A 47,900-nucleotide genomic window follows, 5' to 3' on the forward strand; every position below is an offset into this window, starting at 1 on the left:
AAAACTATCGCTAGTTTAGGAATAGTCAAAGGCGCGATTCAATTAGTCTCCACAGCTTTGCAACTGAATGTTGCCACATTTATTATTGGCCGAGCCATTCAAGGGGTAACAGCAGCATATTTAACCCGCATTGCCGGCAAAAGTTTTATTGAGTATTTTCGCCATGATCAAGATTGGGGCGACGGCGGAATGACCGAGGTCGTACAGCGTCAGTTTCAAATGAACCGCCGCGATGAGTTTATTAAAGCTTTTATCCAAGAAGCGATCGCCAGAGTTGTCAAACCTTTACAAGACAAAGTAGAAGCCCTTGATCAAGATGAAGGAACTCAGTAGTACTCAGTGCTGAGTTGAATTAGACAAGGTAGAGGGGGGAGACAAGGTAGAGGGGGAGACAAGGTAGAAATCTTGCTTCCTTGTCTCCCTTGTCCCCCTTGTCTCCCTTGTCTCCCTTGTCTCCCTACCCCCTAGCCTCTAGCCCCTAACCTCTTTCATTGTAAACTTTCCACTAAGTAAAAATTACGTAAGTAATGTGGCATCTTCGGATATCAGTATTGATAAATCCTTACGTAATCAAATACAGAGAGAATTTTCACTGAGATAGTACGGAAATAGGAATTTAATCTTTTCGTAAAATAACCAGATTTTTATTGCCGTTTTCTTTTTCTACTGACAGTATAGAAATGTGCGAAGGCAACGATGACAATCGAGCTTCACTGAACTAGGGAGTTAATTAGAAATGTTAGGCGGCAAGTTAATTAATCTACTTTTTTAATTGAGCAAGTGCGTAGCCAAAAAAGCATTTCTGACATCACAAAAGCTATTGAACCTCATAATTTTGACTGCCACTAATTTGTGTAATATCGCTGTTTTAGCGCGGTTTTGTGCTGATAAAGCATTATGCAAACAAGCAGGAAATTACTTAAAAGAAATTACTGAGGCTATCAAGCTAGTTGATATAAAACTCGCCATTAATGCAATTACTTAATGTCCAATTTCTTAATATCTAGGGATTTTTCTCTAGTGCGGAATTAATTTGGCAAAAAGTTTATTTGCACTCCCCATTTTATGAAACCTACTTTTGGAGAAACTCAACTTATGCTGACAAAATCTTACAAAAAACTATCTCAAGCTACTGCTGGTATTGCTCTTGGTGCTGCTATGTTAGCGACTGTGGGTAATGCTCCTGCACAAGCTGTAACTTTAAAAACATTTAATATTTCTGGACAATTCGCGCCTCAAGCTATTTCTGGTTCTACTGGAGTGGCTGTAGATTTACAAAATGGTTCTTTTTTTGGAACTTATACAGTAGATATAGACCAACTACCAACTGCTACAAGCGTCTCTTTGAATGATTGGTCTATTGTTCTCAAAGATGCTTCTAACAATATTTTGAGAACATTTTCTAGCAGCCTGCTGGGACACACTGGTCAAGTCATGCAGAATAACTTGCTATTTACTAACAACATAGGTACAAACGAAGGTGAAGTCACAGAAAGTTTAGGATTAAAATTTCCCTCTGGTTTTACAGGCTTACCTATGGCTGTTGCATCTAGCGGAAGATTCAGTAGTGTCATAGACTTCAACGATACTTTAACTGCTGGAAGAATAGCAATCACATCTGCAACTGTCAAACCAGTCCCAGAACCTGTTTCTACTGCTGGTGTTGCTGTGGCTGGTGTTATGGGTTTATGGATGAAGCGTAAGCAAAAAGCAACCACAGCATAGTTGCATTCCTGAAAGACGGGGATAATTCATAAACTGGATTAGCTTGATTGCAGAGTTCTTTTTTACGCAAATACGCACTGGGGTTCCTTCTCTCCTCGCAAAGGAACCCTTTTCTTTGAAGTACTCCTATCTCCCTCGTCCCCCTTGTCTCTAAATAATGCGTAAGTCCCCTCTGAGAATATTGCCAGTAAAAACACTGTATTGATGGCTCTTTTTGGGATACTATATTCAATGTTTGGATGATTTAGATTGATGTGTAGTGCAAATAGCAAAAAAAGTTGAATTTGTGGATAAAAATACGTAAAAATTAATAAGCTAGGACAACCTTAAGTAAAGCTCAGGTAATTATTTTGCAGGACATCCGGAAACAATCAGGGAATGTCTGAAAAGTTATATACGGACTTACTAAGTAACCAGCTTATGAGCCACTACATGATCGGTAAAGTACTACAATCACGGTACCAAATCGTTGAAAGTTTGGGTGCAGGGGTATTTGGGCAGACATATACTGCTATTGACATTGAATACCCAGAAAACCCTAAATACGTCGTGAAGCAGTTGAAAACTCACAATTGCCAAGCCAGCTATTTAGAAACTTTAAGGTTACATTTCCTGACGGAAACAGAAACTCTCAAGCGTCTGGGTAGCCATCCCCAAATTCCAGAACTCATTGCCTGCTTTGAAGAACATGAGCGATTGTATCTGGTACAAGAGTTTGTAGAAGGACATGATTTAACAGCCGAACTACCCATCAATCAACTATGGGGATGTTTATGGACTGAAAGTGAGGTCGTGGAATTTTTAGAGGATGTTTTGCACATTTTAGAATTTGTGCATTCTCAAGGTGTGATTCATTGTGATATCAAACCAGAAAATTTAATTAGACGTTGTGTTGATGGCAAGCTGGTTTTAATTGACTTTGGTTCTATCCAGTCGGTGAAGTTTTCTTTAGATACAGAATTGCCAATAGATTGGATTCCTGTAACATCTTTGGGTTACATTCCACCAGAGCAATTTATTGGTCAAACACGACCTAATAGTGATATTTATGCTTTGGGGATGATTGCTATTCAGGCGCTTACAGGTTTAGAACCGTTACAGTTTAAAGTTGATCCCCAAACGAATCAGATTATTTGGCGTTTACCAGATACTCCGGTGAGTGATTATTTAGCTGCTATTCTCAGCCAAATGATCCGCTATGATTTTCAAGAACGCTTTCAGTCGGCGGGTGAGGTATTGCGTATCCTCAAACAAATGCGCCGCGAAACGCAGCTATCGGAAGTGTTACCAATACAAAATTATGAGCCATCACAACTGGTAAGAACGAGTGATGAGACTCAGAAAAATCTCACCACCGATCAATTGGCACCCCTGATGACAGGGATGAAAATTGGACTAGCGGCTAATTCTTTATTGATGGGATTTGGTGTTTATTCTTTACTGAATAATTCGCCTGCATATTCAGAAAACGAAACTTTATATAAAGCGACGGAAAACTATCAAGCTGGAGATTTACAAGGTGCGATCGCTCTAGCTAAATCCATTCCATCCTATAGTAATGTTTATCCTGAAGTACAAGCCACCATTGAAGTTTGGCAAAAACAATGGCTGCAAGCTGCGGAACAATATTTATTAGCGGAACAAGCTTTGAATGAGGGTAGATGGTCTGATGTTTTTAAAACAGCTAATCTAGTTCCTGATATTTTATATTGGCAATCCAAAACACAACTACTCGTACAAAAAGCCAGAGTTAATCTCGAAAGCCAAAGCCAAAGTTTACTAGCGAAAGCTTATGCAAAGGCGGAAGCGCGAGATTTTTCCAGCGCCTTAGAATATCTGCGCCAAATTCCCCAAGAAAGTTCGGCTGGGGCGATTGTCCAGAGAAAATTGACCGAGTATAATCACAAACGACAGATTAGAGCTGCTTACTTTTTACAAAATGCTTATAAAAAAGCAGCTTTTGGCGACTTTGATAGTGCGGTTAAATTTCTGCGCCAAATTCCCAAAAACACAAAAGTATATGCTCAAGCGCAAGCTAAATTGCAAGAATACACTCAAAAGCAACGTTGGCAAACTCGCACTCAAGAATTAGCATTTGATGTAGATTCACCTAAAAAAAATACAACTAAACTGATCAATTCTCATTTCGACTATCAACTACAAGAAGTAAATATTCGCTAGTAGAATAAGGCAAAAAGCAAAAGTAAAAAGGCAAAACTCTTTCTCCCTTGTCTTGCTTCTACGCTCCTGGTTTGAAATAATCAAGGAGGCGATCGCCTGAATCAGCGCGAATTAATGCTACAACTACATCAGGTAAGGCTGTCAAACTTGGGTAAACCAAATAACGGGGTTCCCAATTAGGACGAAACTTGTCTTTGTAGGCGTGTAAGCCTTGGAAGTTATAAAAGCCGTTCAAGTGTTCGTAAAGATAACGCAGCACTTTTTCTAAGCGGCGTGACGTGGAATTTTCACCGACTCCAGCTAAGGCGGACAGGCCAAAATTAAAGCTGTCGTAGCCTTTTTCTTGAAAGTGCTGAAGCAGAGAAGTAAACAGAAAATCCATCATTCCATTTTCCATTGAGGCACGATGCCGCATCATATCAATGGTAATTTCATTCAGTTGGTACTCTGGCAAAATATTAGTAAAAGCTGCAATTCCACCATCAGGTGTATGCACAACCGCAATTTCGCAATTTCGCAGATAAGCTTCATCAAACCATCCTAAAGAAAAGCGTTTTTCGGAACCTTGCGCCATCTTTAACCATTCATCGCTGACAGATTTGAGTTGATGTAATAAGTCATGATTTATTGGTGGTTGATAAAAACTTACTTGATAGCCGAGTTTAGTTAAACGATTAATTGATGGGCGAAAGTTCTTTCCGGCTTTCCCTTGGAGAGTAAAGTTTTTTAGGTCAACGATCGCTTCTTCGCCAATCTTCAGTATTCTAAATCCCAGAGAGATATATAAGTCAAGGTCATCGGGCGAGGTTTGATAAAAAGCCGGATACCAGTCATTGCACTGACAAAACTGCTGAAAACTGACAATTACCTCTTGGCGTTCTTCAATGGGGCCGATGGGATCTCCGAGGGCGATCGCACCTCGCCCTTTTGGTACATAAGCAATTACACTTTTACCAGAAGGACTAAAAAAATAACTTTTATCGTTTAAAAGTGTAATTGCAGCTAACGAAGAACATCCATAATCTTCTACTATTTTTTTGGCTTTTTGCTGCTCAATCAAAGTTGCTGGATTCTGTAAAAATACAGGCTGTAATAACATCACCACAGCAAATGTAATTGTACTGGCAGCAATAATATAAATAGAATCAGCAAAAAATTCACCAAATCTAGTTCTTGGTTGTAAGCCCCAATTATCCTCTGTGAAAAACATTGCTAAAGTCTGAATTAGGGCATTCTTCCAACTAAAATTTTCTGTAAACTTGCCATCTAATAAATAAAATCCGATTGTGCCGTAAGCCAAGGTAAACAGCAACGCTCCCATTAAAACTCGCACACCCCTAGCAATAGAAGGTCGGTCTGATTGGGCTGTAAACACATGGCGCATCAAAATCAATTGTACTAGTAAAATCCCTGATAATATACTTTCTTCGTAATCTAACCCTTTGATTAAATGACTCAAAATCGAAATAACTAGTAATCCAATAGTTAATAGCCAAGCAACTCGCTTACGACGTAACAAATTAGTTGCCAAAGTTAATAATATAAACCCTGTTAAGGCAGCAAATACATGACCAGTAACCCGAATTTCAAAGGGTAAAAATTCTTTTAGCCAATAATTGCGACCATACAGGGTGGGTGTAACTGCGGATAAAACATTAACTACGCCGACTAACCCTGTTAAGAAACCGACACTCCAAAGTCCAATCTGAATTCTTAAATCTTTATTCATCAGCTTTCAACTTAAATCAATATGTTTTATCAGCGTCAACTTACGTTTAATGATTTATGCTTAAGAATTCAAAATCATTAATTAATCAGAATTCCTGCTCAATTATGAATTTTGGATTATTTTATTTTTTAAATGTTTTAAATTGTTCTCCCACATAAGCCAGAGAATCCTTTAAATGCTTGTGAAAATAATTCCAACCAACATCTGCACCAGATAAACCATGACCTCCAGGAAAAGCATAGAAAACGTTAGCAATACCTAGCTTATTTAAGGTTTGATGAAAAGTTTTAGTAGAAGCCAAAAAATTCTGATCATTCAATCCCGCATCAAGATATATACGTAGTCGTTTTCTATCGGTAATTGATAACTGTTGGACTATTTGTAATGGGCTATTTTGCGCCCCGCTACTATCGGTAAAGTAACCGCTATGACTAAATAATATATTGAAGTTGTTGAGATAGCGTAACCCAATATTAAATGCACCCCATCCACCAGAAGATAGACCACCCAACGCCCAAAATTCAGGGTTTTCTAGAGTCCGGTAACGTGACTTAACAACCTGGACTAATTCTGTACCAATTAAAGTCCCTATTTTGCCATTTGTCCCGTCATAATAATCAGGGTCATATAAAGGGCTAGAACCACGATTATCATTACCATCGGGAGTAATAATAATTGATGGTGGTAATTTGCCAGTTTTATACAATTCATGTAGTACATTTATGATGGCATATTTATCAGCATAGGCACGCGCATCATCATGACCACCATGTAATAAGAAAATCACGGGATAGCGGGTTTTGGAATTTTTTTGATAGTTAGGCGGTAAAATCACGCCATATTGACGGACTGTACCCATAGCTTGGGAGTTGAATGTTTCTAGCTGAAATTTTAAGCCTGTATCCGCTTGTTGTTGGGGCGGGTCTAATTGCGGTGCGCCTAAGATAAAAACATAATAATATGCAGCGCCTGTGAGAATAGCGATCGCTGCTGCTAAACTCAAAAATAATTTCGGAATTTTCATAAATTTGTCAACTGTGAATAAATTACTATGTTCCTGATTTATTTGAGAAATCAAGGATGTTTTTATTCATAAATTTCAATCTAATTTTTGATAAGAGAATTATTTAATTTCTGTTGGTTCTGCTGATAAACTCCTAAATTATCAGCAGCATGGGCGATTTCCGCAATCCGAAACTGTTCACCCACAAATGTTAGAGAATCAGCTAAATGTTCTCGCCAATATTGCCAAGTATGACTACCAGGAAACTGCTGTAATAGATTGTAAATCTTTTGCTGATTCAGTACTTGCGAAAATTCTTTAGCATCATCAAGTTCTTCAGTGTCAGATGTGCCTGAATCTAAATAAATTCGTAATCTTTTTTTGGCTTGGGTTGGCAGAGTTTTAATATAAATAATAGGGCTATTTTGCGGGCCACTTTTATCTTTAAAATAGCCACTATGACTAAATAAAACTGAAAAGTTTTGTAAATTGTGCAATCCCACATTCATTGCACCCCAACCACCAGAAGATAATCCTCCCATTGCCCAAAAATCAGGATTAGGTAAAGTGCGATAACGCTGCTGCACTACCTTCACCAGTTCATCTCCTACGGCTGTCGCAACTTTTCCATTGGGGCCGTCGATATATTGGGGGTCAAAATAGGGGCTAGAACCGCGTTTGTCATTGCCATCAGGCGTGATAATAATGCTAGGTGGTAATTTACCTGTAGTGTATAGTTTGGTCAGGGTTTTTAAAGCTTGTCCTTTCTTTTCGCTAAACCAATCAATTGGTTCACCGTGACCACCGTGGAGAAGAAAAATTACCGGATAAAGTTGTTGAGGATTTTGTTCATAACCAGGGGGTAAAGATACTCCATAAGTGCGTTTTCCTGCCATGACTTGGCTATCGTAAGATTCGATTGTATAAGTTAAAGGTGTTTTTAAATTGTCAATATTTGGCTGGGTTGGTAAAAGAGAAACTTTTATTTTTGTTGCTTTCACAGCTATACCTTGGGAATAGTTACAAACAACTAAAGTCAATGACGAAATTAAAATTACTAAGATTTTTGTGTAATTCATATTGAACAATTAAGAATAAACTTTTTGTATTAACCAATTTGCGATCGCCTGATTAATTAACTCAGCACATTCCGCCATAACCAGATGTCCAGCCTCGGCGAAATGTAAATGAGTGCTATTCACAAAATGACTTGTTAATTCATCTCCCATTTTTTGAGTAAACATCGGGTCTTTTCCCGCAGTAATTACCAAAGTGGGAATATGCAAATTAGTTGGTAGTGTATGACGGACAAAAAAGTTATAATCCCAAAAAATTTCTAAAGCTTTGTACGCATCAAAATTTGTAGGTACAGGATTTTCCGCAAAAAACCTTTCCATAACTTTGTGACGGTAAGAAGTAGAAAGAAAGTTATTGAAAACTTGTACACTTGGTAAATGGTAAAGATGTCTCCCGCCCCAAGCCATCAATTTCATCAGGGGAATTTCCCACCAAGGTGCTAAATCATGAGTACCACCAGCAATGGCAATTATCGCACTCACGCTATGGTGTTGGGCAAATTCTAAACCAATAGGAACGCCGTAACTATGACAGCAAAGCACAGGTGATTGAATCTCAAACTTGTGCAGCAAACGCCCTAAATCTCGGCAATGTCGCCCAATAGAATAGCGCGAGTAACGACTAGAATTTCCATGTCCAGCCAAATCATAAGCGAGAACTTCCAAGCCTTGATTGTGGGCAAATTCATACTGGTTTCTAAAGTTAAAATGATTGCCCATTCCGCCGTGAATAAAAACTATCGCCGGAGTCATACCTGGACTATGGCAAACTTGTAAATTTACTCCTCGCCGCAGATGAATTGAGGAACCAATTAAAGCATCTATAAAACATTCATCATCTGTCATGGAAAATTTCTACATTACTGATCTAAACTTTTATGTTGTACATTCAAAGCTTAAGCTTGTGATATGACAATGCTGTGTCAAGGTAATGGAAAATTTGCGAATTAGGATTTAAATAATGCACAAAAAGCTGCAACTAAACATAAGTTCTTTATTTGGCTTGTTGCTGCTGGCACTTTCTGTCTGGGCGATCGCCAACGAACTGCGCGAGTATAATTACCATGATATTCTGCGTGCGATCGCCTCAATTCCACTACAAAGCTTGAGTTGGGCTGTTGAATTCACAGCGTTGGGCTATTTAGTCATGCTTGGTTACGATATTTTAGGCTTTGCTTATCTTCATCGTTCCCTACAATGGCAAAAAATTGCTTTGACTAACTTTATTAGTTCTAGTTTTAGCAATACTATCGGTTTTGCTTTGCTGACTGGTAGTGCTATTCGCTATCGTTTTTATTCTAGATGGCAAGTCTCAAAAATTGCGATCGCTCAAATTATCGCTTTTGTGAATTTCACATTCTGGCTGGGAATGTTTACTGTTGCTGGGTTACTTTTTTTGATTCACCCTTTAGTGATTCCCACACAACTACATTTACCATTTACCACTGCGCGTCCTCTCGGTTGGATATTTCTTAGCTTGATTGTGATTTATTTAATCAGTAGTCTAGTTATTCACCGACCTTTAATTTTTCGCACCCATGAATTTCGCTTGCCATCTTTTCAGATATCTCTGATGCAAATAATTATTTCTAGCCTTGATTGGATATTTGCCGCAGCCGTGCTGTATAGCTTATTACCTATTAACATACCTTTTAACTATTTAGATTTTTTAGGTATTTATTTACTCGCTATGTTTGCAGGTGTGGTAAGTAATGTGCCTGGAGGTTTAGGTGTATTTGAGACAGTAATTTTATTGATGCTTGCGAATAAAATTTCGGCCGCGGCAGTTTTAGCTGCAATGCTGGCTTATCGAGGGGTGTACTATTTTTTACCATTGGTATTCGCAATAGCTTTGTTAATAATTGACGAAATTAAATTTGGTACACAATATCTCATCAAAAAATAGATAATATAGCTATTCTCGTACTGGTGAAGTACAGATAGATCAATTTAACCACCGAGTAAAGAGGATGAACGCAGATAAATATTTACATCGACAGTCTAGTAAAAGCCATATAAATATTTGCAATAACCGTGATATTTTATCTAAATCCTGACAAAATATTATATCCTTCCGGATACAGTTACTATTTATCTGTAAACACAAGTAGTAGTAGATGCACCCTTATTAATTTCTCGCCTTCAGTTATTCACTGAGGGCTTTTATTTATTTCAAATTGATATGAATAAGCATATAATTAGCCAGTGTTCGGCTTTGCTGTTACCGATAGGTTAGGTGGCTTTATTTGTATATCACCAAACAAAATTACAGTCTGATGGGTTTATTTATAGAATTGGTGTTATTTGAAAATAGCAGGTAATAACCCAGGTGCTAACCAGACTGCATAGCCAAGAAATGCAAAAAAAGAAGTAATTAAAGCAGTAATTATATAACCAATACAAATCAATAACCCATCAGCTTCAATAGTGGCAATTGCTAATAGTAATATACCAATAGTTGGAATCGGATTTGTTAAAGGTACGGGTAACATTAACAAGATTGTTAACCAAGAAATACATAACCCATTCAGTCGCCAAGTTAAGGGATTACTAGCGATGCGCTTTAAGCGCGGACGGGTAATTTTTTCAACTATTTTGGTGAGACGTTGGAGATTTTTTAAGATAAGTTGGGCAAATGGACGGGGAAATTGATATCTGGCGATTTGTTTTGGTAGCCAAGGCGATCGCCTGCCAAAAACCATCTGCATAGAAACCAGCAAGCAAGCAGCACCAAAAGGCCCAGCTAACCCTGGCGGCATCGGAAACAAAAAAGGTAAAACTAATAAAGCTATTATTAGGCTGAAACCTCGTTCCGCAGTCTCTGCCAAAATATCACCTAAAGTTAAGTGGTGGTTAGATAAGCGTTGTAGCAAGGATTTAATTTCTTGCGAAAATCTCAGAGGCATTTGGCACGAGTTAGAGTGAATTGTCACAAGACCCAGCTTTTTTTAGTATATCGAATGTCAATTTGAATATTGGGGGAGTGGGGAATATAGAAAACACTACTCCCTGATTTATATTGGCGGTACTAAAACCGTAATTGCCTTGGGTATGACTTTAAAACTGGCAGGAGTATAAGTTGTAATTTCACCATCCGTATTGATTGGGCGTGGTTTACGAGTATAAATTTCAAATATTTGTCCTTGCAGCGCCCGTACACTCCGCCAGTGAATATGTCTACCTTGGCGCATTGCTGGTAATAAGGGTACGATTTGCCACCAGTGTTCTATTTCTAAACTGTAGAGATCCAATCTTTGATCATCAATAGTGGCATCGTGAACCACTGCCATACCACCACCATAATAACGACCGTTACCGATCGCAATCTGCACAGTTTTGACACGAAAGGATTCATCCTTCATTTTAATTTCAGCACTAAAGGGGCGAGACTCCCAAATTACTTGTAATGCAGTGGCAATATAAGCTAATACTCCCCAACGGCGTTTTCTTTCTTTTGTGAGTTTTTGCGTAATTTTGACACTCAATCCCATACTGGCAACATTAAAAAAATGTTTCCCGTTTACCCACCCTAAATCAATGCGGCGCAATTCTCCATAGGCAATAATTTCGCAAGCTTCTGCTAAGGAATTGGGAATTGCTAATGTTCTAGCTAAATCATTGGCAGTACCTAAAGGTAAAATTCCTAAAGGTAATTGTGTTTCTACTAAAGCTTCCACTGCGGCGTTTAAAGTTCCATCACCACCACCCACAATTACTAAATCAACTTCATGTTGATAACGACGAATAATTTCTGAAAGATGTTTGGGATTTTCGGTAGATTCTTCTGTTAATTTAAAGCCAAGTTTATTCAGATAATGAGTTGCTTCTCGTAATTTTTGCTCTCCTTGACGGGCATGACGATTAACTAATAGTAAAGCCCGGGAATTTACTGGTATTGACCTTTGCCTTGTTTGTTGCCAATTATCAGCTTCCATATAATTTAATTAATTTAAATAAAAAAATATGTAAGTATATTTCTTTGAATTGCTCAGTTTATTTTGATGTTTGTAATCTATGATTTATTGCATAAACTTATTTAATTATATAATAAATACATTAGGGAATAATGTAATCAAACTACTATTTATGAAAGTATTTTAGATTTATTAGCCATCAGCAATCATTAAAGGTTGATTATAAAGTAAATATTAAATTCGTCTAAGTTCTCTACTTAGTGTGTAAGTTGTCAGTCGGACTCATATTTTTGAGCGACAAAGCCTACTGATTTTATTTAGGCAAGAAGTTATAAAATTTACAATAGCATTGATGATGACTGTTGATGTATCACTTTTTCAAATATATCTAATTGAAAAAATGCTGTTGGATAAATGCAGGATGAATCAAAGCAGTTTGCTTGCCCGTTAAATATTGTAGAGATTTCAAATACAGCCATCCTCCAATATTTACAAACATCTATTTATCTTGTCCCTTAAATATCTCTGATCCATATCCCAAATAAAATTGTAATCTAACGTCTCTACATAATTTTGGACTTTACACTTGTACCTCATTAACCCAAAATTTATTTAACATTGCAAATAATAGTTGCTAAATATTAAGAAAAAATAAGTTTTATAGGAATAATAATTATTTTAAATATTAATCAAAATTAAAACCCAATAAACTTGGTGAAATTAAATACCTAAATTATCAAACATTATATTTTTTATTAATTAGTAAAATCGTTGTAATATTATGCCCAAATAATTTTTATTGGGTTAGATTTATCTTGAAAGATATTGCTATTTTCTCGAAACATCTATCTTAAGAAGGAACTTATATGTGGTTTTTAAGACAGAATTAATCCTAAAACAACCAAGATGTTAAAAAAAGCTAAAAGTTATAGAGAAATCCTCTATTGGGGGATTGTATTAACTAGGAGGAAAATATTTACTATTGGATGATTTCACACCCAAAAAATTACTCATATTTAAGTAATGAAAACATCTGCGTGGTTATTAATACTTAGTTTGTCACTAACAGCTTGCAATGCACCTCAAAATACAACAGTGTCTCCTAATTCTGGTGATACTGGTGCGACTGCACAACCTGTTCAGAGTCAAACCAAAAGTAAACTAACTGTTGTGACAACAGTTGCACCGATCACGAATATTGTGAGTAATATTGCAGGCGATCGCACTCAAGTTAAAGGCATTATTCCTGAAGGTAGTGACTCTCACACTTTTGAACCGCGCCCTAGTGATGCTGATTTGTTATCCAAAGCTAATTTGATTATCGTCAATGGACTACGTTTAGAAGCCCCAACAGAAAAACTCGCAAAAACTTCTAAACCCAAAGAAACCAATATTTATGAACTTGGTAACAACACCATCACAGAAGCCCAATGGATTTATGATTTTAGCTTTCCTAAAGAAAAAGGAGACCCCAATCCTCATTTATGGGTAAACCCCAAATATGCAGAGGCTTACGCTAAATTAGCCGCCAAACAGTTAACTCAGTTAGATCCAGAAGGCAAAGAATACTACGAGAAAAATTTAAATAACTACTTGCAACGCCTGAACGAATTAGACAAAGTTACCCGTGAAGTTGTGGCGAGTATTCCTGCTAAAAATCGCAAACTGTTAACATATCACGACTCTTGGGCTTACTGGGCTAGAGAATATGGCTTTGAAGTCATCGGTGCAATTCAACCTTCCGATTTTAAAGAACCTTCTGCCCAAGATGTTGCTAAACTCATCGATCAAATTCGCAAAGTTGGTGTACCTGCAATTTTTGGTTCAGAAGTCTACCCTAGCAAAGTTGAAGAACAAATTGCCAGAGAAGCCAAAGTCAAAATAGCCAACACCTCTGATGATGAATTACCAGGAACGGGATCAGCTAATGCCATAGAAAATACTAATCCCCAACATACTTACATTGGCATGATGGCAAATAACTTGCGAATCATTGCCGAAAATCTGGGGGGAAATCCTCAATTAGTTGACAAGCTAAATACTACCAATGTCGTCGGCCCAGCTACCACGGCTAATAAATAACAAAGTGTGGAGTGAGGAGTAGACAAAGTAGAGAGGGTAGACAAGGTAGAGGGGGTAGACAAGGTAGAAAGATTGCTTCCTTGTCTCCCTTGTCCCCCTTGTCTCCCTCATCCCCCACTTCACACTTCATACTTCAATTACTTCATTTGTATGGAAACAATATTAGAAATTAAAAATCTTACCTGTGGTTTCCAAACTCAACCAGTGTTGACGAATGTCAATTTGAGCTTATATCCTGGGCAACTTTCTGGTTTAGTGGGGCCTTCTGGTAGCGGTAAAACTACTCTAATTAAAGCCATATTAGGGTTAGTTAAACCTTGGGCGGGAGAAATTTGGTTTCGTGGAAAACGTTTAAAACCGGGAACCGCGCCGCCAAAAGTGGGTTATGTCCCGCAAGTAGAAACAGTAGATTGGAATTTTCCGGTAACTGCACTAGAAGTAGTGATGATGGGGCGTTATCGCAAACAGCAATTTTTACCTTGGTCATCATACCGCGATCGCGTAGCTGCCAAAGCTTTGTTAGAACGGGTAGGAGTAGCACACATCGCCAATCGCCCCATTGGTGAGTTATCTGGTGGACAACAGCAACGGGTATTTATTGCTAGGGCGCTAGTTGGTGAACCAGAAATTGTCCTTTTAGATGAACCAACCAGCAGTTCTGACTTACGGGTGCAGCACGAATTATTACATTTGTTAGCGGAACTAAATCAACAAGGTTTAACAATTCTACTTTCTACCCATGACCTGAATTCGGTAGCGACTCATTTACCTTGGGTAGTGTGTTTTAATCACAGTGTTATTGCCCAAGGTGAACCTAGTGATGTGTTTACACCTGCAATTTTAAAGCAGACATTTGGTGCAGAAATGGTGGTATTTCATCAAAGCGATCGCATTTTGATTGCTAACGCAGGTACTTCGTTACGCCATCAAATGCAAGACAATTTACCCGATATTCTCAGAAAAATTCCCTCAAGCCACAACGGACATAATTCTAAATCTTAAAGTAGTAGCAATTAGCAAAATTAACCCGATTGTTAATTTACCATTTCATCATAAAGATCCCTTTGATCGGCTTTTAGTTGCTCAAGCAATCACAGAAAAGATTCCGATCATTAGTGCAGATGCAGTTTTAGACAATTACGCAGTCACTCGTTATTGGTAAATACAATAACTACCAAACTTATTAAATACATGGAATTTCTACTTAAACCTTTTGCTTATGAATTTTTTAGCCGCGCTGTAATGGTTGGGATGATGGCGGGGCTATTGTGCGGTGTGATGGGTGTATATATTATTACTCGCCGGATGAGTTACATTGCTCATGGTCTTTCCCATGCTATTTTGGGTGGAGCAGTGTTGAGTTATGTTTTAGGGCTAAATTTTTATATTGGTTCGGGAATTTGGGGATTTGCTGCCGCTTTGCTCATCCAATATCTTACAGGGCGCAAAGTATATTCTGATGCTGCTATTGGAATTGTGACCACGGCGAGTTTTGCTTTGGGTGTCGCGGTAATTAGTACCTATCGCAAATTTAGCCAAAACTTTGAGGCGGCTTTATTTGGCAATGTCTTGGGTGTTTCTCCTACAGATTTGTGGTTTGTGACGGTAGTATCGATTGTGATTTTAGGTTTAGTATTTGTGTTTTATCGCCCTTTGTTGTTTTGGTGTTTTGACAGAGAAGTAGCACAAGTGCATGGTGTCCCAGTAGTGGTGATGGATACGCTATTTGCTTTGATGCTGGCAACTTTGTTAGTCGCCACACTGAACGTTTTGGGAGTGACATTAATTATCTCTGCGGTGGTGATTCCTGCTTCCATTGCCCGACTGTTGAGCGATCGCTTTGATTATATCATGATTATTTCCGGAATTTTAGGCGCAGCGATCGCATTTGTGGGAATTTACCTCAGCTACTACTTAGATATTGCGTCTGGTGCTAGTGTAGTTCTGCTATCCACCTTAATTTTTGCTAGTGTCTTACTGTGGAAAAGCCTTCAAAGTCGGCGTAAACGCTACTTACTACCTATTTCTACACAACATTATCAAGGGTAGTTTAGTAATTTTGTTTGATATACGAACAGCAGACTAGAGAGAAGGGGAAGACAAAGGAGACAAGGGAGACAAGGGAAAGAAATGTTTGTCAATTATTGAGGATTATTGTAGTAGTTTAATTTTTGCAGTGTCTACATTCACAATGCAAGGCAACACATTATTAATGTGAGGTAATACATTTACAATGTGACAAAACACATTCAAAATGTGAAGTCATAAATAATTAATGTCAAACCACACATTAACAATGTCAAGCGACGCATTCTGATTGTGGACTTAGAACTCAGCATATCAACTCTTCAAACTAGAAATCTGGGGCTATACAAACCAAGCCTGCCTAGCCTATCGGCAACGACAAAGCCAAACGCAGGCTCATTATATTGCTCATCACCCAGCCAGTATCCCGCCATCAACAGTTAAAGTGTGACCATTGACAAAATCTGTAGCATCAGCACATAGCCAAAGCACAGCATTAGCAATATCTTCTGGTTTACCTAAACGTCCGGCTGGGACAATATTTGCAAAAGCTTTAGTATTACCACCACTAGCCTGATTAAGCATTTCGGTTTCGATTGGCCCTGGTGCGATCGCATTTATTCTAATTTTATAAGAGGCATATTCTAAAGCTGCGGCTTTTGTTAACATCACCACGGCAGTTTTAGAAGCATCGTAAATTGATAAGCCCGGTGCTAAAGGACGAAAACCATTAATAGAAGCTGTATTGACAATTGCACCTCCATTACCTTGGGCTAACATTTGGCTAATTTCGTGCTTCATACACAAAAATACACCCTTAACATTAACACCAAAAACTTTGTCGTAGTTTTGTTCTGTTTGTTCTGCCAACACAGCATTCTGTCCCAACATTCCAGCATTATTAAATGCGATGTCGAGTTTGCCAAACTTATCAACAACAGCAGCAATAGTGGCTTGTATATCTGCTTCTTGCGCCACATCAGCTTTGATAAACAAACCTTCACTACCTGCTTGATGAATTAAGCTCAGAGTTTCATTGCCTTCTTCGGCGCGTCTTCCCACAACTGCAACTTTAGCACCAGCCTCAGCAAAAGCGATCGCAGTAGTGCGCCCAATTCCAGAAGTACCCCCAGTGACGAGGGCGACTTTGTTTGCTAAAGATTTCATGCAAATTTCCCTGTTTTCACTCCTAAAGCAGTGTGCCTGATTTAGATTTTGCTTACAAGTAGGAACTTTCTGGTGATATAGTTACCTCATGGTTCCCAAAGATGAACAAATCATTTTGAGTGCAGATTGTCCTGTGCGACAAATGCTCGATTTAGTAGGAGATAAATGGACACCGCCAGTCATGTATCTCTTATCTTCTGGTACCAAGCGATATACTGATTTTCAACGTCAAATTCCTGATGTATCAAAAAAAATGCTGACACAAACCCTCAGAAGGTTAGAGTCAGCCGGTGTTGTCGAACGAACTGTGTATCCAGTTGTGCCACCAAAGGTAGAATATAAACTCACACCCTTTGGTGAACAGCTAATTGAACCGATCGCTTCTTTGGCAGAATGGGCTTGGCAACATCAAGAAGATTTGCGACTAGTTGCAAAACGGCAAAATAATTTGTAATTCACATCAGGCAGAAGTTACTGTTCACAAATTGGCAGGTAGATACAAAACTCACTACCTTGACCCAACTGGGACTGTACTTCCAGTCTGCCACCATGTTTTTCTACCACAATTTGACGAGCGATCGCTAATCCTAAACCCGTGCCTTTACCTACAGCTTTGGTAGTAAATAAATGGTCAAAGATTTTCTCTTGTACTTCCTGTGTCATACCTTTGCCATTATCGCGGATACTGATATGTACCTGATTTGATATAACTTCAGTACGAATGGTAATGGTTTGGGGATTAGCTTCTAATTGTTTGAAGGATTGAGTTTGTGCCATTTCATCAAACATATCAATGGCATTCGCCAGAAGATTCATAAATACTTGGTTTAATTGTCCAGGAAAGCATTCGATTGTGGGTAAATCGCCAAACTCTTGTATAACTTGAATTTCTGGACGGTGTTCATTGGCTTTGAGGCGATATTTCAGAATTAATAACGTGCTATCGATTCCCTCATGGAGATTGGCAGAGATTTTGTATTCGGTATCAGCACGAGAGAAAGTACGCAGACTTGTACTGATATTTGTGATCCGATCCGTTGCGCCTTTCATCGAATTGAGTAACTTGGGTAAGTCTTCTGAGAGAAATTCCAAGTCGATTTTGTTGGCATTGTTTTGAATTACTTTGTCTGGGTTCGGGTACTGCTGTTGATAAAGAGTTAAATGTCCTAGTAAATCTTGTACATAGTCTTGGCCATTGCTGATACTGCCATTGAGGAAACCGATGGGGTTGTTGATTTCATGGGCAACCCCAGCCACCAGATTTCCTAGGGATGCCATTTTTTCACTTTGTAGTACTTGCAGTTGGGTATTTTGCAGTTCGATATCTGCTTGATGGCGTTCAATAGCAATACGGGCAAGATAGGTGGCAACTTCTATCAATTTGCGATCGTGCAGGGTAAAGTCACCAGCGACAGGCTGATACATAGCCAGAGTAGCCAACACCTGTCCTTCCGCACCTAAAATTGGCGTGGAAGCACAAGCCCGCAAACCAAAGTCTAAGGCGACTTGATAATTAGCCCACAGGGGATCGGTAGCAATATCTGTAACCGTGACAGATGCTTTGCAATAGGCAGCAGTTCCACAAGAGCCAACCTCTGGGCCAATTTTAATCCCATCAACTAAAGCATTATAGGCTGCGGGCAAGCTGGGTGCTGCACCACAACGTAATCGCCCTTCAGCATCAATCAGCAAAAAGGAACAATAGGCCGGATGGTGGGCATGGCTTTCAATGTATCGGGCAGTTGCTTCTAAAATAGTGTTTAGGGAAACCCCTTGGGCAATCAAAGCCAAAATTTGCTGTTGTCCATGAGAAAGTGCCAAGACTTCTGCTAAATCCTGAGACTTTTGTTGAGCATCTTGAAGTGAGTGTTCCAACTGTTGATAAAGTCGGGCATTTTCCAGGGAAATGGCAGCTTGGGTGCAGAGGAAACTAAGAATTAAAATTCGCTCTTCAGTAAATACTTCACTGGTAAGTTGATTGTTGAGATATAAGATGCCAATTAAATGCCCTTGATGGAGAAGAGGCAAACATAGTAAGCTCTTGGGCTGGTGTTGTCTGAGATATTCCCCAATCACAGGTAAGCTGGTTTTCATATTGTCAATCACCACAACTTCTTGGGTGTTTTTGACGTAATGAATCAACTTTATTGGTACATGAGGATGATTAGTGAGTGGTTCAGCACATAGTTGCGTTTCATGAGGAGTAGCCATTGCCCGCACTTGCCATTCTCCAGTCTCACTCAGCAACATCAAGGCACAGCGATCTGCGCCTGAGTTTTGCAGAATGATTTGGGTGAGTTGATGTAAAAGTTCATCAAATTGAATTGTGCTAGAAAGTCCTTGAGAGGCTTTGAGGATAGTGGCAAAATCAAGGGACTGGTTAATGTTGGTACTACTGGAACTCTTGCGATCGCTGTTATGACTAGATACAGTTAACGGCGAGATTGTTGCTAGGGTACTCAAAATATTCGTAGATGCTTCTGTCTGCTGCAAGATGGGACGAAGCAGATCGGGATAACGGGTTTCTAAGTCAGCAACTTTGGCTTTAGCTCCCCAGTGAGCATAACAGTAGTAGGCTTCTTGCATATAGGCTGCGGCGACTTTCTCTTTCCCCCAGTTGAGATAGAATTTAGCAGCGAGTTCATTAGCAAGGGCTTCTTCTTGGATGTAACTGTTGGCTTTAGCTTGAGAAATAGCTCGGTCGTAAAATTCTATTGCTGCGGCTTTATCACCTAAAACTCGATGTTTTTCCGCCTCCACCAAATAGAATCGATGCAACTGATTCATAGGTGCATAATTTGCCCACTGTTGCATAATTTGTTGATTTTCTGCTACCTGCTGTAAAATCTCCGGTTGTTGTGTGGGTGATGCGGTAGGAAATAAAGCGAGTTGCACTAAAGAATCATACCAGTTGAGCAATGAGATGTTAGTCATTGCATATCCTAAACCGGAATATTGACATTGTTTAGCTTTAATCGCATATTCTACTGCCAAATCTAGGACTTGAAACAGATAACAAAGCATCAGTTTGTTGACACAAAAATGCCACAAACTATTAGGGTCACTACTTTGCTCATTTAATACCAGCGTTGACTTCTCATCATAGGCTGTACCAACTAATTCCCAAGGTGCAGCTGTTGGCTCGATTAAATTCAAGACTATTTGGTGATAAATATTGTGATAATTTAGTGTTGCTTGTTTGTGAATTTTGGCTAAAGCTGCACTATAAATCGCCAATTCATTCGCTAGTGTAGTTAATTCTTGACCAGCAACATAAGCGTGGTAGCAATAAACAGATGCACCGTGACAGGCAAAAGCTAAGTCTCCTATCTCTAAACCTCTGGTATAGGCTTGCAGCATGGGCTTGAGGGTAGCTCTTAGAGGTTCTTTCCAATGGGTGATAAAACCATGAACAACTACTAGAACTCTCGCTTCATATTCATGGTTTGAAAACTTGGAAAGCAGTTGCAAGGCTAACTGACCAAATTCATAACCTTGGGGGATACTGTTTGACTGACCACTCAGCATCAGTCCATACCCTGAATAAACAAAGGCACTGGCGGAGGTATTACCGTATTTGATGGATAGAAGCACTTCCTTCGGCACTAGCAAGCGGTGGAGTTCCGGTTTTCCGAGATAAGCAGGGGTGTCTACTTTAACTAAGACACGCAAGGCGGCGCGTAATTCCAGCTGCTGCATTTCTGGTAAATCAGCTAACTCAGCTACTGTTTTATCACTGAGAAGAGCTTGAATTTCCTGTAAACCCACAAAGAAATCTTCATCTGTCGGTTCTGGGGGAAACTCAATGCCAATTGGCCGCAAAAATTGCATGGCTGTATCAATAGCGGCCAAGAACTGACTTTGGATTGTGTAGGATTCAATTTTGACTTCGTAGACTTTGGCTGTATCAATGATTGCTTTGGCTTGTTGTAAAACTTCCTGAGCAAAGTTTTCCATTAAGTCTAGTTCGCCACTGAGATAACTGGCTTCGGTCGCTTCGTTATATAAGCTTAAGGTGAAATTATAGTCAGATTGCCAAGGGTTGGTGGGTAGTAAATCAATACTGATTTTTAGGTAAGCTAGTGCAGCATCATAGGCCGTTGATACTTTAGCTTTTTTGCCAGCAATAAAGTTTAATCGGGATAGTTGATGGCGTTCTTGTGGTTCACGGAATTGTTCAATGCCAATATTTAATTGATTAGCGATCGCAAAAGCCTGTTCTTCTAGTTCTGCTTCTGGAGTATTTGACCACAGTAAACGACCGATTTTGATATGGGTGGTCTGTTTTTGGTCTTCTGGGATTAATGAGTAAGCCGCTTGTTGGACGCGATCGTGCAGAAACCGATAATTGAGGGTTTGTTGGGATGTCTTCTGATTCGCCTCACTATCTCCCAAATAAAATTTGTAAATATCGCTTTGGGGCATAACTAAACCTTCTTGCAAAGCTTTCCACAGCGACGTTGCTACTTCTGTTTGGGATTGTTCGGAAACAATCGCTAAGTTTGCTAAATCAAACTGAGCGCCAATGCAAGCAGCCAGTTTCAAAATATCTTGCGTCGATTTCGGTAGCTTTTGTAGCTGTAAGGCCATAAATTCCACCACATCATCCGTCAATGCAGCATCCCGGACTTGCACAATATCACACTGCCAATGTCCGGCATGATAATCGAAGGTAATTAACTGGTCTTGATGCAGTGCTTTAAGAAACTGAGTGGCAAAAAAAGGATTACCTTGAGTTTTCTGTATAACTAGTTCCGTCAGTGGTTCTACTACGACTTCCTGAGTATGAAGCGTATCGGCAATTAGATGATTGAGAGTGGGATGACTGAGGGTTTGCAGGGTAATGGTATTTATCGTTGCTCCGGCTTTCTCCATGCTCTCTAAGGTCAACATTAATGGATGAGCCGCAGAAACTTCATTATCTCGATAAGCACCCATTAGCAACAAATAGCCAGTTTTTGTTTCCGCCATCAACACCTGAATCAAGTTCAGAGAAGCTGAATCTGCCCACTGCAAATCATCAATAAATATCACTAATGGGTGTTGGGGCTGGGTGAAGACTTGAATAAACTTTTGGAATAGTAAATTAAATCGGTTTTGGGCTGCTGTTCCAGATAATTCCGGTGCGGGGGGTTGAGAGCCAATGATGCGTTCTAGTTCAGGAATCAGTTCAATAATGACTTGGGCGTTGTCTCCTAAAGCTTCCAGAATCAGGGTTTTCCAGGTTTGTAATTGGGCATCACTTTCACTGAGTAATTGCCCAACTAAGTCTCGAAAGGCTTGTACAAAAGCGGAAAAGGGAATGTTGCGATTAAATTGGTCAAACTTACCTTTGATGAAATAACCGCGTTGCCGCACAATGGGTTTATGGACTTCATTAATTACAGCAGTTTTACCAATCCCGGAAAAACCCGCTACGAGCATTAATTCTGTAGTCCCGACAGCTACCCTCTCAAAGGCATCGAGTAAGACTTGCACTTCTTTTTCCCGACCGTAGAGTTTTTCGGGGATGATGAAGCGATCGCTCAAATCTCTCTGTCCTAGCTTAAATTCCGTAATTGTGCCTATTTCTTTCCACTGACATAAACAATTTTCCAGATCATATTTAAGTCCCAACGCACTCTGATAACGGTCTTCGGCATTTTTCGCCATGAGTTTAGCCACAATTGCAGCTACCATCGGCGGTACATCGGAATTGACCTGATTTACCGACATCGGCACTTGAGCAATGTGACAATGAAGCAATTCCAACGGGTCTTCACTGACAAATGGCAATTGTCTAGTTAATAACTGATAGAGTGTGACACCCAAAGCATAGAAATCTGCTCGGTAATCAATCCCCCGATTCATTCGTCCGGTTTGTTCTGGTGCAAGGTAAGCCAGAGTCCCTTCTAACACATTAGGACTTTGGATAGTTTGGGTTTCTTTGGGTAACAGGGAAGCAATACTGAAGTCGATGAGTTGTACTTGTTTTGAGTCGGGGTGGATGAGAATGTTGGCTGGCTTAATGTCTTTATGGATGACTCGATGTTGATGCAGGTGATGGAGAATCTCTGCTAGTTGAATGGCAATAACCAGCGTCTCATTCAGTGAGAGGGGCTGTTGTTGGAGGTACTGCTCTAAAGAAATACTGCCAAAGTCTTCCATCACTAACGCATAACTGTTCCCCACAGATTCCAGACTCAAGGGTTGAACAATGCCTGCGATTGGCAGATTTTTGGTGACGGTATATTGATTGCGAAATTGTACAAGTTCACTAAAGCTAGGATAATCCTGATGCAGCACCTTAATCACTACTGGGCGCTGTGTATCTCTTTGTACTGCACGATACACAATTGTTCTTTTTCCTCCGTAGATTTGCTCAAGGAACTGATAACCCGAAGGCTGCAAAAGCGATTGCGTGCGGGTGCTATTAGAGTCTGCCATAGCTTTCAGTGAAACACATATTTTTTACGACTGCCTATCTCTATAATTCCCAGAAATCTTGGCGATCGCATCAAATAAAGCTTACCTTAAAGGAGGCAGAAGGCACTCCAGCTTTGCCAGAGAAGTCAAAAGTATTCTTCATTTTTGCCTTTTAACTTTTGCCTTTTGACTTTTAACTTACCTCAGTTTACAGAACTTACTTTGCTATAGTTCATCAACAATCGGTCGCCAATAATCAGTGACTTTTGTTACAACAGTCATAAAATCATCAGCCATGATTTGTGTCGGCACTTTTCGACAGTAATAGCCCCAATTCCGCCGATTTTTCCCTGTATCCCACCATTGGGGTTGAGAGAGAATAATTTTTACCTCTTGCAAGTCAGTATGGTGACTACTAAAAGCTACTTTAATAGCTTCTGGCAATAATGTTTTATCCAGTGGGACTAATGTCGCCAGCAACATAAGGTCATACAAATCTTTACCGCGCCAGCGTTTAGCACCCTGTTCAATTAAACCGTGCAGTTTCCAAGCTGCCATTAATTCTGGTTTAGCAGCTAGAATTTTTATGGGTTCTGCTTTCACTAAAGTCGGATATTCAATCCATTGGGCGGGGGGAATGAGGGGATCGTTAAAGCCGACATCGATTTGCAGTTTTTGACGGTAATTGAGTACGGAAGCATCAAGTTGCAGGCGTACACCAGGACATGGATCTTCTAACCAAATACCATGAGATTCTAGGGATTCTAGATGAAAGACAACGCCATCACTAAATCCTTCAGTCGCCAGCAATTCCCGAAAGTGTTGGGTTGTGGCTTCAATATCAAAGGGATATAACCCCAGAAAATCAACATCAACTGCAATGCGATGTCCTGGGGGAACCCATAACCGCGTTAACATTCCACCACGCAGAACTAAATCTGCGGTGTGTGTAGAGTTAGCAACGCGACGCAAAAGACTTTCCAGGAGGTGATAATTCAGGACTTCTGCAAGTGGGCGATCGCTTGTTTGAGAAATGTCCTGTAAAATTTTCTCAAGCATGGTCATTCACACCTCCCAACCAGCTAGCATCAAGCTCGATGTTGCTATCAAACACGGTATATTCTTGCTGGGGTTGCAGTAAAGAAATACCCTTTGACCGTAGTGATTGCAGGAGTTTCTGAAAGCGGTGTTGTGCAGCGTTTCTTCCTATTCCATACAACCGCAAGGTAATAAATCGTTGATGTTGGCTATGAGTCTTCTGTTTAAAAGCATTGGTGGATAAATGTGCGCCTTGGACTGCACAATGTTGGCGCAAACTTTCTAAGTCGGTATTGTCTGTCAGCAAAGCTTTGATGTGAAACTCAAAGTAATTACTTGCAGGATGTTGCAAAACTTCCTGATCTGTCACCGGGATGTCTTGGTTATATACCATTGCTTCAATTTTCACCCGCGTCACCAAAAAACCTGCCTGGGAAATTGTTTGGGCAAGGTGGTAAACTTCGGTGTAAACTTCCGGCAAAGTTCCTCGATGATGGGATGCGGTCATTGGTTGCGATCGCACCACTCCCACAGGTAACTCAATCAAAATACATTTAATATTTAACTGCCGACAAATCTGTTGAAAGTGCTGTACTGTAGCTGGCGACTCTGCACAGATTGTAATATGAGCTTCAAATGTGCCTGCGTAATTATATTTAGCAATATGATTCAACACCGCCAGCTAATGAAAAGGTGGTTCTGTAATTTGCATTTTAGGCTGTATCATAAAAAACTTTTTCACCCAACTTCTTGTAGTATACATATTACAAATAAACCTTGTCAAGCAATCTAAAGACGACAATCCCCCTTATCTCCCTTGTCCTCCTTGTCTCCCTTGTCCTCCTTGTCCCCTTTGTCTCCCTTCCCTTGTCTTCCTCATCCCCCGTCTTCTTTACAAAGTTATTGCTTTATCACAAATTGTCAAATTCTGTAGTCAATTTAACGACAGTTTAATAAAAAGTAGCATATACTCGGTGGTATAAGCCTCCGACAAAGAAAAATAGCGGAGGATTTAAACCTAATCAGCAGGTAAATCCTATGCAAAAAGTATGGGAATCAACAGAATTAGAATATGCTTTTCTGTTCACCTTAAGAAAGGTAAATTCTATTAATCCAGAAGGTTTTCAGCCATTTTTTAATAATTTGCCAGTTGATCCTTATATCAAAGGCAATTATCGGTTAAGAAGATTATCTCGGTTTACCGTTTCGGGGAATGATTTAACTAAATTACCACATGGCTATCTCTTTCAAAGCAAAACATATAACCCTTTATTGGGAGATATTAAAAGAGAATTTGCAGAATTAGAAGATGGCATTATTGAGCTAGATATCTTTAAAAAGATGGTGTTAGCATTTAGCGACTCTTGTAAACTGCACCCAGAAGCAGAAATTGGAGTTCATCAAATCAGAACCATCTGTTCCGCCGAAAATATGGGGAATCCCGCCCCTGAAGGTATTCATCAAGATGGTACAGATTTTATTGGGATTTTCTCTGTGGCTAGAGAAAATATTCAAGGTGGAGAAACACATTTATATACAGCTAAAAAAGAAAAGCCTGTTTTTAGCAAAGTGCTAAATTCTGGTGAATTATTATTAGTTAATGACCACGAATTTTTCCATTTTACGACTCCCATTAAACCGCAAGTTGATGGGTTAGGTATTCGGGATGTGTTTGTGTTAACTTCGCCTAGCTTGTTAACTGAATAAATATAAGAATCTTATTTGATTGTCGAATAAACTTACTATCTGTAAGGGGTGTTACGGCTTACGCCGTAACACACTAAAAGCTTTTTTGGTGAAGCGATCGCACTCAACCCAATGCTGATATTTTAAAAGAATCTTTGTCTCTCTCTGCTCAGTTCCCAACCTCTTTGATCGCGGTTGACGCAAGTTAAGCCTGTTCTTCTGGATGTGCAGGTAAAACCTTCATAACGTAATGTCTTACCATATTGCAAAACAGGGTTTTGGGGATTTACTGTTGTATCACCATAACAACCCCGATAACCACGACCCCGTGCATCGAGAATAAAAGCATGACCCCAGTCTAATTCACAGTTGCTTGGTTTGGGTGGAATTTTTGCAGTAATTTTTATAATATCGCAGCGAATGTTTTGATCTGCAATATAACAGTGAATATTTCCAGTAGGTGTTTGAAATGACGATTCTGCTTGAGCGATCGCAGGCAAAGATATCATAGAAACTAAACTGGTTGTCAAAATAGTCAAAAAATTCTTGCACTTCATACAAAATACCTTGTGGGAAATAAAAAGTTTTTGATAGCAAATTTGTCTTTTCCTGGCTGGTGCAACTTTTTCTAAATGCACACATCCATTTTTTTGATTTGCCGAATCAATTATAACGTCAATATTAATACTGACAACTACTTACATAACTACAGTGCTGTTCAAATAAACAAACTTTATAATTCTTGTTATGACTTACTTTGACAGTTTTGCAAAAATTCAAGTTCCAGTGAGATTAAAAACAAGTGTAACTTTTATGTCCTAAATTTTTAGTAACTAGAAATCATCTAGATGTCAGCAATTCATAAGTTTCTATCAATCTGGAGCAAGAGCAAGGCAGAATAATTCCTATCTGCAATTTAGTGCATTGTCATCAGTTAAACTTTATCTATTCCACCATGAGTCCTGAAGACATCACTACTCAACCTACTTCCGAGAACAGCCATGACCAACCGATTCATCTTTCTGGGTCGATACAGCCTCATGGTTTATTACTGGCTTTGAATACTGAATTAGAAATTTGGCAAGTTAGCAACAACACCGCGACTTATTTAGACAAACAACCCCAAGATTTACTAGGTCAACCATTGAGTTGTTTACTAGCGACTCCCCAGGTAACAGCTATTAAACACTGCTTAGAGAAAAAAATTGGCACTTTCACGATTTTGAAAATACCAATTACAACTGGTAATCAAGCACGCTACTTTGATGGGATTGTTCACCGAACCACCAATGCGGTAATTTTGGAACTAGAACCAAAAAACAGTGATGAAGATATTAGTTTTTTAGGTTTTCATACTTTGGTGAGTGAAGCGATCGCACATTTGCAACACACTACAAACTTAGCAGAATTTCTGCATTTAGCTGCCGTCGAATATCGCCAAATCACCGCTTTTGACCGCGTGATGATCTATCAATTTGATGAACAAGGCGCAGGTTCAGTAGTTGCAGAAGCTAAACGAGAAGATTTATCACCTTATTTGGGACTTCACTTTCCCGCCACAGATATTCCCACACCAGTCAAACAGCTATACACCCAGTGCTTACAAAGATTTATTCCTGATTTTACCGCCCAACCTGTAGAGTTAATTTCCCAAAACCCAGCTACACCCCTTGATTTAACTTGGTCGGTATTGCGGAGTGTAGATCCTTGTTGTATTACCTATCATCAAAATATGGGTGTAGCTGCCATTTTGGTGATTGCTTTAATTAAAAATCAGCAATTGTGGGGTTTAATTTCCTGTCATCATCAAACACCGAAGTATTTAACTTACGAAGTGCGGAAAATCTGCGAATTTCTCGGTCAAATTGTCTCCTCAGAGTTAGGACATAAAGTTATTCATTCCGAATTAGACTACGAAGTCAGGCTGAAATCTCTGCAAGCCGAATTTGTCGAGTTAATTTACCAAGCAGATAATTTTATTGATGCCTTAATTAAACCGCAGCCAAGTTTACTTGCCCTTGTTAGTGCCACCGGGGCGGCGGTATGTTTAGACAATGAAATTACACTGGTGGGTGCAACACCAAAAATAGAACAGGTACGAAAATTAATTACTTGGGTAGATAATCACGTTAGCGAACGCATATTTGCCAGCAATGCTCTGCCGAAACTCTACCCAGAAGCGATTCAATTTAAAAATACTGCCAGTGGGTTGCTGTTGTTACGTATTTCTCAAGTGCAGCGTTACTATATTTTGTGGTTTCGTCCCGAAGTTGTGCAGACTATTAATTGGGCAGGTAATCCTAATGAATCAATCCAGACAAATATAGATGGTAGCGTTACACTGTGTCCACGCACATCCTTTGAAAAGTGGCAAGAAATCGTCCAGTTAACATCTCTACCTTGGAAACAGTGTGAGATTGATAATGCTTGGGCTTTGAAGGGGGCAATTGTAGGTATTGTTCTTTCTAAAGCCGAGGAATTAGCCAAAATCAATCAAGAGTTAGAACGCAGTAACCGCGAACTTGCTTCTTTTGCTTATGCAGCCTCTCACGACTTAAAAGAACCTTTGCGCGGCATTTATAATTTCTCGACAATTTTAATCGAAGATTATGCCGACATCTTAGATGCAGATGGTATTGACTACTTACAGACTGTCCTTGCTTTGTCTGTGCGGATGGAAACACTGATTAATTCGCTGTTGCGTCTCTCGCAATTAGGACAAACAGAATTGCATCTCCAACTGACTGATTTTAATGAACTACTAAACCAAGTAATTGATGTTATTCAAGCCAGTCGTCAGGAAGTGCAACTGAATATCCACATTCCTCGACCTTTACCAGCAGTTCAGTGTGACCCCGTATTAGTCAACGAAGTTTTTACTAATTTAATAATTAATGCTTTGAAATATAACAATAAACCAGAACCATTCATTGAAATTGGCTTTATTACTCAGCAAGAATCCGATAAAATCCAAAAATTCACTTTATTTCCCGTTTTTTACGTCAAAGATAACGGAATTGGTATTCAACCCCATCATTACCAAACCATCTTTCGCCTCTTTAAGCGGCTGCACTCGCAAGAAAAGTATGGCGGTGGTACAGGTGCAGGACTCGCCATTTCTAAAAAAATTGTTGAGTTACACGGCGGTCAAATTTGGGTGGAATCTAGTATGGGTAAAGGCTCCACGTTTTATTTCACCTTGGGGCAATAGTTTAAGATATTTAAAAAATTTTGTTACATTTTTTAAAATCTCTGATGACGAAAAAACTTAACAAACCTCTGTTGGTTGTTGAGGATAGCAATGAAGACTTTAAAATGTTGCAACGCCTAATGCGGCGGTTGGCTGTCCAGAACCCTATATATAGATGTACAAACGGGGATGAGGTTTTGGACTTCCTTTATCAACAAGAGAATTCCCAAAACCCGAACACCATACCGAAGCCTTCGGTGATTTTGCTTGACCTGAATTTACCTGGGATTGATGGCCGTGACATCCTAGAACGACTCAAGCAAGACATCAGTTTAAAAAAAATCCCCATTGTGGTTTTTACCACATCATCCAACCCTAAAGACATTGAATTTTGCTACCAAAAAGGTGCCAATGGCTATCTAGTCAAGCCGATGGATGCTCAAGAACTGCAAAAGACAGTGCAAGCATTTGTCGAGTATTGGTTAGAGACTAATACTGTAGCGCCTGTGGATTAGAGGCTCCGGCAAAGCCGGAGAAGTCAAAAGTAAAAAATCAAAAGTCAAAAGTATTCTTGATTTTTGACTTTTAACTTTTGCCTTTTGACTTACCGCTACGTGGTTGGGGCAGGAGTTTATTTCTAGCCTCTAACCCCTTAAATTTAAGATTTGATTTATATTTTTGTAATAATTAGTTAATATTGCTGTCATTTGTGGGATGCTAAGTCAAGGAGCGTAAATATTCTCCCTAATTCTTAATATGCCGGACACCTGGACGCTACTCATCATTGATGATTGTGCCGAGGATCGGAAAATTTATCGTAGATATCTATTAAAAGATCCTCAAAATTCATATCAGATATTCGAGGCTGACTCTGCGGAAGAAGGCTTGGCGTTATGTCAAGCAATTCACTGTGATGTGATTCTGCTGGATTTTTGCTTGCCGGATATGAGTGGGTTAGATTTGTTAGAACGTTTGCAAAAGTGTCGCGGTGAAACCCCTGCTTCTATTATTATGTTGACTGGGCGTGGTGATGAAGCAGTTGCAGTGCAGGCTATGAAGCGTGGTGCTGATGATTATTTAGTGAAAAAGCACCTCCAGTTAGATGTTTTACAATTAGCAGTGCGTAATGCTATTAAACAATCTTGTCTGAAAGTTAAACTCAGCCAAACGCAAGAAAGACAACGTTTAATTGCGACAACAGCACTGCGGATTCGTCAGTCTTTAAATGTCGAAGAAATCTTACATACGGCTGTAGTGGAAGTACAGCAACTTTTGAAGTGCGATCGCGTGATTATTTATCAGTTTACCTCTGATATGGGTGGCAAGATAGTGGCCTCCTCTGGGGAAATTGAACAAGTATATGACCACATTTCAGATGTTTACCATCAATCAGAAACTCACTTTGTCACCACACAAGAAGCCCATAGTACAAATGTACGCAGGCAAAAAAGTTTAGTTGTTGCCTATAGTAATCTCGGTGAAAATCATCAATGGCGACACAGACGCAGAATTTCTCGTGTTTATGAAGCAAGTTTGAGTCATTTTTGCTTTCACAAAAAAGAGCAATTAAATACTCAGGCTAATTTAGTAGTTCCAATTAATGTTAGTCATAATAGCCACCCCAATCCGAAACTCTGGGGTTTTTTAATTGCTCAACCCAGTTCGGAAGATAGGCTATGGCCTGTTGATGAAGTGGAAATTCTCAACCAAGTATCGGTGCAGTTGGCAATAGCAATTCAACAAGCTGAACTGTTAGCAATGACTCAAGCTGCACTCGTTAAAGAAAAAGAACTCAATAATTTTAAATCGCAAATTGTAACGACAGTTTCTCACGAATACCGCACACCTTTAGCTTCGATTTTGGCGGCTGCATCAACCATTAGACAGCGAAGTGAACATTTAGATGAAGCGAAAAAGAATCGCTTCTTACAAATTATTGAGCAGAAAGCAAGGCATATGTCTAAACTTGTGGATGATATGCTTTTGGTTCATCAATTAGAACTGGATAAAACTAAATTTAAACCACAGCCTTTAGATGTCTTGCAGTTTATTTCTGAGTTAATTGCCGAACAACAAGAAATATTAGATAATCGCCACACATTAATTTTGCAAGTGACAGGTAATTATCAGCACTTTTGGGGCGATCGCGGACTTTTGCGCCAAATACTTTTAAACTTATTATCTAATGCAATCAAGTATTCACCCGCAGGTGGCAATGTAACAGTTTATCTAAATGGTAAAGAATCAGAAATCTTTATAGAAATTCAAGACGAGGGTATAGGTATTCCTCTTGTAGATCAAGAAAATTTGTTCAAATCTTTTAGTCGAGGTAGTAATGTTGACACTATCCCAGGAACAGGTTTGGGTTTAGTAATTACTAAAGCTTGCGTAGAGTTACATGGCGGTAATATTAGTTTATCTAGTCAAGAAGAAAAGGGAACTAAAGTTACAATTAAATTGCCAAAAAGGTACACTCATTAAACGCCTATAGCAATCCTAAATGAGTCGTGAAAAACATAAATATGGAAACGAACCGCCAAGAACGCCAAGGACGCAAAGGTAAGAAAGAAGAATAAAGATATAGAAATTTTACAAATGATTTAGGACAGGGATTAAGTAAAATTTCAATTCCTATTGTTATAGGAGATGTAAATAAGCAACTAAAAGTTTCAATCCCTGATAGGGATTAAGTGAAATTTCAACGAGGCGGCGAATCGAGCAAATACCGCCATAGGGTTTCAATCCCTGATAGGGATTAAGTGAAATTTCAACAGAAGGATTGATAGAAGCGTTAATAGACGGCATTCGCGTTTCAATCCCTGATAGGGATTAAGTGAAATTTCAACAATATCGTTGTTGCGGATATACAAGGCGATATCAAGCGTTTCAATCCCTGATAGGGATTAAGTGAAATTTCAACCAAGAATAAAAATCAGCAAAACACTGCCGCAGACGTAGTTGTTTCAATCCCTGATAGGGATTAAGTGAAATTTCAACGCTATTCTATCGGCAATGTTGTACCGACCATCACCTACGTTTCAATCCCTGATAGGGATTAAGTGAAATTTCAACAATCGCCATAGGCGGCGAACTGACTGATACCACATCTCAAAGCTGTGTTTCAATCCCTGATAGGGATTAAGTGAAATTTCAACTATATCGCCGCTAATCATAAGGGTAGAGACAGATGTTTCAATCCCTGATAGGGATTAAGTGAAATTTCAACTGAATACGATGGCAGTCAAATCTCCTCAATTTCTCATGTTTCAATCCCTGATAGGGATTAAGTGAAATTTCAACCCTCTGTTGGGAATTGCAGGCAGAATTAACTGTGCCGTTTCAATCCCTGATAGGGATTAAGTGAAATTTCAACAGCTGGAGTCACAATACTTGCTGTTAAGTCGCAAGGTTTCAATCCCTGATAGGGATTAAGTGAAATTTCAACGGAACATCTGCAACGAACTTATATGCTCGAATATGTTTCAATCCCTGATAGGGATTAAGTGAAATTTCAACGTACTGCCAATCCTCAGACTAGCCGCCGCGATGTACTGTTTCAATCCCTGATAGGGATTAAGTGAAATTTCAACACAAGGGTGAGGGGGGAGCTTTTCATACGTGAAAGTTTCAATCCCTGATAGGGATTAAGTGAAATTTCAACGAAACTGTGGCCAAGCAGTTAGCGATTGATCACGTTTCAATCCCTGATAGGGATTAAGTGAAATTTCAACTGCGGGGGCTGGAAAATCAGTCTGTATTTGGTTTTCAATGTTCAGTTTCGCGGATGGGTCGATTATAACACTAGTAAATGTCAGTTGATTTACGGTGAATCGCTGAAATCTAGACAGCGTAAGGTGCGCGGATAATTTTAATTTAATTTTCCTTAAAAAGCTTATGTGGAAAGGCATACAGGGATTTTGCCTCAAGCTTGATTTTCTACACCCACCCATCCGCGCATTTTTAGGTGCTAGGAACATAACAGAGACAAGGTAGACAAGGAGGACAGGGTAGACAAGGTAGAGCGATGTTTGTAAATTATGTAGAATTGCTGTGTTACTTATCCATGTTGGGTTTCACTTCGTTCCACCCAACCTACTTTTATTTTTACTAGCTTTAAATGTTGCCTCAGAGACACCTATTTTATCAGCGTTTATCCGCGTCCATCTGCGGTTAATTCTTCTATGTCTTCCATAGCTATGAGCCTGGAATGTTAATTCTAGACGGGATTTACCTAGATTTCTCACAAGAGAGAAATCCAGGAGTGTGGGAGGAGTGGGAGGAAAGTAAAGAAATCTTTCCCCTCACACTTCCCACACTTCCCACACTCCCCACACCCATCCGTGAGAAATTCGGGTTTAGCTCTTTTGCCTTTCTCCACCAGGCTGGAGGTGTATTTTGCAATGCTCATTAAAATTTGTGAATATTTATTAACTTTTGTGATATTTTTGTAACAGGTCGCTAAAGCTTGAACGTTCAAACGCTCTTGCCTGCGTCCTTTAGTTGTAAATACGATTAAGGTTAAGTGTGTAAATATGGCAATTACAATTGACTCGGCTCGCGGTATTTTCCCAGAAACCCTATCTGCTGATGCAGTACCAGCGACTATTGCTAGATTTAAGCAACTCAGTGCGGAAGATCAGCTGGCTTGGACTTGGTTTGCTTATTTAGAAATGGGTAAAACAATTACTGTTGCTGCTCCAGGCGCTGCTCGGATGCAGTTTGCTGAAGCAACTCTCGATCAAATTCGGAAAATGACTTTTACTGAGCAAAGTCAAGTAATGTGCGATCTAGCCAACAATGCTGATACACCTATTTGTCGTACCTATGCTACTTGGTCAGCAAACATCAAACTAGGTTTCTGGTATCAACTTGGGGTATGGATGGATCAAGGTATTGTTGCTCCCATTCCTCCTGGTTATCAGCTTTCTGCCAATGCTTCAGCAGTACTGCAAGCAGTTAGAGAACTAGATCAGGGACAACAAATTACTGTTTTACGCAACTCTGTTGTTGATATGGGATTTGACCCCAACAAGTTGGGTGACTACACCAGAGTTTCTGAACCTGTTGTTGCACCAAAGGATGTGTCGCAACGTACTAAAGTCAGCATTGAAGGCATTACAAATGAAACAGTGCTGAGTTATATGGACAACCTTAATGCCAATGATTTTGGGGCGTTAATTGATTTGTTCGCGCCTGATGCAGCTTTGCAACCTCCTTTCCAAAGACCAATTGTTGGTAGAGATGCGATTCTGCGATTTTTCAACGAAGAATGTCAAAACCTCAAACTGCTTCCAGAAAGAGGCGTTTCTGAACCAGCAGAAGAAGGTTACACCCAAATCAAAGTTACAGGTAAAGTCCAAACTCCTTGGTTTGGTGCTAGTGTCGGGATGAATATGGCTTGGAGATTTTTAATTAATCCTAAAGGTAAAATTTTCTTTGTAGCAATTGATTTGCTGGCATCTCCTAAAGAACTATTAAATTTAGTTCGCTAGAAGAATTACCTAGCCCCGACGAATAGAATTCGCGGCTATAAAAACGAAGTCCGCCTACGCGGACTAAGCTCAAATCAAGGGTTTTGAACCCGCGCAGGCGGGTTTTGTTCGTGTAGCCGCGACTTCAGTCGCTTGGTGCAAGATACGAATATACCTTGAATGATTGTGTGGGCGCTCTCTAGTCAAGGGCGCTCATATTTTTTGCCGCAAATGACCCATTGATAAAATCATTAAACGCATAAACTTTAAGGTTCGGAATGCAAGTGAGTGAAATTGAATGGTCTAAGACCGAGGAAGAAATAGCTAAACAAGCTTTTGAGAAAGCATATAAACGCGAAATTGAGGCTGTGATCCAAGAAGTTCAGCAAAGATCCAGTATGATGACACAGGCTGATGAAATGTGGCAGTTACATGATTTCTTAAGTGCTAGAAGGCATGAAATTGATGGTAAATACGACTACAGATATTCAGTCCTCATCTTTGTCTTTGCTAGGTTGATCAAAGAAGGCTGGCTACATCTTGATGAACTACAAGGACTGGAAAAGGATAAGTTGACTAAAGTAGCCGTGATGACTCGTATGTAAGAGGTTGTTTGAAAAGTGATTGGTTGTGATTATTAGCACTTATTGATCCCCCCTAACCCCCCTTAAAAAGGCTACCGTGTACACACAAGTCGAAAATAGGCAGTATGAAACGCATCCCGCCTTGAACTAAAGTTCCAGGCTGATAGCCAAAGTCCACTCAAGTGGACTGGAATGAGTTTCTTGTTGAGTCCTCTGAAGAGGACTTGCGCTGTGAGACTCGGAATTTATTCCGAGACGGGACTTGATAGCAGCAGAAAGACAGAGATGTTTTCTGCTGCATTTCTTTTGTAACAACACTTTGTTGACATCCTCACAGCAGCTTTTAATATGGTGCAAGATAGGAGTTACGGTGAGCAGATTGCAAAATACACTTATAAATTACTAATTATGAATCATCACGAACTCTATTTTCAGGGGCTAGAAAAGGCCAAGCAAAAAGATTATGCTGGGGCGATCGCAGATTTTAGTGAAGTTATCCAAGTTGCGCCATTCGATACGGAAGCTTATCTGCACAGGGGTTTGGCCTATTATGATTCAGGACAAATTCTGCCGGCAGTTTCCGATTATACCGAAGCTTTGAAAATAGACTCGAAATTTGTGGAAGCTTACTACAGTCGTGCATTGGCGCGGTTAGCTTTAAAAAATTTACCTGGGGCGTTGGATGATGTGGAACAGGCGATTCATCTGCGGGGAAATTATGCAGCTGCTTATAGTTTGCGGGGAATAGTCCAACGCAAGCAAGGGTTAATTACTAATGCGATCGCTAGTTTTAAACAAGCGGCAGAATTATACTTACAGCAAAAAGATAAGGAAAATTGTCGTCTGTGTTTGGAAAAAATTAAACAGCTACAACCGCCAGCGAAACCCCAAGTAAAACCCCAAAATTCTGTAACTGCGCCAATTATCTCTACGAAAGATTATTTTACCCAACTCTTAGACAAAGCCGAACAAGGAGATACCAAAGCAGCGATCGCCGATTTAAACTGGGTATTGCAAGCTGATCCTCAAGATGCTCAGGCTTATTGCTGTCGGGGTGTGGTGTGGTGCAAAATGGGTAGTTATCGTGAGGCGATCGCAGATTTTAACCAAGCACTGTTACTCAAGTTTCAAGATGCGATTGTTTATCGTAACCGGGGTAAAGCTCGTGCTTTGTTGGGAGATCATCAAGGTGCGATCGCAGATTTTAACCAAGCACTGCAAATACAGCCGGAAGATGCTTTGATATATGTTGCCAGAGGTAATGTTTATCGCGCAATGGGTAATTATTTAGGCGCAATTCAAGATTACAGTCAAGCTTTGCAAATTAACTCTGATGATGCCCAAGCTTACTATAATCGCGGCATTGCTTATACATTACTTGAAGAAATGCAAAGTGCTGTAGCCGATTATCAACGCGCCGCGAGTATTTTTTGTGAACAAGAAGATTGGGATAATTATCAACAAGTTTTAGATAGTCTGCAAAAAATTCAAACAGCTTATCCAGAGTCTAATAAACAAAAATATAACTTACTCAGACAAAAACTTTTACGCTTAGTTGGCGGTTATTGGGAAATTGCCCAACGATTAATTGACCAAAAGCAAGATGATTATCCCGGTAGATTAGATGAGTGGTATTTGCAAAGAGTGATTGAAGATTTAGAAGGCGATCGCGGTAGATAATCTCAGAAACAGATATTCAAAATTCAGATAATTAGTTGATTAATCTTTCATATTATTACATTATCAAGAGACAGAATATCAGGAGTTATGTCTAAACACTTGTTCAGTAATACTTGATTTTTAAGATGATGTAGATCAGAATAAAAATAACTCTCATAAAGAGTAAGCGATCTTGGTGACAACCTAACCTTATCCAATGTCCTTAGTCCGCATTCGCGGACTTTTTTTTGCATAAAATTATCACTTCTAACTCTCCATTACCTTGTTAATTATGTCCGAAAAATAGTTTTATAACCTTGATTTATAGACTCAAATTAGAAATAATAAAAATGCCAGATGGAGTATTTCTTGCCCATACAAGTAAAAATTAGCCCTTATATTTAGTCCGCATTAGCGGACTTTTTTATTCAAATTCATAGCAGAAAAATTTATTGAATAAAGTAGCGGTGATAAATACAGCAGTTTATATATTCTTGGAATACTGTAGAGACGTTACATGTAACGTCTCTACATGGTTTTGGGTTTTACGCTTGTACCTCATTTACTCAAAATACGCTGTAAATATTGTAGAGATGTTGTATAAAAAGTCTTCATAACAACTTTATCAAGAACTAGTATTAACCAAAAATTAGTGTGAATTTCAAGATTGCATACTTTCATATATGTAGTTTTTATGCGAAACTAGCATGTAACATGATATTTGCTGGTTAAATTAAATATGACTGTTCATCATGTTCAATTTCGTTCTCAGCCTTACTCACTCAACGCTGTATTCCAGTCTTATTCACACAAAAACGAGTATTGCAGTCATTGTGATTAGCTGTGTAGTTCTTATTGGCTGCATGAAAGATATTGAAGTGCTGAAAAGCGTTATACCAGGATGGATAGCCATGAAAGCTAATACTGCTATTGGTTTGATAAATGCACATTTTTATCAATTTAGCTCATTCACATCAATAGCAATACATACAGCAATTGCATTTATATTACTAATCTTTGGCATTTTGTTTGCCTGCCTAAAGCGTGGGTTAATGATGATAGTCACGAGTCAAAGTGCAGGCGGAATCATGGCGAGGAATTTATTACCAACAGCAATTATGTTTTCGCCAGTCATCTGCGGACTAGTTTTGTTTGGGTATCGAATGGAGATTTGTACTGCGGAATTTGGGCTATGTATGTTGAGTATTTTGAATATTATTGTGTTTGCAGTTTTGATTTGTCCGCTCAACATTATTGATCATCAACGCAGGCGATCGCAAGTCACCCTCCAAAAAACCAATGAAGAATTAGAAACAAGAGTTACCCGCCGCACAAACGAGTTATTAATAGCTTTAGAAGAATTACAACAAGAAATTGCCGAACGTCAAATTATTGAACAAGCTTTGTTTGCTGAAAAAGAACTGGCTTTAGTCACATTACTATCTTGGCAAGCCAGCCACGATAGCTTAACAGGACTAGTCAACAGACGGGAGTTTGAACACCGCCTCACCCAAGCTGTGAACAACGCCCAAACGGGCAAAGAACAACATATATTGTGTTATCTAGATTTAGATCAATTCAAGATTGTCAATGATACCTGTGGTCACGCGGCTGGTGATGAACTATTGTGTGAAGTTGGCCATTTGTTTCAAACATATATTCGTTCCTACGATACCCTGGCACGTTTAGGTGGAGATGAATTTGGGATTATTTTCCACAACTGTTCTCTCGAAGCCGCAGTATTAATTGCTAATACCATCAGAGAAAACACCCAAAAGTTTCGCTTTGTCTGGCAACAAGATAAAATCTTCAACCTTAGCATCAGCATTGGCTTAGTTGTCCTTAACGCCGATACACCAAATATGAATAGTGCCTTGAGTGCGGCTGATGCAGCTTGCTATGTTGCCAAAAACCAAGGACGTAATCGTGTTCATATTTACCAAGCTGATGATTTGGAGTTAATCAGACAGTATGGCGAAATGCAATGGGTAAGCAGAATTACACAAGCACTCGAAGACAATCGTTTCCGGCTTTACTATCAATCTATTGTTCCTGTGACTAACAATGACTCAGAAACAGTGCATTACGAAGTTCTCTTACGACTAGTTGATGAAACAGGTAAGTTAGTTTCACCTATGGCGTTTATTCCGGCTGCTGAACGCTACAATCTGATGCAAACTATAGACCGTTGGGTAATTCACACATTTTTTACCCATTTAGGGCAGTCTGTAGATTTTCCGCAATCTCATTGTCCTTTATTAGAACACTCGCGTGGCTGTTTGTATACTATCAACTTGTCTGGCGCGAGTATTAATGATGACAAATTTATTGATTTTGTGTGTGACCAGTTTACATTACATCAAATTCCACCGGAAGCAATTTGCTTTGAAATTACCGAAACTGTGGCTATCAAAAACTTAAGTAAAGCGGCTGGATTTATTCGCGCACTCAAGGAATTTGGTTGCTGCTTTGCCTTAGATGATTTTGGCAGTGGAATGTCGTCTTTTGCTTATCTCAAAAATTTACCAGTTGATTATTTAAAAATAGATGGTAGTTTTGTCAAGCACATTGTAGAAGAACCAATTGATTTAGCAATGGTTGATGCGATTAATAAAATTGGTCAAGTTATGGGCATTCAAACCATTGCTGAGTTTGTGGAAAACAGCGAAATTTTACAAGTAATTCAAAACCTTGGGGTAAATTATGCCCAAGGTTATGGGGTGGCGCGACCTGTGCCGTTTTTGTTTAACTAAATTTGAGAGAGGTTATAGGTTACAGGTTATAGGTTACAGGTTACAGGTTACAGGTTACAGGTTACAGGCTGGAGGTTAGTATTTTTACTCAGCACTCGGCACTTTCCACTCAGAACTTTGCTGCAAACTCTGTCCGTAGTTGATTAACTACACGGTCTAAGCCTACAGAATGGGCGGCTTTAAATAAAATCCGATCGCCTGGTTGAATGAAAGTCTTGAGCCGTGCGACTAAATCGCTGTGAGTAGTCAAGCACTCAGCAGGAATACCTGCGGCACTTTTGGCTATTTCTGCCGCATCTTGTCCATCTACCAACACTAGTAAACTATCTAAATGCAAGTCACGGACTGTTTCACCGACTTTTTGGTGTAATTGTGGCGATCGCTCTCCCAATTCTTTCATTGCACCCAAGACGGCAATTTTGCGCTTTCCGGGAGTGTCTGCCAATAGTTGCAACGCTGCTAACATAGCTTCTGGTGCAGCATTATAAGTCTCATCTAAGAATACAACATCATTGGGCAGAGCATAACGTTGCGATCGCCCGGTGGGCATATCTACCGCCACACCTTCAGTTAAAGTTGACCAATCAATTCCCAACACCTTAGCCACAGCTAAAGCTGCTAAAAAGTTTGTCGCATTATGACGACCTACCAATGGCAGAGGTAATTTTATCCCAGCAACTTCTATAGTTTCATTATCAAGTAAGTTTCCGTGGATATTGCCCCCAGATAAACCGTAAGTTAAAACTTCACCCGACCAGACTTTTTTAGCTGTAGCAATTAATAAAGGACTGTCGTAATTTAAAATTGCCACACTATCTTTTGGCATTTCGGCGAGTAATTCACATTTTGCCTCAGCGATCGCCACTTCTGATCCCAACAACTCAATATGGGCTGTGCCAACGTTAGTAATTACTCCAATCGTTGGCCTAGCAATGTGGGTGAGTTCGGCAATTTGCCCTCTACCCCGCATCGCCATTTCAATTACAGCATAATCATGCTCTGTATCTAATTCTAAGAGAGTTTTCGGCACACCAATTTCATTATTAAAATTGCCGAATGTTTTATGCACTTTGCCTTGGGTGGATAAAACTGCCGTGATTAATTCTTTGGTTGTGGTTTTACCTACAGAACCCGTAACTCCAATCACTGGGACTTGAAAGCGATCGCGCCACCATCGACCAATTTGTTGATAAGCTGCTAAAGTGTTTTTAACTTTTAAAACTGGAAAATCAGAATCTTCGTAGTCAAAATCGACAATTGCGGCTAATGCGCCTTTAGCGATCGCGGTTGGGATAAAATCATGGCCATCAAACTTTTCACCTCGTAAGGCTAGAAATACTTCTTTAGGCTGAATAATTCGCGTATCTGTTTGGACACCAATACTCACTTGCGTTAACGCCGCCTCTGATAAATTGGCAGATTGAGCCGAAATCACTTGCAACAGTTGGGATAGGGTAGAAGACCAAGACATAGAGCTTTTGGGATGATTTTTATAAAAAATGATTATCTATTTTCTTAACTAAATCGTCCATAAAGGAGACGCAGAGAAAATTATCTCATCGTATAATCTTTGTGAACAAAACACCAAGTACTGTACTTTTTTTGCACCTACAATTTTTAGCAATGATTCAAGGAGTGATTTATTTTCTTGGATAAAAACCTGTTTATCGATTTAACAATGACAAAGCATACATCATAGCCAAATTTTGTAATCATTCATACTAAATTTCCGATGATTTTGACCATTAATTGGCCTTTTTGACAAGGCAAAAAAACACAAAATACCTTTTTTAGGAGTTACTTGTTTAATGTTTTAGTCCATAGTCAGGGAAAATAAGTATTACACATTTGAGCAAGGCTGCCCCATGATAGATGTTTTGTCTTTAACTCTCCCAACAAATTAAAAATTCATCAGGCGAACTATAGCATTACCTATCTACTATCAACCACAGAGGAAGACATGATATCACATAGTTCAGGGTTGTATATTCTACTAGTCAGTGTTCACGGCTTGATTAGGGGAAAAAATCTCGAATTAGGTAGAGATGCTGACACAGGTGGACAAACAAAATATGTAGTCGAACTTGCCTGTACATTAGCCAAACATCCCCAAGTAGAAAGAGTGGACTTGGTAACACGTTTAATCGATGACCCCAAAGTTAGTTCCGACTACGCCAAGCCTGTAGAAATTCTCTCAGACAAAGCCCAAATTATTCGCCTCGCTTGTGGGCCGCGTCGCTACCTCCGCAAAGAAGTTCTCTGGCCGCATTTAGATACTTTTGCAGATGAATTACTCAGACATATCCGCAAAGTTGGCAAAATTCCCAACGTCATTCATACTCACTACGCCGATGCGGGATATGTTGGTTGTCGAGTTGCTGGTTGGTTAGGAACGCCACTAGTACACACAGGTCATTCCTTGGGACGAGTCAAGCAGCAACGATTACTCGAACAAGGAACCAAACTCGAAGCCATTGAAGACCACTTTCATATTAGTACCCGCATTGAAGCCGAAGAAATTACCCTTGGTGGTGCAGCCTTAGTGATTGCGAGTACAAATCAAGAAATTGAAGAACAGTACAGCGTCTACGACCAATATCAACCAGAAAGAATGGTGGTTATTCCGCCAGGGGTAACTTTAGAGAAGTTTTATCCCGCCCCCGCAGATTGGCCAAAACCCCAAATTTACCAGCAATTGCAACGATTCCTCAAAGACCCAGAAAAGCCGATGATTACGGCCATTTCTCGGCCAGCAATTCGCAAAAACGTCAGTCGGCTGATTAAAGCCTTTGGGGAAGATCCCAAACTACGTGAGTTGGCTAATCTTGTGGTTGTCTTAGGACAACGAGAAGACATTTCAACAATGGAATCTGGGCCACGTCAGGTATTTTCCGAAATCTTTCAATTAATTGATCGCTATGACTTGTATGGCCATGTAGCCTATCCTAAACACCATGTTTCTGATGATGTGCCGGATTTATATCGTCTAACAGCAAAAACTGGTGGAGTATTTATTAATCCTGCACTCACAGAACCGTTTGGACTGACTTTAATTGAAGCTACGGCTTGCGGTGTGCCAATTATTGCCACCTGTGACGGTGGGCCGAGGGATATTATTGGCGCTTGTCAAAATGGCTTGTTGATTGATCCGCTTGATATTCAAGACATTCAAAAAGCCTTGTATCGAGCTTTAACAGATACCGAACAATGGCAACACTGGTCTAGCAATGGCTTGACTAATGTGCGTCAAGCCTTCTCTTGGGAAAGTCATATAGAACAATATTTAGAGAAAGTGCGGCTATTTCCCCAACAGAAAGTCCAGTCTTTACTTTCTCCAGTGCGAGAATTTCCCACAAGCGATCGCCCAGAATGGAAAATACCAGAGACAAACCATCTCCCAACCGCCGATCGCTTTCTCATTACCGAAATTGACAATACCTTATTAGGCGACCAAGAAGCACTGCACAAATTAATTCATCGCATTCGTGCTGAAGGACATACAACTGGTGTCGGCATTGCTACAGGTCGCAACCTCAGAAGTACTTTAAGCATGTTGGAAGAATGGGAATTTCCCATGCCAGATTTGCTGATTACTTCCGCAGGTAGCGAAATTTACTACGGCCCCAAAATTGTGACAGACACAAGTTGGGAGAAACATATCAACTATAATTGGCAACCTGCGGAAATCCGAGAAGCGATGAAGGACATTCCTGGGTTGGAATTACAGCCCCCAGACACCCAAGGAAAGTATAAAATTAGCTACTTTGTTGATGCTGACAAAGCCCCACATTTCCGCGAAATCATCCGCCATCTGCGCCAGCAACAACTCCCAGTCAAAGGCATTTTTAGCCACAATATGTATCTTGACTTATTGCCATTCCGTGCTTCTAAGGGAGATGCACTGCGCTATGTGGCTTTGAAATGGGGATTACCCGTAAAAAGATTTTTGGTAGCGGGTGCATCTGGTAATGACGAATCGATGTTAACTGGTAATACTTTGGCAGTTGTCGTTGGTAACTACAGCAAAGAAATTCACAAATTACGCGGCTATCCTCAAGTTTACTTTGCTCAAGGCCGCTATGCTTGGGGAATTTTAGAAGCCTTAGATCACTACGACTTTTTTGGTAATTTGTCTGTTATACAGCCAGAACCAGAAATGGTAGCAGTCTAATTTTCTAGTTTCACGCGTATGTAGGGGGGTAATACTATGTTGGATTTTGGATGGCGACAGGGTTGATTAATCAGCTTTTTTGCACTCCGTTTGATGCAACTTTTTACTTCTTTACATACGCGGGATGCTTTATAGCGTCATTTTACAAATTCATCCGGTTAATCTTATTTTTTCTGTATCTCACTCCAAGAACCGCTATATTTACGAGAAAGATAAAATTAAGTGTTCGTCTCGCAGTGAAGCGCAAATTATTATCTGTTCGTTATCGTGTATGTCAATATTGAGTATATTAGACTCTTTGCGGTCGGGCTTCATTGCGTCGTACTCTCGCAAAACTACTGTGTAAACTCCTGCTTTAAGTCGGACGTAAATGCTGTTTGGCGGTGCTAAATGAGCAAATCTTTTTTCTGTACGATGAATGTTGCGATTGATGTAAAGTTTGTAAGCAGATATACCACCTACCAAAGAAGCATCACCTAAAACAATCAATGTAGAACGGTTGATTGCGTCCCACTCTTTGTTAAATTTTTCCCAGACACTTTTAATAGAGGTCACTTGTAAAATTTAATTCAATTATCCCAGCAAATCAATAATCGCCTTAGCTAACAATGTTGGTTCAACAGGTTTAGGCAGGTGTGTTTGAAAGCCGGCGGCTAATGCTTGCTGACTGTCTTCAGTTTTAGCATAGGCGGTAAGGGCGATCGCGGGAATTTTGCCGCCTTGGTTGGCTGGTAATTTTCTAATTTTGCGAATCAAACTATAGCCATCTTCCCCAGGCATTCCAATATCACTAACTAAAATATCTGGCTGAAATTCAGGAAATAGTTCAAAACCTGCGGCGGTATTAGCCACAGCCATGACTGTTGCACCATACTGTTCTAAAACAAAAACCAGGAATTCGCGGGAGTCGGGATCATCTTCCACCGCCAAAACCCGCATACCTGTCAAATCCAACTCAGAATGACTAGATTTAACTTCCTGATGCTTGAGTGTTGGCACTGGTAATAAGGGTAACATCACTGTAAAAGTTGCTCCTTGCCCTTCGCCTGGACTAGCGGCCTGGACTGTACCATGATGTAATTCTACCAAGTGCCGGACAATTGCCAGCCCTAAACCCAAGCCACCAAATTGCCGTGTAATTGAAGCATCAGCTTGGCGAAAAGATTCAAACACATAAGGTAAAAATTCTGGGGCGATACCTTGGCCTGTATCACTGACTGTAATTTGCGCGTATTTACCAACTTGTTTTAACTCAATTGATACAGTTCCATGAGCCGATGTGAATTTAATGGCATTAGAAAGTAAATTCCAAACTATTTGCTGTAACCGCGCCGAATCTCCTGCAACTTGTCCTACTGAATCTAAATGAGTTTGAATCACAATGGACTTGGCAATAGCAGCATTTTGCATTGTTTCTATAGCTGCCACAATTACGAATGATAAATCAACAGGCACGAAATTCAAGCTGAGTTTGCCGCGCAATATCCGCGAGACATCTAATAAATCATCTATGAGTTGAGTTTGTAATTTCGCATTGCGCTCGATAGTTGCTAAAGCTTCGGCAGTTTTGCTAGGACTTAATTTGTGAGTTTGTAGTAATCTTGACCAACCTAATATCGGGTTCAGAGGAGAACGTAATTCGTGAGAGAGAATGGCTAAAAATTCATCTTTGACACGATTTGCTGATTCTGCTTGGGCGCGGGCGGCTTGTTCACGACTCAGTAAGCTATTACGTTCTGCTTCCACTAGTTTGCGATCGTGAATATCGGTATCTGTACCAATCCATTCTCGCACTGAACCATCGGGATTCAACACAGGTACTCCCCGCGCAATCATATAACGATATTCACCAGTGGGATGATGCCACAATCTTATTTCTGCTTCGTAGTATTTTTTGTAGTCTAGGGCTTGTTGCCATTGTTGCTGAACTCGCTCTCGATCCTCTGGGTGAATTACTTGTACCCAACCCCAGCCAGCATAATCCTGCCAACTTTGGCCTGTGTATTCTTCCCAAGAGGGTTGTAGATCAATAAATTCACCGAGAGGATCAGTAACCCAGACTACTGCTGAAGTGGCAGCTACTAGTGAACGATAGCGTTCCTCACTTTGACTCAGTGCTATTTCTGTTTGTTTTCGCTGAGTAATATCACTAAAATAAATGGCAATTCCATCTTCTAATTTGACTGCCATATTCCGAAACCAACCAGTAATTGATTCGGCATTGTAGGCAATTTCAATATCATGAGGTTTGCCAGTTTCCACAACGATGACATAACGTTCAAATAACTGACTGTTGAGTTTATTTCCTGGTAAAACTTCTAATAATTTTTGACCAACTAATTCTGATACGGTTTTTTTCAGAATCTCGGCTGCTTTGGGATTGACATAAGTCCACTCAAAGTCAATGATTGTGCCTATTTCATCTCTAATACTTTTTAAAATAGTGAACCCATCTAAAGATAATTCTTGGGCTATGCGGAATCGTTCTTCACTCTCGCGTAATGCTAACTCTGCGCGTTTGCGTTCTGTGATATCTCGAAAATAAACCGCTAGTCCATCAGGTGAAGGATAAGCATGAACTTCTAACCACTTACCTAAAGGTCGAACAAATTCTTCTAAAACAACAGCAACTTGTTCATTAAGAGCGCGATGCAGTTCTTGATGACTCAGCATTCCGACTGTTTCAGGAAACAATTGCCAAATCTGTTTACCTAGCAGTTGTTCACGGGTTTTCTGCAACAGCCTTGTAGCTTGTTCATTTACGTAGGTATAACGCCATTCGTGGTCAAAAGCGACAAAAGCATCAGTAATACTTTCGAGAATGGTCGCAATTTGATTCCGAGCTGATTCTGCTTCCAGGCGTAATTTTTGTTCGTAATGGGCAACTTCTTGACGGATTTGTGCCATTTTGAGGTTAGCTTCAACCCGCGCTAATAATTCCTTGGCAGAGAAGGGCTTGATTAAATAATCGTCTGCGCCATTGTTTAAGCCTGTCACACAAGATTCTTCTTCCGCACGAGCAGAAAGTAAAATAATTGGCAAAGTTTTGGTATCAGGGTTAGCTCTTACCGCTCGTAACAAGCCAAAACCGTCGAGTTTTGGCATCATGATGTCTGTAATTAAAATATCTGGCTTTTTTTGGCAAATCGATGCTAAAGCCGCTATCCCATCGGCGGCTGTTGCTACTTCATAACGCAGACTTAATAAACGCTGTAAGTAGTCGCGCATATCTGCATTATCGTCAACTAAGAGAATTTGAGCAGAGGAAGGTGAGAGGTGAGAGGTTACAGGTGACAGATCAGATTTTTCCCTGTTCCCTATTCCCTGTTCTCTATTCCCTTCTTGGGGTAGCCAGCGTAGTGCTTCGGCAATATAGGTGGTGCTGGCTTGAATTGTGGGTGGTGTAGATGTGGTGGTAATGTTGGATATGCGATCGCTTGGTAAATGCTCCCATCCTGTAGGAATAGAGATGATGAAACTAGTGCCGTGATCAACAATACTATTAACTGTAATTTTGCCTTGATGCAGTTTAACTAGTTCTTGAACTAACGAAAGTCCAATACCAGAACCTTCAAAGGTTCGTCCTTTCGCAGCTGGGACGCGATGAAATCTTTCAAATATCCGGGGTAATTCTGCCACCGGAATTCCTGTCCCTGTGTCCCGCACTTCTAGTTCAATATGATCTTGGCAATAGCGCAATTCTAAACAAATTTCTCCGGTAAACGTGAATTTAAAAGCGTTGGACAGCAAGTTCAACACTATTTTTTCCCACATTTGATGGTCAACATAAATTGCTTCTGGCAAAGGCGGACAGTTGACCAAATAGCTTATATCTGCTTGTTCAATGGCTGACCGAAATACACCAGCTAAATCTGCGGTGAAGCTGGCTAAGTCGGTTGGTTGATACTCGGCTTGGCGTAGATATAGCGAAGCTGTCACTAGGGGCAAGATAGGCTGAAAGTATTGTGGAATCTGGGTTTGAGAAAAAAAAGTTCATGATTGGGTTTTAGCAGTTTTGACGGGCGTTTTATAAGCACAGCC

At 39.9% G+C, this 47,900-nt stretch carries 33 protein-coding genes and 1 CRISPR repeat array (1 of these 34 only partly in view); of the genes, 19 read left to right on the forward strand and 14 right to left on the reverse strand.

What is annotated here, in order from left to right:
• The 4 genes from H6G75_RS16865 to H6G75_RS16880 all read left to right on the forward strand — a co-directional run.
• Positions 1–333, forward strand: the end of a protein-coding gene (locus H6G75_RS16865) for a YcjF family protein (protein WP_190981174.1). Its footprint begins 1,218 nt before the window's first position; the window shows 333 of its 1,551 coding nt (coding positions 1,219–1,551); its start codon lies off the left edge, out of view; its stop codon occupies positions 331–333.
• A 502-nt stretch (positions 334–835) separates the two neighbouring features.
• On the forward strand, positions 836–985 hold the full coding sequence (locus tag H6G75_RS16870) for a hypothetical protein (protein WP_190981175.1): 150 nt from the start codon (positions 836–838) through the stop codon (positions 983–985).
• Positions 986–1,065: 80 nt separating this feature from the next.
• The gene (locus tag H6G75_RS16875) at positions 1,066–1,725 is read left to right on the forward strand and encodes a PEP-CTERM sorting domain-containing protein (protein ID WP_190981176.1); all 660 of its coding nucleotides are present in this window, start codon (positions 1,066–1,068) and stop codon (positions 1,723–1,725) included.
• Positions 1,726–2,145: 420 nt separating this feature from the next.
• Positions 2,146–3,906 (forward strand): serine/threonine-protein kinase, encoded by a 1,761-nt coding sequence (locus tag H6G75_RS16880; RefSeq protein ID WP_190981177.1) that lies wholly within the window; start codon positions 2,146–2,148, stop codon positions 3,904–3,906.
• 58 nt (positions 3,907–3,964) lie between these two features.
• Here H6G75_RS16880 and H6G75_RS16885 read toward each other — a convergent pair whose 3' ends face one another.
• From H6G75_RS16885 to H6G75_RS16900, 4 genes are all read right to left on the reverse strand, one after another.
• Positions 3,965–5,635, reverse strand: a complete 1,671-nt coding sequence (locus tag H6G75_RS16885; RefSeq protein WP_190981178.1) for a phosphatidylglycerol lysyltransferase domain-containing protein — start codon at positions 5,633–5,635, stop codon at positions 3,965–3,967.
• Between the two features lie 121 nt (positions 5,636–5,756).
• On the reverse strand, positions 5,757–6,659 hold the full coding sequence (locus H6G75_RS16890; RefSeq protein ID WP_190981179.1) for an esterase family protein: 903 nt from the start codon (positions 6,657–6,659) through the stop codon (positions 5,757–5,759).
• 80 nt (positions 6,660–6,739) lie between these two features.
• Positions 6,740–7,717 (reverse strand): esterase family protein, encoded by a 978-nt coding sequence (locus H6G75_RS16895; protein ID WP_190981180.1) that lies wholly within the window; start codon positions 7,715–7,717, stop codon positions 6,740–6,742.
• 9 nt (positions 7,718–7,726) lie between these two features.
• Positions 7,727–8,560 carry an alpha/beta fold hydrolase gene (locus H6G75_RS16900; RefSeq protein ID WP_190981181.1) on the reverse strand — a complete coding sequence of 278 codons (834 nt, stop codon included), beginning with the start codon at positions 8,558–8,560 and terminating at the stop codon, positions 7,727–7,729.
• Between the two features lie 115 nt (positions 8,561–8,675).
• On the opposite strand from H6G75_RS16900, the gene H6G75_RS16905 reads away from it, so the two are divergent.
• Positions 8,676–9,620, forward strand: a complete 945-nt coding sequence (locus tag H6G75_RS16905) for a lysylphosphatidylglycerol synthase domain-containing protein (protein ID WP_190981182.1) — start codon at positions 8,676–8,678, stop codon at positions 9,618–9,620.
• A gap of 394 nt (positions 9,621–10,014) precedes the next feature.
• Here the strand turns inward: H6G75_RS16905 and H6G75_RS16910 are convergent, their stop codons facing one another.
• Complete coding sequence (locus H6G75_RS16910) at positions 10,015–10,620, reverse strand: exopolysaccharide biosynthesis protein (protein ID WP_190981183.1); 606 nt, start codon at positions 10,618–10,620, stop codon at positions 10,015–10,017.
• 108 nt (positions 10,621–10,728) lie between these two features.
• Positions 10,729–11,649, reverse strand: a complete 921-nt coding sequence (locus tag H6G75_RS16915) for a lipid kinase (protein WP_190981184.1) — start codon at positions 11,647–11,649, stop codon at positions 10,729–10,731.
• Positions 11,650–12,651: 1,002 nt separating this feature from the next.
• Here H6G75_RS16915 and H6G75_RS16920 point away from each other — a divergent pair.
• From H6G75_RS16920 to H6G75_RS16930, 3 genes are all read left to right on the forward strand, one after another.
• A complete protein-coding gene (locus H6G75_RS16920; RefSeq protein ID WP_190981185.1) occupies positions 12,652–13,710 on the forward strand; it encodes a metal ABC transporter substrate-binding protein in 1,059 nt (352 codons plus the stop codon).
• A 150-nt stretch (positions 13,711–13,860) separates the two neighbouring features.
• A complete protein-coding gene (locus H6G75_RS16925) occupies positions 13,861–14,712 on the forward strand; it encodes a metal ABC transporter ATP-binding protein (protein ID WP_190981186.1) in 852 nt (283 codons plus the stop codon).
• 189 nt (positions 14,713–14,901) lie between these two features.
• The gene (locus H6G75_RS16930; protein ID WP_190981187.1) at positions 14,902–15,759 is read left to right on the forward strand and encodes a metal ABC transporter permease; all 858 of its coding nucleotides are present in this window, start codon (positions 14,902–14,904) and stop codon (positions 15,757–15,759) included.
• A 387-nt stretch (positions 15,760–16,146) separates the two neighbouring features.
• Here H6G75_RS16930 and H6G75_RS16935 read toward each other — a convergent pair whose 3' ends face one another.
• Entirely contained in the window at positions 16,147–16,902 is a 756-nt protein-coding gene (locus H6G75_RS16935; RefSeq protein ID WP_190981188.1) for a glucose 1-dehydrogenase, read from the reverse strand.
• Between the two features lie 88 nt (positions 16,903–16,990).
• On the opposite strand from H6G75_RS16935, the gene H6G75_RS16940 reads away from it, so the two are divergent.
• Positions 16,991–17,356, forward strand: coding sequence for a helix-turn-helix domain-containing protein (locus tag H6G75_RS16940; RefSeq protein ID WP_190981189.1), 366 nt, complete (start codon positions 16,991–16,993; stop codon positions 17,354–17,356).
• A gap of 17 nt (positions 17,357–17,373) precedes the next feature.
• On the opposite strand, the gene H6G75_RS16945 is transcribed toward H6G75_RS16940, so the two are convergent.
• From H6G75_RS16945 to H6G75_RS16955, 3 genes are all read right to left on the reverse strand, one after another.
• Complete coding sequence (locus H6G75_RS16945; RefSeq protein ID WP_190981190.1) at positions 17,374–23,328, reverse strand: AAA family ATPase; 5,955 nt, start codon at positions 23,326–23,328, stop codon at positions 17,374–17,376.
• 204 nt (positions 23,329–23,532) lie between these two features.
• Positions 23,533–24,366, reverse strand: a complete 834-nt coding sequence (locus H6G75_RS16950; protein WP_242051557.1) for a nucleotidyl transferase AbiEii/AbiGii toxin family protein — start codon at positions 24,364–24,366, stop codon at positions 23,533–23,535.
• A complete protein-coding gene (locus tag H6G75_RS16955) occupies positions 24,359–25,021 on the reverse strand; it encodes a hypothetical protein (RefSeq protein WP_313934858.1) in 663 nt (220 codons plus the stop codon). Before H6G75_RS16955 ends, H6G75_RS16950 begins: the two co-directional genes overlap by 8 nt.
• 362 nt (positions 25,022–25,383) lie before the next feature.
• Between H6G75_RS16955 and H6G75_RS16960 the strand changes: the two genes are divergently transcribed.
• Positions 25,384–26,052: a 2OG-Fe dioxygenase family protein gene (locus tag H6G75_RS16960; protein ID WP_190981192.1), complete on the forward strand. Its 669-nt coding sequence runs from the start codon at positions 25,384–25,386 to the stop codon at positions 26,050–26,052.
• A gap of 122 nt (positions 26,053–26,174) precedes the next feature.
• On the opposite strand, the gene H6G75_RS16965 is transcribed toward H6G75_RS16960, so the two are convergent.
• The gene (locus H6G75_RS16965; RefSeq protein WP_190981193.1) at positions 26,175–26,540 is read right to left on the reverse strand and encodes a DUF6636 domain-containing protein; all 366 of its coding nucleotides are present in this window, start codon (positions 26,538–26,540) and stop codon (positions 26,175–26,177) included.
• Positions 26,541–26,986: 446 nt separating this feature from the next.
• Here H6G75_RS16965 and H6G75_RS16970 point away from each other — a divergent pair, with 446 nt between their 5' ends.
• The 8 genes from H6G75_RS16970 (at position 26,987) to H6G75_RS17005 (ending at position 39,688) form a co-directional block, all read left to right on the forward strand.
• The gene (locus H6G75_RS16970) at positions 26,987–29,242 is read left to right on the forward strand and encodes an ATP-binding protein (protein ID WP_190981194.1); all 2,256 of its coding nucleotides are present in this window, start codon (positions 26,987–26,989) and stop codon (positions 29,240–29,242) included.
• 44 nt (positions 29,243–29,286) lie between these two features.
• Positions 29,287–29,736: a response regulator gene (locus H6G75_RS16975; protein ID WP_190981195.1), complete on the forward strand. Its 450-nt coding sequence runs from the start codon at positions 29,287–29,289 to the stop codon at positions 29,734–29,736.
• A gap of 241 nt (positions 29,737–29,977) precedes the next feature.
• Positions 29,978–31,702: an ATP-binding protein gene (locus tag H6G75_RS16980; RefSeq protein ID WP_190981196.1), complete on the forward strand. Its 1,725-nt coding sequence runs from the start codon at positions 29,978–29,980 to the stop codon at positions 31,700–31,702.
• A gap of 111 nt (positions 31,703–31,813) precedes the next feature.
• Positions 31,814–32,952: direct repeats of the CRISPR family, unit length 37 nt; unit sequence GTTTCAATCCCTGATAGGGATTAAGTGAAATTTCAAC.
• A gap of 476 nt (positions 32,953–33,428) precedes the next feature.
• Positions 33,429–33,632: a hypothetical protein gene (locus H6G75_RS16985; protein WP_190981197.1), complete on the forward strand. Its 204-nt coding sequence runs from the start codon at positions 33,429–33,431 to the stop codon at positions 33,630–33,632.
• A gap of 121 nt (positions 33,633–33,753) precedes the next feature.
• A complete protein-coding gene (locus H6G75_RS16990) occupies positions 33,754–34,713 on the forward strand; it encodes an orange carotenoid-binding protein (protein WP_190981198.1) in 960 nt (319 codons plus the stop codon).
• Positions 34,714–34,970: 257 nt separating this feature from the next.
• Positions 34,971–35,297: a hypothetical protein gene (locus H6G75_RS16995; protein ID WP_190588950.1), complete on the forward strand. Its 327-nt coding sequence runs from the start codon at positions 34,971–34,973 to the stop codon at positions 35,295–35,297.
• A gap of 387 nt (positions 35,298–35,684) precedes the next feature.
• Positions 35,685–36,956 carry a tetratricopeptide repeat protein gene (locus H6G75_RS17000; protein WP_190981208.1) on the forward strand — a complete coding sequence of 424 codons (1,272 nt, stop codon included), beginning with the start codon at positions 35,685–35,687 and terminating at the stop codon, positions 36,954–36,956.
• A gap of 842 nt (positions 36,957–37,798) precedes the next feature.
• Complete coding sequence (locus tag H6G75_RS17005) at positions 37,799–39,688, forward strand: EAL domain-containing protein (protein ID WP_242051558.1); 1,890 nt, start codon at positions 37,799–37,801, stop codon at positions 39,686–39,688.
• Positions 39,689–39,797: 109 nt separating this feature from the next.
• Here the strand turns inward: H6G75_RS17005 and murF are convergent, their stop codons facing one another.
• Entirely contained in the window at positions 39,798–41,159 is a 1,362-nt protein-coding gene (gene murF, locus H6G75_RS17010) for a UDP-N-acetylmuramoyl-tripeptide--D-alanyl-D-alanine ligase (protein ID WP_190981199.1), read from the reverse strand.
• Positions 41,160–41,648: 489 nt separating this feature from the next.
• Between murF and H6G75_RS17015 the strand changes: the two genes are divergently transcribed.
• Positions 41,649–43,859, forward strand: coding sequence for an HAD-IIB family hydrolase (locus H6G75_RS17015; RefSeq protein ID WP_199337908.1), 2,211 nt, complete (start codon positions 41,649–41,651; stop codon positions 43,857–43,859).
• Positions 43,860–44,060: 201 nt separating this feature from the next.
• Here H6G75_RS17015 and H6G75_RS17020 read toward each other — a convergent pair whose 3' ends face one another.
• Entirely contained in the window at positions 44,061–44,414 is a 354-nt protein-coding gene (locus tag H6G75_RS17020; protein WP_190981200.1) for a hypothetical protein, read from the reverse strand.
• An 18-nt stretch (positions 44,415–44,432) separates the two neighbouring features.
• Positions 44,433–47,798: an ATP-binding protein gene (locus H6G75_RS33015; RefSeq protein ID WP_313934859.1), complete on the reverse strand. Its 3,366-nt coding sequence runs from the start codon at positions 47,796–47,798 to the stop codon at positions 44,433–44,435.
• Positions 47,799–47,900: the final 102 nt, after the last annotated feature.

The sequence above is a fragment of the Nostoc sp. FACHB-280 genome, from assembly GCF_014697615.1.
Classification (GTDB): Bacteria; Cyanobacteriota; Cyanobacteriia; order Cyanobacteriales; family Nostocaceae; genus Nostoc_B.

Bases quoted from the DNA above. Each gene is read 5' to 3' on its own strand.
- H6G75_RS16875 (WP_190981176.1), top strand. From the start codon at position 1,066: ATGAAACCTACTTTTGGAGAAACTCAACTTATGCTGACAAAATCTTAC.
- H6G75_RS16880 (WP_190981177.1), top strand. From the start codon at position 2,146: ATGAGCCACTACATGATCGGTAAAGTACTACAATCACGGTACCAAATC.
- H6G75_RS16885 (WP_190981178.1), bottom strand. From the start codon at position 5,635: ATGAATAAAGATTTAAGAATTCAGATTGGACTTTGGAGTGTCGGTTTC.
- H6G75_RS16890 (WP_190981179.1), bottom strand. From the start codon at position 6,659: ATGAAAATTCCGAAATTATTTTTGAGTTTAGCAGCAGCGATCGCTATT.
- H6G75_RS16895 (WP_190981180.1), bottom strand. From the start codon at position 7,717: ATGAATTACACAAAAATCTTAGTAATTTTAATTTCGTCATTGACTTTA.
- H6G75_RS16900 (WP_190981181.1), bottom strand. From the start codon at position 8,560: ATGACAGATGATGAATGTTTTATAGATGCTTTAATTGGTTCCTCAATT.
- H6G75_RS16905 (WP_190981182.1), top strand. From the start codon at position 8,676: ATGCACAAAAAGCTGCAACTAAACATAAGTTCTTTATTTGGCTTGTTG.
- H6G75_RS16910 (WP_190981183.1), bottom strand. From the start codon at position 10,620: ATGCCTCTGAGATTTTCGCAAGAAATTAAATCCTTGCTACAACGCTTA.
- H6G75_RS16915 (WP_190981184.1), bottom strand. From the start codon at position 11,649: ATGGAAGCTGATAATTGGCAACAAACAAGGCAAAGGTCAATACCAGTA.
- H6G75_RS16920 (WP_190981185.1), top strand. From the start codon at position 12,652: ATGAAAACATCTGCGTGGTTATTAATACTTAGTTTGTCACTAACAGCT.
- H6G75_RS16925 (WP_190981186.1), top strand. From the start codon at position 13,861: ATGGAAACAATATTAGAAATTAAAAATCTTACCTGTGGTTTCCAAACT.
- H6G75_RS16930 (WP_190981187.1), top strand. From the start codon at position 14,902: ATGGAATTTCTACTTAAACCTTTTGCTTATGAATTTTTTAGCCGCGCT.
- H6G75_RS16935 (WP_190981188.1), bottom strand. From the start codon at position 16,902: ATGAAATCTTTAGCAAACAAAGTCGCCCTCGTCACTGGGGGTACTTCT.
- H6G75_RS16940 (WP_190981189.1), top strand. From the start codon at position 16,991: ATGGTTCCCAAAGATGAACAAATCATTTTGAGTGCAGATTGTCCTGTG.
- H6G75_RS16945 (WP_190981190.1), bottom strand. From the start codon at position 23,328: ATGGCAGACTCTAATAGCACCCGCACGCAATCGCTTTTGCAGCCTTCG.
- H6G75_RS16950 (WP_242051557.1), bottom strand. From the start codon at position 24,366: ATGCTTGAGAAAATTTTACAGGACATTTCTCAAACAAGCGATCGCCCA.
- H6G75_RS16960 (WP_190981192.1), top strand. From the start codon at position 25,384: ATGCAAAAAGTATGGGAATCAACAGAATTAGAATATGCTTTTCTGTTC.
- H6G75_RS16965 (WP_190981193.1), bottom strand. From the start codon at position 26,540: ATGATATCTTTGCCTGCGATCGCTCAAGCAGAATCGTCATTTCAAACA.
- H6G75_RS16970 (WP_190981194.1), top strand. From the start codon at position 26,987: ATGAGTCCTGAAGACATCACTACTCAACCTACTTCCGAGAACAGCCAT.
- H6G75_RS16975 (WP_190981195.1), top strand. From the start codon at position 29,287: ATGACGAAAAAACTTAACAAACCTCTGTTGGTTGTTGAGGATAGCAAT.
- H6G75_RS16980 (WP_190981196.1), top strand. From the start codon at position 29,978: ATGCCGGACACCTGGACGCTACTCATCATTGATGATTGTGCCGAGGAT.
- H6G75_RS16985 (WP_190981197.1), top strand. From the start codon at position 33,429: ATGTTAATTCTAGACGGGATTTACCTAGATTTCTCACAAGAGAGAAAT.
- H6G75_RS16990 (WP_190981198.1), top strand. From the start codon at position 33,754: ATGGCAATTACAATTGACTCGGCTCGCGGTATTTTCCCAGAAACCCTA.
- H6G75_RS16995 (WP_190588950.1), top strand. From the start codon at position 34,971: ATGCAAGTGAGTGAAATTGAATGGTCTAAGACCGAGGAAGAAATAGCT.
- H6G75_RS17000 (WP_190981208.1), top strand. From the start codon at position 35,685: ATGAATCATCACGAACTCTATTTTCAGGGGCTAGAAAAGGCCAAGCAA.
- H6G75_RS17005 (WP_242051558.1), top strand. From the start codon at position 37,799: ATGAAAGATATTGAAGTGCTGAAAAGCGTTATACCAGGATGGATAGCC.
- murF (WP_190981199.1), bottom strand. From the start codon at position 41,159: ATGTCTTGGTCTTCTACCCTATCCCAACTGTTGCAAGTGATTTCGGCT.
- H6G75_RS17015 (WP_199337908.1), top strand. From the start codon at position 41,649: ATGATATCACATAGTTCAGGGTTGTATATTCTACTAGTCAGTGTTCAC.